The sequence below is a fragment of the Mycobacterium sp. genome (assembly GCF_040398885.1).
Classification (GTDB): domain Bacteria; phylum Actinomycetota; class Actinomycetes; order Mycobacteriales; family Mycobacteriaceae; genus Mycobacterium.
In genome coordinates, this window is the sequence record NZ_JBBATF010000002.1 from 1 (window position 1) to 50,610 (window position 50,610).

The 50,610-nt window shown below is 66.8% G+C and carries 44 protein-coding genes and 1 pseudogene; 16 read left to right on the forward strand and 29 right to left on the reverse strand.

Translation table 11 applies throughout. From position 1 onward, the window contains the following. A pseudogene (locus tag ADBZ5U_RS00300) lies at positions 1-1,411 on the reverse strand (hypothetical protein); the annotation flags it as partial. A gap of 855 nt (positions 1,412-2,266) precedes the next feature. Here ADBZ5U_RS00300 and asnB point away from each other — a divergent pair. Then, complete coding sequence (asnB, locus tag ADBZ5U_RS00305; protein WP_526261163.1) at positions 2,267-4,129, forward strand: asparagine synthase (glutamine-hydrolyzing); 1,863 nt, start codon at positions 2,267-2,269, stop codon at positions 4,127-4,129. Here the strand turns inward: asnB and ADBZ5U_RS00310 are convergent. From ADBZ5U_RS00310 to ADBZ5U_RS00365, 12 genes are all read right to left on the reverse strand, one after another. Continuing rightward, entirely contained in the window at positions 4,101-6,143 is a 2,043-nt protein-coding gene (locus tag ADBZ5U_RS00310; RefSeq protein WP_526261247.1) for a glycosyltransferase family 4 protein, read from the reverse strand. The two genes, asnB and ADBZ5U_RS00310, sit on opposite strands and share 29 nt — an antisense overlap. Positions 6,144-6,166: 23 nt before the next feature. Continuing rightward, a complete protein-coding gene (locus tag ADBZ5U_RS00315; protein WP_526261165.1) occupies positions 6,167-7,336 on the reverse strand; it encodes a glycosyltransferase in 1,170 nt (389 codons plus the stop codon). After that, positions 7,333-8,655, reverse strand: coding sequence for an O-antigen ligase family protein (locus ADBZ5U_RS00320; RefSeq protein WP_526261167.1), 1,323 nt, complete (start codon positions 8,653-8,655; stop codon positions 7,333-7,335). Before ADBZ5U_RS00320 ends, ADBZ5U_RS00315 begins: the two co-directional genes overlap by 4 nt. Further along, positions 8,652-10,073: a hypothetical protein gene (locus ADBZ5U_RS00325; protein WP_526261169.1), complete on the reverse strand. Its 1,422-nt coding sequence runs from the start codon at positions 10,071-10,073 to the stop codon at positions 8,652-8,654. Before ADBZ5U_RS00325 ends, ADBZ5U_RS00320 begins: the two co-directional genes overlap by 4 nt. A gap of 74 nt (positions 10,074-10,147) precedes the next feature. Continuing rightward, positions 10,148-11,143 carry an NAD-dependent epimerase/dehydratase family protein gene (locus ADBZ5U_RS00330; protein ID WP_526261171.1) on the reverse strand — a complete coding sequence of 332 codons (996 nt, stop codon included), beginning with the start codon at positions 11,141-11,143 and terminating at the stop codon, positions 10,148-10,150. Continuing rightward, a complete protein-coding gene (locus ADBZ5U_RS00335; protein ID WP_526261173.1) occupies positions 11,140-12,282 on the reverse strand; it encodes a glycosyltransferase family 4 protein in 1,143 nt (380 codons plus the stop codon). The genes ADBZ5U_RS00330 and ADBZ5U_RS00335 overlap by 4 nt, the downstream gene beginning before the upstream one ends. An 8-nt stretch (positions 12,283-12,290) precedes the next feature. Continuing rightward, the gene (locus ADBZ5U_RS00340) at positions 12,291-13,805 is read right to left on the reverse strand and encodes an oligosaccharide flippase family protein (protein ID WP_526261175.1); all 1,515 of its coding nucleotides are present in this window, start codon (positions 13,803-13,805) and stop codon (positions 12,291-12,293) included. Further along, positions 13,802-14,890, reverse strand: a complete 1,089-nt coding sequence (locus ADBZ5U_RS00345) for a glycosyltransferase family A protein (protein WP_526261249.1) — start codon at positions 14,888-14,890, stop codon at positions 13,802-13,804. The genes ADBZ5U_RS00340 and ADBZ5U_RS00345 overlap by 4 nt, the downstream gene beginning before the upstream one ends. Before the next feature lie 2 nt (positions 14,891-14,892). Beyond that, on the reverse strand, positions 14,893-16,230 hold the full coding sequence (locus tag ADBZ5U_RS00350; protein ID WP_526261177.1) for a nucleotide sugar dehydrogenase: 1,338 nt from the start codon (positions 16,228-16,230) through the stop codon (positions 14,893-14,895). Beyond that, entirely contained in the window at positions 16,223-16,891 is a 669-nt protein-coding gene (locus ADBZ5U_RS00355) for a PIG-L deacetylase family protein (protein ID WP_526261179.1), read from the reverse strand. Before ADBZ5U_RS00355 ends, ADBZ5U_RS00350 begins: the two co-directional genes overlap by 8 nt. Further along, positions 16,888-17,673 (reverse strand): glycosyltransferase family protein, encoded by a 786-nt coding sequence (locus tag ADBZ5U_RS00360; RefSeq protein ID WP_526261181.1) that lies wholly within the window; start codon positions 17,671-17,673, stop codon positions 16,888-16,890. Before ADBZ5U_RS00360 ends, ADBZ5U_RS00355 begins: the two co-directional genes overlap by 4 nt. After that, a complete protein-coding gene (locus tag ADBZ5U_RS00365) occupies positions 17,670-18,770 on the reverse strand; it encodes a methyltransferase domain-containing protein (RefSeq protein ID WP_526261183.1) in 1,101 nt (366 codons plus the stop codon). Before ADBZ5U_RS00365 ends, ADBZ5U_RS00360 begins: the two co-directional genes overlap by 4 nt. Positions 18,771-18,784: 14 nt before the next feature. Between ADBZ5U_RS00365 and ADBZ5U_RS00370 the strand changes: the two genes are divergently transcribed. Beyond that, on the forward strand, positions 18,785-19,363 hold the full coding sequence (locus ADBZ5U_RS00370; RefSeq protein WP_526261185.1) for a dTDP-4-dehydrorhamnose 3,5-epimerase family protein: 579 nt from the start codon (positions 18,785-18,787) through the stop codon (positions 19,361-19,363). Here ADBZ5U_RS00370 and ADBZ5U_RS00375 read toward each other — a convergent pair. The 4 genes from ADBZ5U_RS00375 to ADBZ5U_RS00390 all read right to left on the reverse strand — a co-directional run bounded on the left by ADBZ5U_RS00375 (position 19,323) and on the right by ADBZ5U_RS00390 (position 23,917). After that, complete coding sequence (locus tag ADBZ5U_RS00375; RefSeq protein ID WP_526261187.1) at positions 19,323-20,363, reverse strand: NAD-dependent epimerase/dehydratase family protein; 1,041 nt, start codon at positions 20,361-20,363, stop codon at positions 19,323-19,325. The genes ADBZ5U_RS00370 and ADBZ5U_RS00375 overlap by 41 nt on opposite strands. A gap of 1 nt (position 20,364) precedes the next feature. Then, positions 20,365-21,609: a class I SAM-dependent DNA methyltransferase gene (locus ADBZ5U_RS00380; protein WP_526261189.1), complete on the reverse strand. Its 1,245-nt coding sequence runs from the start codon at positions 21,607-21,609 to the stop codon at positions 20,365-20,367. A 38-nt stretch (positions 21,610-21,647) separates the two neighbouring features. Further along, positions 21,648-23,177 (reverse strand): sugar transferase, encoded by a 1,530-nt coding sequence (locus tag ADBZ5U_RS00385; RefSeq protein ID WP_526261191.1) that lies wholly within the window; start codon positions 23,175-23,177, stop codon positions 21,648-21,650. A gap of 218 nt (positions 23,178-23,395) precedes the next feature. Then, positions 23,396-23,917, reverse strand: a complete 522-nt coding sequence (locus ADBZ5U_RS00390) for a PH domain-containing protein (protein WP_526261193.1) — start codon at positions 23,915-23,917, stop codon at positions 23,396-23,398. Positions 23,918-23,936: 19 nt separating this feature from the next. On the opposite strand from ADBZ5U_RS00390, the gene ADBZ5U_RS00395 reads away from it, so the two are divergent. From ADBZ5U_RS00395 to ADBZ5U_RS00420, 6 genes are all read left to right on the forward strand, one after another. Then, positions 23,937-25,361 carry an aminotransferase class I/II-fold pyridoxal phosphate-dependent enzyme gene (locus tag ADBZ5U_RS00395; RefSeq protein ID WP_526261195.1) on the forward strand — a complete coding sequence of 475 codons (1,425 nt, stop codon included), beginning with the start codon at positions 23,937-23,939 and terminating at the stop codon, positions 25,359-25,361. Between the two features lie 200 nt (positions 25,362-25,561). Continuing rightward, entirely contained in the window at positions 25,562-27,172 is a 1,611-nt protein-coding gene (locus ADBZ5U_RS00400) for an acyl-CoA carboxylase subunit beta (RefSeq protein WP_526261197.1), read from the forward strand. A 126-nt stretch (positions 27,173-27,298) separates the two neighbouring features. After that, positions 27,299-27,574 carry an acyl-CoA carboxylase epsilon subunit gene (locus ADBZ5U_RS00405; protein WP_526261199.1) on the forward strand — a complete coding sequence of 92 codons (276 nt, stop codon included), beginning with the start codon at positions 27,299-27,301 and terminating at the stop codon, positions 27,572-27,574. A 10-nt stretch (positions 27,575-27,584) separates the two neighbouring features. Then, positions 27,585-28,241 (forward strand): Maf family protein, encoded by a 657-nt coding sequence (locus ADBZ5U_RS00410; RefSeq protein ID WP_526261201.1) that lies wholly within the window; start codon positions 27,585-27,587, stop codon positions 28,239-28,241. A 1-nt stretch (position 28,242) separates the two neighbouring features. After that, on the forward strand, positions 28,243-29,151 hold the full coding sequence (locus ADBZ5U_RS00415) for a sulfurtransferase (RefSeq protein WP_526261203.1): 909 nt from the start codon (positions 28,243-28,245) through the stop codon (positions 29,149-29,151). Beyond that, positions 29,148-29,564 (forward strand): SufE family protein, encoded by a 417-nt coding sequence (locus ADBZ5U_RS00420; RefSeq protein ID WP_526261205.1) that lies wholly within the window; start codon positions 29,148-29,150, stop codon positions 29,562-29,564. The genes ADBZ5U_RS00415 and ADBZ5U_RS00420 overlap by 4 nt, the downstream gene beginning before the upstream one ends. On the opposite strand, the gene ADBZ5U_RS00425 is transcribed toward ADBZ5U_RS00420, so the two are convergent. Beyond that, the gene (locus ADBZ5U_RS00425; protein ID WP_526261207.1) at positions 29,539-29,976 is read right to left on the reverse strand and encodes a DUF222 domain-containing protein; all 438 of its coding nucleotides are present in this window, start codon (positions 29,974-29,976) and stop codon (positions 29,539-29,541) included. The two genes, ADBZ5U_RS00420 and ADBZ5U_RS00425, sit on opposite strands and share 26 nt — an antisense overlap. 171 nt (positions 29,977-30,147) lie before the next feature. Here ADBZ5U_RS00425 and ADBZ5U_RS00430 point away from each other — a divergent pair, with 171 nt between their 5' ends. Next, positions 30,148-31,929, forward strand: coding sequence for an acetyl/propionyl/methylcrotonyl-CoA carboxylase subunit alpha (locus ADBZ5U_RS00430; protein WP_526261209.1), 1,782 nt, complete (start codon positions 30,148-30,150; stop codon positions 31,927-31,929). 16 nt (positions 31,930-31,945) lie between these two features. Then, positions 31,946-32,179, forward strand: coding sequence for a hypothetical protein (locus ADBZ5U_RS00435; RefSeq protein WP_526261211.1), 234 nt, complete (start codon positions 31,946-31,948; stop codon positions 32,177-32,179). Here the strand turns inward: ADBZ5U_RS00435 and ADBZ5U_RS00440 are convergent. From ADBZ5U_RS00440 to ADBZ5U_RS00450, 3 genes are all read right to left on the reverse strand, one after another. Further along, a complete protein-coding gene (locus ADBZ5U_RS00440; RefSeq protein WP_526261213.1) occupies positions 32,135-32,929 on the reverse strand; it encodes an RNA polymerase sigma factor SigF in 795 nt (264 codons plus the stop codon). The genes ADBZ5U_RS00435 and ADBZ5U_RS00440 overlap by 45 nt on opposite strands. Beyond that, entirely contained in the window at positions 32,926-33,363 is a 438-nt protein-coding gene (locus tag ADBZ5U_RS00445) for an ATP-binding protein (protein ID WP_526261215.1), read from the reverse strand. The genes ADBZ5U_RS00440 and ADBZ5U_RS00445 overlap by 4 nt, the downstream gene beginning before the upstream one ends. A gap of 203 nt (positions 33,364-33,566) precedes the next feature. Next, positions 33,567-34,805 (reverse strand): glycosyltransferase, encoded by a 1,239-nt coding sequence (locus ADBZ5U_RS00450; protein WP_526261217.1) that lies wholly within the window; start codon positions 34,803-34,805, stop codon positions 33,567-33,569. A 145-nt stretch (positions 34,806-34,950) separates the two neighbouring features. Between ADBZ5U_RS00450 and ADBZ5U_RS00455 the strand changes: the two genes are divergently transcribed. The 4 genes from ADBZ5U_RS00455 to nei2 all read left to right on the forward strand — a co-directional run bounded on the left by ADBZ5U_RS00455 (position 34,951) and on the right by nei2 (position 40,687). Next, positions 34,951-35,160: a hypothetical protein gene (locus ADBZ5U_RS00455; protein WP_526261219.1), complete on the forward strand. Its 210-nt coding sequence runs from the start codon at positions 34,951-34,953 to the stop codon at positions 35,158-35,160. A 39-nt stretch (positions 35,161-35,199) separates the two neighbouring features. Beyond that, positions 35,200-35,364, forward strand: coding sequence for a Rho termination factor N-terminal domain-containing protein (locus tag ADBZ5U_RS00460; protein WP_526261221.1), 165 nt, complete (start codon positions 35,200-35,202; stop codon positions 35,362-35,364). A gap of 81 nt (positions 35,365-35,445) precedes the next feature. Then, positions 35,446-39,927, forward strand: coding sequence for an ATP-dependent helicase (locus ADBZ5U_RS00465; RefSeq protein WP_526261223.1), 4,482 nt, complete (start codon positions 35,446-35,448; stop codon positions 39,925-39,927). A gap of 1 nt (position 39,928) precedes the next feature. Beyond that, positions 39,929-40,687, forward strand: a complete 759-nt coding sequence (gene nei2, locus ADBZ5U_RS00470) for an endonuclease VIII Nei2 (protein ID WP_526261225.1) — start codon at positions 39,929-39,931, stop codon at positions 40,685-40,687. On the opposite strand, the gene ADBZ5U_RS00475 is transcribed toward nei2, so the two are convergent. The 4 genes from ADBZ5U_RS00475 to ADBZ5U_RS00490 are packed head-to-tail and all read right to left on the reverse strand — an operon-like array spanning position 40,656 to position 45,296. Continuing rightward, a complete protein-coding gene (locus ADBZ5U_RS00475) occupies positions 40,656-41,204 on the reverse strand; it encodes a DUF1269 domain-containing protein (RefSeq protein ID WP_526261227.1) in 549 nt (182 codons plus the stop codon). The two genes, nei2 and ADBZ5U_RS00475, sit on opposite strands and share 32 nt — an antisense overlap. Beyond that, positions 41,182-42,084 carry a pseudouridine synthase gene (locus ADBZ5U_RS00480; protein WP_526261229.1) on the reverse strand — a complete coding sequence of 301 codons (903 nt, stop codon included), beginning with the start codon at positions 42,082-42,084 and terminating at the stop codon, positions 41,182-41,184. The genes ADBZ5U_RS00475 and ADBZ5U_RS00480 overlap by 23 nt, the downstream gene beginning before the upstream one ends. A gap of 10 nt (positions 42,085-42,094) precedes the next feature. Continuing rightward, positions 42,095-43,840 (reverse strand): glycerol-3-phosphate dehydrogenase/oxidase, encoded by a 1,746-nt coding sequence (locus tag ADBZ5U_RS00485; protein WP_526261231.1) that lies wholly within the window; start codon positions 43,838-43,840, stop codon positions 42,095-42,097. A gap of 37 nt (positions 43,841-43,877) precedes the next feature. Further along, positions 43,878-45,296, reverse strand: a complete 1,419-nt coding sequence (locus tag ADBZ5U_RS00490) for an NAD(P)H-quinone dehydrogenase (RefSeq protein ID WP_526261233.1) — start codon at positions 45,294-45,296, stop codon at positions 43,878-43,880. Positions 45,297-45,325: 29 nt separating this feature from the next. Here ADBZ5U_RS00490 and ADBZ5U_RS00495 point away from each other — a divergent pair, with 29 nt between their 5' ends. Beyond that, positions 45,326-45,802 carry a gamma-glutamylcyclotransferase family protein gene (locus tag ADBZ5U_RS00495; RefSeq protein ID WP_526261235.1) on the forward strand — a complete coding sequence of 159 codons (477 nt, stop codon included), beginning with the start codon at positions 45,326-45,328 and terminating at the stop codon, positions 45,800-45,802. A 22-nt stretch (positions 45,803-45,824) separates the two neighbouring features. Here the strand turns inward: ADBZ5U_RS00495 and galE are convergent, their stop codons facing one another. Genes galE through upp form a run of 3 tightly spaced genes read right to left on the reverse strand, consistent with a single transcriptional unit; the run spans position 45,825 to position 48,600 of the window. Further along, positions 45,825-46,784: a UDP-glucose 4-epimerase GalE gene (gene galE, locus ADBZ5U_RS00500; RefSeq protein WP_526261237.1), complete on the reverse strand. Its 960-nt coding sequence runs from the start codon at positions 46,782-46,784 to the stop codon at positions 45,825-45,827. Further along, positions 46,781-47,953 carry an amidohydrolase gene (locus tag ADBZ5U_RS00505; RefSeq protein ID WP_526261239.1) on the reverse strand — a complete coding sequence of 391 codons (1,173 nt, stop codon included), beginning with the start codon at positions 47,951-47,953 and terminating at the stop codon, positions 46,781-46,783. The genes galE and ADBZ5U_RS00505 overlap by 4 nt, the downstream gene beginning before the upstream one ends. Before the next feature lie 23 nt (positions 47,954-47,976). After that, entirely contained in the window at positions 47,977-48,600 is a 624-nt protein-coding gene (upp, locus tag ADBZ5U_RS00510) for a uracil phosphoribosyltransferase (protein ID WP_526261241.1), read from the reverse strand. Positions 48,601-48,633: 33 nt separating this feature from the next. On the opposite strand from upp, the gene ADBZ5U_RS00515 reads away from it, so the two are divergent. After that, positions 48,634-49,902 (forward strand): SatS C-terminal domain-containing protein, encoded by a 1,269-nt coding sequence (locus ADBZ5U_RS00515; RefSeq protein WP_526261243.1) that lies wholly within the window; start codon positions 48,634-48,636, stop codon positions 49,900-49,902. A gap of 9 nt (positions 49,903-49,911) precedes the next feature. Here the strand turns inward: ADBZ5U_RS00515 and ADBZ5U_RS00520 are convergent, their stop codons facing one another. After that, positions 49,912-50,457 (reverse strand): hypothetical protein, encoded by a 546-nt coding sequence (locus ADBZ5U_RS00520; protein WP_526261245.1) that lies wholly within the window; start codon positions 50,455-50,457, stop codon positions 49,912-49,914. Positions 50,458-50,610: the final 153 nt, after the last annotated feature.

Here is a 50,610-nt window from a genome sequence, read left to right on the forward strand (position 1 = left end):
TGAGGATCGTCCCGGTCGCCACCGCCCGCGACAACGTCGCACCCGAGGGATTGGAATCAGAGATCGAGACCGACGGTTGGGCGGCGTTGATCACGTTCTGCCACCTGGTGCGGGTGTCGGACCGGTAGGAAACGATGTTGGTCATCTGCAGGTCGCTGACCGCAACATCCTTGAGGGTGTAGTTGTTGAGCCCGAAGAACACCGAGACCACAGTGGAACCGGCCGCTTCTCTGACCGAGAACAAGCCGGGGCCCATCCAGCCGAAGTTGAGCTTGTCGGTGGCGGGGTTGAAAGCCACCGTGTGGGAACCCCAGCCCCAGGTGATGGGCGTCGTCGTGCCCGTCGACGTGGTGGTCGCCGCAGGAAGGGCTAACGCCGGGTGAACCGCAGCAGCCGGAGCGGACGTGGGCCGCACCGCCTCGAGTTCGCGGCGAAGCAACGACAGCGCCGCGGTGACGAACTCGCCTGGTATGCCGGGCACGCCGTTGGTCGCGCCGGAGGAGTCAAAGCCGAGCAGCCTCAGGAATCCGGACATCAGCTGGGACGGCTGGACCGAGACGGCCGCCGCCGGTGGAGCGGCAGTCGCAACCGGCTGGACAGCAGCACTCGGGGCGATCGACGACAGCGCGGCGGGGACTACGGCCGCAGCGCGTGGGGTGGCCGACGGCGCGGCGTCTGCGGGTTGCGCAGGTAGATCAGCGGGTGCCGAGATCTGCGAGCGGTTGAGGGCCGGCGCGTCGGCGGCGGATACGGTGGCACCGGTTCGGTCCGTGACTGGGTCGGCACTCAGCGGAGCATCCGACGCAGGCAACGCCGGTGATCCGGCACGCCTGTCTGCAGCACCGAGGGTCACCTTATTGCGCTTCGAGGGGGTTTCGTCGACAGCCGATGCATCGGCCGGTTCCTCGACGGCGGGCGAGTCCTGGTCGACGACCGTCGATTCAGCCGTGGACGCCGGCGCCGATCGGGGACGCACCGCGCTCACGTCATCGATCGCGCTCACGTCATCGATCCCGCTCACGTCATCGATCGCGCTCACGTCATCGGTGGCCTGCGCATCCGCTGCATCCGACGTCGGCGTCATCGGGTCGCCCGTCGAGGCGTCGGCCGCCGAGTCCACGGCTGTGGATGCCGGCGCCGATCTAGGACGCATCGTTCCCACGTCGTCGGTGGCGCTCACGTCGTCGGTGGCCTGCGCGTCCGCTGCATCCGACTTCCGCGTCGTCGAGGCGTCCGGGCCCGCGGTATCGGCGCAGGCCAAACCGGCGGTACCCATAGCCACTGCAGTCCCGATACCGAGTGCGACAGCGAGGGCCCGCACCCGGCCGACGAAGACCGGCTTGTCGGTGGCCAGCGTTTTAATCGGTTTCGTCTCGGTCAATTTACTGTTATTCGTCGCGGAATTACCCATCAGAATGTCCCTATTTACTCGTTTTTGGCGCATGCCAATTAGAGGCCCCGGGAGGCCCTTTTTGTCTTGCTTAGGTTTGTTCAGAACGGTGAATATGAAGATTTGTCGCGATGTGCGCGTCCATAACAGCGGTAACCCGGCAAGTTGTCAAGCGCTACGACGGATCGAATCTGCAGAGTTCAGAAGCCATCCGCTGAGGTTTCGGCGGCCGACGGCAGCACGAAACTTTGCCCAGATCCCGCACTCTGACACAAGCAGAATTTCGCGGAATAAAACCGCGAACGAGGATGCCGAATCCGCTCTAATGGGTAACCCGGATAAGGTCGGAATCGCCATTCCAAACGATTTCTGATATGCATGCAAGCTGGCGAGGAGTATTATATTTATTCGTCGGATCAACTCGAATAAAAATGCTGCCTTATTGCGCATCTGGAAAATGGTGCCGAAGGTCATCGTCGCTGCCAGTGGCTCGGTGACTGGAACGGCGAGTTAACGGCCGCCGCTCGGATCAGGGGTCCGCCGACTCGCATCGACGTGAATCCTTGGATTCACCGAAGATGCCCCTGGGCCTAGTTCTTTGGGCTACCCCAATTAAATTTAATCACCATCATTTATCCTTTAAGGGGAAAATTACTCCGGCATAACATACAACGACACCGAGACCTCGCGTAAGAAATGTCGCAAGAGCCTTTTCCGGCCGACATCGGCATTCGCCCGCAGGCACTGCAAGGTTCCCTCTCGGTAGTACGGCCGGGTAAGATAGGACCATCCGCTTCTTTTTGCAGTTCGGGGGGAAGTGAAGCCGATGCGCACCACTTAAGTGCGTGCGCGATGCCGATCAGGGGGTAGGGCGGCGTGTGTGGAATAGCAGGAATCCGCAATCTCAACGGCGAACCGGTCGCCCCCGAGCTGTTGCATCGGATGATCGTGGAGCTCGCTCACCGCGGGCCCGACGAAACCGGCATCTGGACCGACGGTGCGGTCGGACTGGCCCACACCAGGCTTTCGATCATCGACGTGGCCGGCTCACGACAACCGATGTCCAGTGCTGACGGCACCCAACACCTGGTCTTCAACGGCGAGATACTCAACTATCGGCAACTGCGCGGGCAGCTGCGCTACCCGTTCCGAACCAACGGCGACACCGAAGTGCTGCTGGCGCTGTATACGGGCCAGGGGCCGTCCGCCGTCACCGCGCTCCGCGGCCAATTCGCTTTCGCCTTGCACGACAGCTCTACAGGTGAGACCCACCTGTTCCGCGACCGTCTCGGCATCCTGCCCCTCTACTACTACGCAGACGACTCGGTGTTCGCCTTCGCCTCCGAACTGAAGGCGCTGCTTCCGGTGATCGGAGCGGTACGGGTCGACGAGGCAAGCCTGCATGACTACCTGGCGCACCGATTCGTGCCCAGCCCGCACACTCTTATCGAGCACGTGCGCAAGGTCCCGCCCGGCAACCACCTGGTGGTAGGAGCCGACGGCACAACGCGAATGTCGGCGTACTGGCAGTTGCCCGCCGATCCTCAGATTCGGAACGTCTCGCCCGATGAAGCGGTCGATCTTGTCGAGTCGGCGCTCACCGCCTCCGTCCGGGAGGCTCTCGTCGCCGACGTGCCCGTCGGAGTCACGCTCTCCGGTGGGGTCGACAGCAGCCTCATCACCGCACTGGCTACGCGGGAAGCCGCGCGTGCAAGCCTCAACACGTTCTCGGCGGCGTTCGGGGATTCCCGCACCGACGAGACGGTTTATGCGCGGCAAGTCGCCGCCCTCTTCGGAACCGTGCACCACGAGGTGGCGATCCGGCCCGACGATTTCCAGCAGATGTGGCCGCTGCTGAGTTGGCATCGCGACGCCCCGCTGTCCGAGCCGTCCGACGTGGCGGTTTACCGGTTGGCCCAGCTCGCCCGACAGCATGTGAAGGTGGCGCTGTCCGGAGAAGGCAGCGACGAGTTGTTCGGCGGGTACCCCAAGTACCGGTTCGCCGACGTCACGCGCTGGGTCACACCGGTGCCGTCACTCCCGCTGAGTTGGCTGGAGCGGCAGCTTCCGGCGGACAAAAACAAGTTGCGGGTCGCCGTCCGGGCACTCTCGGAGAAAAGCTATGCCGAGCGAATGCGCGGATGGTTCGCGCCTTTCACCGAAAGGGAGCGCACCGTATTGCTCTCCCGCCCGGCTGCCCGCAACACGCTCAGCCCGTACCTCGACGGCCGCGGTGACCCTCTCAACCGGATGCTCTACGCCGACCTCCGCGGTTGGCTCGCCGACAATCTACTGGAGCGAAACGATCGGATGTCGATGGCGGCCTCGCTGGAGTTGCGGCCACCCTTCCTGGACCACCGCCTGGTGGAACTGAGTTTCACGCTGCCGAGAAGCGTCAAAGTCCGCAGCGGGACGACGAAGTGGGTTCTCAAAGAGGTTGCACGCCGCCATCTTCCGCTGGAAATCATCGACCGGCCAAAGGTGGGATTCAAAGTGCCGTTGGACGCTTGGTTCCGCGAAGGCCTCCGCGACATGGCTTTCGACCTTCTCACCGGGCCGTCGTCGTTCGTGGGAACGAATTTCAATCGACCTGCGGTTCGGAAACTCCTCGACGCGCACAACTCCGGTCAACGCGATGAGCAGCAACGCATCTGGACGCTACTGTCCCTGGAGGTTTGGCACCGGGAACTGATGCGGCGGTGCTCGGTACCTACAGCGGCCGCAGACCCGCTTCACTGAACGACTGTGAGAAGCCGTCGTGGAAAACGGTTCCCGGCGCGCCTATCGCCGGGTCGCGGTAGTAACCCTGTTTGAAATAGACGCCGCCACCACCCGGCATCAGAGTGCGCACCATGCAGCGTGTCTGCCCTGCGCACGGCGCTGCGGTGAAGGTCTGGGGTGCACCGTTGAGCCACAGTTCGATGTAGCCGATGCTGTCGCTAGCCGACCACTTGATATGAAGCTTGAGGTCATTCCACACGTCACGAGCCAAGGGCACACCCCAGGGGGTGAAGGTTGGACCCGGGTTGCCCGGTGAGTTCCAGGTCGATAAATACAAGCTTAAGCGGCCCGGATCAGCCGCCCGCGAGACGAACTGCACCGGAGGGGAACCGTCACTCTCGGCGTGCCACTGAGAGAACACGCTCCAGCCTGCGTTCGTCGGGAAGTCCCCGCCGAACCGCGTGCTCCACTGGTACCACAGATCGTCGCCCTCGTTCGCGGCGGTTGCTCCCTCACCGCTCACTTCCGCGCGGTCGCCACAGCACAATCCGGCCGGTTGGTCACCCTGACGCAGTTGAAACCGCGCAGCGAACCGGCCCTGGCGCACGACACTGGATTGCACCTGCATGCCGGGGGCGGCGGTGCGGAACTCACTGCATGCGACGCTGCCCACGACGGCGTTCTGACAGATCGCCCATTGATCGAAATTCCCTGTCTCGAAATCACCGACAAATCCATTGATGGTGGCCGGAGCGGGTCCACCACCGGCCATCGCGAAGTAGCAGACCAACAACAGTGCGGCAATGCCGCGCAGCAGTCTTGTCCGGGTCTTGATCCCACGCGAAGGCCGGGGGTCCTTGGCCGTCTGGCCGTCGATCAGCCGCTTATAGAAATCAACGAGATTGCGGCGAGAGACATCCCAGGACAGTTCCTCCTCGACTCGCCGTTTCCCGAATTCGCCCATTCGCCTGCGGCGCTCGGGATCGTCGAGCAGCGTGTCGATCGCGCGGGCGAAAGCGGCTTCGTCGTTGGCGGGAACGTAGAGGGCCGCCTCGCCAGCGGACACCCGTGCTTCCTGAAGATCGAATGAAACGATCGGTCGGCCCATTGTCATGTACTCGATCACCTTGTTCATGGTGGATACGTCGTTGAGCGGATTGAGCGGGTCCGGTGACAGGCATACGTCAGCCGTCGAGAGGCATCGCTGGACGAGTTCGTCGGGGACGCGGCCGGTGAACTCCGCGACGTCGGCGAGACCCAGTTCCGTGCTCAACTTCACCATTTCGCCGAAGACATCGCCAGAGCCCATGAATATGCAGTGGAAGTCCGTGCGGCCGATGTCGTAGCGCAACACCCGCAGTGCGCGCAGGGCGTAGTCCACTCCGTCCTGGGGGCCCATCACACCGAGATAGGCGAGTAAATAGAGCTTTTTGCGGCGAAGTGTCTCGTCAGGTGGGCGCGGCGCGAAGCGACTCGACTCAGGCGCGCTGCGGACGACGACGACCTTGTCCGGGTCCATCTTGCCGCGTTCGATTGCCACCCGCCGATAGCTGTCATTGGTGGATATGACCGCGTCCGCTGCGGCGAAGGTGAGTCGCTCGAGAACCCGGGTTATCCGGTAAAGACCCCGGCCGCGGCCCGGGAACCGGGAGAGGAACAGCTCAGGGACCAGATCGTGGTGGTCGAACACGAAACGGGTTCCACCGAGACGAAGCACCATCGCGATGAGGAAGAAAAGGTCCGGTGGATTACAAGCGTGCACGAAGTCGATTGGGCGCTCAAGCCGAACCTTCCATGCCAATCGCAATGTGCGCCACATCGCCGTCGCGTACTCGCGCAGGTAGCCGAGCGGCCCGCCGGTGGCCGCCCGCAAGGGGTAGCGCAGGATCCTGACACCGGCGATCACCGCCTCCCGCTCGGTGTCGTACTCGGTTCCTGCCGGACAGATCACGGTGACGTCCATTCCGGCGTCAACCAGCGCGCGGCTCTCCTGCCAGACCCGCCGGTCGAAAGGCACTGACAGGTTCTCCACCAACACCAGAATGTGCGGGACCCTCATCGCAACGACTCCATTCTTTCGTCGGCCGATGGCACGCTTGCTCCGACGGACCTCACCGTGTCCGCAATTGCCTGCTCCGCACGGCGGACACTCTCGGCAAGGTCGAACTCCGCTTCCACCCTGGTCCGGCCCGCGCTTCCCATGCGCTGCGCAAGGGCCGGGTCGGACAAGATCTTCAGCACGCTGTCCGCCAATGCTCTGGAATCGCCCCTAGGGACGAGAAATCCGTTGATCCCATCGACGACCATCTCCGGTATCCCGCCGACATCGGTGCACACCACCGGTCGTCCGGTCGCCATCGCCTCAAGAACCGAGATCGGAAAGCATTCCGTTCGGGAGCTCAGCACGAAAAGATCCATCGCGCGTAGAAGGTGCGCGACATCCTGACGGGCGCCGGCGAACACCACGTTGGAGTCGATCTCAAGCAGGCGACATTTCGCCTCAAGCCGGGAGCGAAGGGGTCCGTCCCCGACGACGAGGATTCTGGTGTTCGGTCGAACGTCGATCACAAGGCGGGCCGCTCGCAGGAACGTGTCGTGATCTTTCTCCGGACGCAGAGCCGAAACGGTACCCACCACCTGATCCGTCGCTGAAATACCGAATTCGGCCCGGTAATCGGGGTCGCTGACAACGGTGAACTCTGCGGGGTCCACCCCGTTGTGGATTATCCGTATCTTCGCCCATGGGTAGTGGAGTCTCTCGACGAGAGCGCGCCGCTGCGCGATGGCAACACCGAAATAGCTTGTCGTCCAACGGTCCAGAATGCGATCAACAACTTCTCGCAGACGACCACGGGGCTCGACATCCCCCATGTTGTGAGCCCACAGGATCGTGGCGGGAACACCAGCGATGCGGGCCGCCAGTCGCCCCAGCGCTTCGGCGCTGTAACCCCGGACCACCACCACATCGCTGTGCTGGAGGCGCATTTCACCGACCAGTGCGCGCAGTGTCTGCACTGCATCCCGCTTGCTGAAATGCAACGCCCTGGAGGGTATTCCGGCCGTCACCAACTCCTCGAAGAAGGCGCCCTCCTCGCCGATGCAGACAACCGAGGCGGCGAACCTGTCCCGGTCCATCCGTGTCAGCAAAGTCACCAAGTGCCGCTCCGCACCACCGATATCAAGGTCGGGCACGACGAACAGTATTCGAATCGGTTGGTGGCTCACGGAATCGCTCTTTCCCTCGGAAGTGTGCTATCGGGGCAGCGTTGCTGATGACGCGTCCAGTGATCCGTCCAGCCGACGGCCATGCCGAAAAGCAGGAATACCGCGGCCAGCGGAAAATCGAAGAATCGCAGGTCCACTGTCAAGGCACTACAGAGCAGGATCGCCATCGCCATGATCGCGATGACAGCGAGGGACTTGCCGTAGACGTCGTGAGACGGCAACAGGCGGTAGCCCCTCCAAAGCCGCCGGGTGATCAGAACAAGAAGCGCCAGCCACAGCGTCAGACCTACGACACCGAGTTCAGCCAGGATGCCCAGTTCGTTCTGATGCGAGACGATTCCGTAACCACGCTCCCAGGGGACGTCAAGCGCCCACTGTTTGTGGTGGTAGGTGTTCACCGCACTGAACCGGGCCAGGCCCCAGCCGGCAATCGGTTTCTCCCCGGCAGCCCACAGGGCCGTTTGCATCGCATTGAGCCGGTCATCGACCTCCTGCACTGAAGCCACGCCCCCCGACGAACGGTCTGAACTGGTGAATTGCGACCAGTTCAGCGCCACCACCGCCACCACGACGGCCAGTGCGGCCGTGAACGCCCGACGGGATCGAGTCGCCAGCGTTGCGCCGATGATCAGAACCGCCAAGCCACCGAGCCATGCGGCCCGGGTATGGGTGAGAAAAAGGCCGTAACCGCATCCGACGGCGACCAGGTAGGCAAGCGCGCGTCGCCACCGGGGAGTACCGAGCCAGCCAGCCAGAACGGTCGCGATCCCGAAGCCGAGGGCCAGCACCATGCCGTTGGCGACGGGTTGGTTGAAGATGCCGACCGCCCGGCCCGGCCAGTTCGGTGCCGCGGCGATGTATCGCGGCCATACCAACTGCGCCGGGCCGGTGAACTGAAGAATGCTCACCGCTGCCGAGTACGCCGCAAATCCTGTGAGTGCCGACAGCACCGCCCTCACGGCCCGCTCGGAATCCGTCGTGAAACGACCGAAAACATAGAGCACAAAGGGAATTACCGTCGGCATGAGGATATACCGGTCGAGCGAAACGTAAGGGGGATAACGATGCGGCGCCAATGCTGAGAAGACGTTCCAGACGACGTAGGCGATCATCGACCATTCGATCAGGCCGAGACCCCGCAATCGCCCGGGGTTGGCATCTCGCCAAAGCGTCCCGGCAGCAAGCAGAATCACGAAGACCAGATAGACCAGAGCCGTCTTGGCCATCGGTGAGCGCAGAAACAAGGCGATGAGTAGCGCAATGACGATCCACACCGGGTTCAAAGCGCTGCGCCTCGCCGGTGTACCGACGGCTGTCATGCCTGGACTGCCTCAGCAACCCACGATCGATGGCGAGCCGCCGAACCGGTGCGAGTCGGAATCGGTCGCGCCCCCGACGACTTGCCATCGAGCAGAACCGCGCCGGCGACGGTTGCGCCGACCGCAGCAAGCGTCTTGTCTGCCGCTAGAACGTCGTCGACACGTGAGACGGCTTTTGATATGACCAATATCGTCACATCGGCTGCAGCACAGATAATTTCGGCTTGAGCTGTGTCGGCGATCGCCGGTGCCGAAAATATGACGATGTCAACCCCCGCGCGCATTTGTTCCAGAACTGCGTCGAGCCGCGCCCGAGTCAATGGCGTATGGCCATCGCCGTCGGGTGAACCGGCAGTCAGGATGGTCAGTGTTTCCAAAGCGCAATGTTGCAGCACTGCACCCACCACCCGGCTGTCCCACAGCACATCCTGGAAACCTGGCCAGCCCGACTGCTCGGTCTCTACATCGCTGTCGGTGAGCACTAAAATGGTGCGAAGACCCTGCTGCGCGGAAAGGTCCGCCAACGCCTCCGCGACCTGCTGCGCGCCGCCGACTCCGGGGGTGTCGGTCACTGCCAATACCAGTGGACCGGCCGCGCTTCTGGCGTAGATCGTCTTGAACAGCGCCCGCAACCGCTCCTCACGCAATCCGCTCCGCCGGGAGGTCCTGGCGGGCAGTTCGACAAGCGGCTCGATGCCCGTCTTCTCACGCACGTCACCAGCGTTAGTCAAACGGTTTGACAAGGCACCCAAGGCGAAGGCGGCGAAGATGCCGGCCATCAGGCCGCCGGCCAGGGCCAACAGCGACTTCATCACGGTATGCCGCGAGTTCTTCACCACCCCGACCCTCATCTGGAGTTCCCGAAGCTGATCGGTGGTGGAGTAGAACTGGACGTTGTCGATACTCTCCTGAAGCGCGCCGACCGCCGGATCGACCACACCACCGGGTTGCGGTCGGGCGCGGATCTCATCGATTTGGCGCTGCAGGTCGGCGACAGTCGCGTCGGCATCCTGCTGACGTTCTGCATTGATATCGTCACGGAATGTTTCAGCCATCAACTCAGCGGTGTCTTGTGCGGACTGCGGACTGTGTGTCGTGGCCTCGACGGTGACTATCGGACTTGCTGCAGCGGTCCTGGCCTCCAGTCCGACATCCTCCGGAATCGCCCTGGCGGCACGCAGCCGGGCAATCGTCACCGGATCGTTGAACAACATGGCATACCCCACGGCCAGAACGGCGTCCTGTTCCGGAGTGCGTCCCGGCGAGGACACCACGAGGGCTGACTTCCCGGTATAGGTGGGACCGGTCGACAGCGACAGGAAAGCCGTCGCAGCCACTGCCAGCAGCGTCACCAGCCCGACAAGCCAACGGTAGCGACGGACTTTCTCCAGCCGGCGCCTCAGCACCGTCCTGAGCACCGCCGACTCCCCAGCGGGGCGACTACCCATGGTCAAAACACCGTGATCCATTGCGATTCCCCTCGTGCTTGTGTTCAGGTGGCCAACGTTGCGCGTCGCCGATCCGGCGTCTCTTCGATCACCTCGGAGAACCAGCTCGCAACAGCGGCGAGGCCCTCCTCCAAAGCGACCTGCGGCCGGTATCCCAGCGCTCGGAGCCTGGTGATGTCGACGACGAGCTTCTCCGGATCGCCGGGGCGGTTAACGCCGGTGTACCGGAGTTCGGGCGTTACGCCGGCCTGCGCACACAGCGTCTTCGCCAGAGTGTCGATCGTGCATTCGCGTCCACCACCGACGTTGTAGGCCTCCCCGTTGAGTGCGCCCGACTCCGCAACTGCCATCGCGGCCCTCGCGGCATCTTCGACGTAGAGGAAGTCGCGGACCTGCGTTCCGTCGCCGTGGATGGGCAACTGACTGCTGTCCCCATGCAGCTTGGCGAGCAGGTCGAAGACCACTTGTTTGCGCTGCCTGGGCCCGTAGGCGGAAAAGAAGCGGACTGAGGCCAGGTTGAGACCATAGAGTTGCGCGAAGACGGCGACGTACCTTTCGGCAGCGAGCTTTCCGGCGCCATACGGGGATATCGGGACCGTGGGGTCCTCCTCGCGAATGGGGACACGAAAGGCATTGCCGTACACAGCGGCTGACGAGGCGAACACCATCCTGCCGGGCCAACGTTGGAGCCGAAGCGATTCCAGAAGACGAAAGGTCGCCCACAGGTTGATGTCATAGTCCATGGCTGGGGATTCAACCGAGGGTGGCACATAGGCGTTAGCCGCCAGGTGGAAGATGACGTCGACGCCGCTGTGCACAACGCTGTCCCAGTCCAGATCCCGTATGTCACATTCGAGCAGCACGATTCGGTCAGCCACGGCGACCAGATTTCCGGGTGTGCCTGACCGAAAGTTGTCGATGACCGTCACGTCGGCGTGCTCTCCGACGAGCTGCTCGACCAGATAGGAGCCGATGAAACCGGCGCCTCCGGTCACGACGACCGACTTGCCCTTCCACTCCCACGGTTCGCTGTGGCTCATGTCTGGTTCCCCTCCATTTTTCGATATGCCGCGACGGTTTTCGCCGCGACCGCGTCTGGTGCGTATCGGTCGACTGCCAACTCGTGGGCATATCGCCCCAACCGCAGGCAGAGCTCCTGATCGTCCAGAAGCGTGTGAATACGCCCAGCCATGGCGGTTTCGTCCGCTGAGTCGACGACGAATCCGGTTTCGCCGTCGATCACCATCTCGGCCACCCCGCCCACCCTGCTGGCGACAACCGGCTTCCCGGCGGCCATCGCCTGGGCGATGATCGTCGGGGCGGTCTCCTCTCGGGAGAACAGGGCCACCGCACGCGCAGCTGAGATCTCGCTGCGCAGAAGGTCGTCGTCGACCAGTCCCAGGATGTCGACCGCGTCCTCGAGGCCGAGCTCGGTTATGGCACGCCTCACAGCAAGCGCATAGGCCTTATCCGGCTGCGGTCCCACGATCACCAGCCGGGCGCCATCAATGCCGATACGCGCACTGGCGAACGCTCGCAGCAGCCCCAGAACGTTCTTTCGTTCGTTCATCACGCCGGCGAACAACAGCCGTGGTGGAGTAGGCGACGACGGGGCCAGGGAAAAGAATTCGGAACGAATGGGATTGGCGATGGCCACCCGGCTTCCCTTTACGAATTGGCTCAATTCACGGCTGTCGTAATCAGAGATGGAGATCACGACCTTCGCGCGGCGCAGCACCCGCCGCACGAGGCCCTCCGTGATCCTGACCCGCAGTGTGTCCGTAATTGCCCGCCGTGCAGCCATCTTCATTTCGACATGCGCCAGGCCGTGCACCGTCACGACGCTGTTCGGACCGCACTTGGTGGCGACGTCGCCGTACAGACCGATCTCTTGGCCGTGGACGACATCCGGGCGAATCCGCGCCGCGAGCTTGCGTGCCTTGCGCACATCGAGAAAAGATCCGGTCAGCCGGCGCAACCGAGCCTGCCCGCGCAGGTAATACACGTCGACTTTGGGACCCGCACGGTGATGGCGGGTTGGCACCTCGCCGTTATGGAAGCGCAGCACCGTGACGCTGTCGATCTCGTCCCGGGCTGCCAGTGCGGGCACCAAAGCGCTCGTGACCGCTTCGATACCGCCATGCACCACTCCGGAATGGAGCGGGTAGTCCCCGATCATCAGTACCTTCATCGCGAGGTCACCAACCTCCGGGCTCGGCCGGAGACATGCGACGCTCCCGCTGAGACAGCTGCTCTGACGGCGTTGGACCAACTCGGCGAAATGACCCGCAGAGCAGCGATGTAGACGACAAGGAAGAGCAGACATATCGCCGCGACCCAGAGCAGCCCTGGGATGAAGTGGTGTTGTCCGGGTTTGATGAGGAGTCGGTCAACAGGCATCATCACGGCCGTGGCGATGAGGGCCGAAAGCGCCGGCGGGATGAGGCACCAGGCAACCTCACGCCATGACACATCCACCACGTTGCGAGCCAGGACGACACTCAGCAGTCCGACGAAAAGGCTAGTCACAGAAAGGGCGAAGCCGACACCGCTGAGCCCGGCCGGCAAGAGCAGCAGCACCAGAGGCAGACCCAAACCGATACTCGCCGCCGTCATCCAGGTGAGTCGAGAAGATCGCCCAGCGCCCTTCATCGCCTCCGCAGCCACCGACAAAAGCGCCGTGCCCAGGCCGATGCCCGCCATCATCGCCGCCGCCGAACCGGCAGCATGCCACCGGTCGCCGAGCAGGATGACCACGACCGTGCGGCCCTCGATGGCCAGTAGCGCCGCTATGGGCAGCGCCGCAAGCCATATCCACCCGAGGGCCCGCAGGAACGCAGCCCGAAAGCGGTCGCGATCGTTCGATATCCGGGAAAAAGCCGGGAACAGCACATGGGAGCAGACCGCGATCAACATGACTGACGGGAGGGATGCGAGCCGGTAGGCGTAGCGGTACTGGCCGAGCGCCGCCGTGCCCAGCGCACGACCCACGATCATCTGCTCGGCCACCTCCCGCGACTGGTGGGCGACGTTGTCGAGGAACAGGGGCAGCGAATACTTCGCCATTTCGCGCCACAACGTGGCCGAGAACCGGCCGCGGAACGGACGCCATCGCGCCATCGACCAGCTCAACACCACCGCCGTGATCGAGGACGCGTACCAGCCGATGACCATCGACCACGCACCGAATCCCCTATGGGCGAATGCGATTGAAACGCTCGCAAAGACGATCGAGACCGCCGGCCCGATGACCATCTGCCGCCTGAAGCGAAAGGCGCGCTGCATCAGGGCATCCGGCACACTGGCCCAGGTATGCAACACCATCAATCCTGATGTGGCCGCGGCGATGAGGCCAACGCGCGAATCGTCGAACACGGCTCCCACCAGCGGGGATGCGGCAAGCAACAGCAAACCCAACAGCAGGCCCGTACCGAAGTTGACGATCAGCGCGGTATTCGCCGCGTCCTCGATATCGCTTTCCCGGTGGATCAGAGCCTGGGACAGCGCCCCCTCGGCGAACACCGCCATGAACCCAACGAGCACCGAACCGGCAGTGAACACGCCGATTTCGTGCGGGCCGAGGATACGACCGAGCGCGATCGTCTGCACCACCGAGACAACCTGGGCGATAACCACACCGACGGCGCTCATCGCCGCCCCCCGCTTCAGCACCCCGGACAGACCACCGCTGACCGCCGTCATACGCGGCCCTCTGAGATCGCACGATGCCGGTTGATGGCGTCGGCGTAGACCAATCGCCGGGCACGGTTCTCCAGACGGTTTTTCGCGGGGTGTATCGCCCGCAGCGCGCCGGGAACGGTGTATAGCAACACCAGCACTGCCGCGGTCCGCGGTGTGCGCCAATGACGGCAGGCCTCATAGGCTGCCGACCGGGCGGTGTCATAGTCACCGTCGAGCAGTGCCGACCGCGCCGAGCACAGGGCGTTGTGCCGGCGGTGGAGCCGAACCATTCGCGACCTGGACAGCTCGGACTCGTCCATCCCATACTCGCGTCCGACCAGCAGGTAGGCGTCCAAGAGCCGATGCTCGAAGTGGACCAGCGTAGACACGTCGTGAGACAGCGACGACTCCCGCATTCGGTGCCTGACGAGCTTGTCCGGCAGGATTCGGATGTCGTAGCCGGCGGCTGCAAGTCGCAGCCAAAGGGCCACATCCGCTTCCACGTCTGCGCCCGGCTCGAAGCCCCCGTAGGCGTACCAGAGTTCCCGCCGGAAGGCGCCCGCGTAATGCGGCACGCCCAGGTCCATCATCTCGGCAAACGAGACCGGATGACGTGGATCGGGGGTGCCCGTGCGGCCCATCGAATGGAAGTACTCCCCCCGGTCGATGACGCCACGACCAATCAACTCGAAGTAACCGGCGGTGGGTGCGACGTCCCAGAACAGCGTCGCGTCTGCACCCACCGCGTCGATCGTGGGATCCGATTCAAGGAGTTCACCGATCCGTTCGAGGTAGTAGCGCTCGAGGACGTCATCGCTGTTGAACGGGCAGATGTAGCGGCCGGTCGCCGCGGCGGCGGCGGCGGCGACGCCCCCGCCCATCCCGGCGTTCTCCTGCCTGATCAACGAAATGCGTGGATCGGAGAGGTATTCACCGGCGATCGCGGCGATCTCGTCGGAAAGGCCGTTGTCGACCACGACAAGTTGCCAATCCGAACGCGTCTGCGCCAGAACGGATTCAATGGCTTGCCGAATGTAGTCTTCGGTTTGGTAGGCACTCATCAGAAAGCTGAACATCGGCCCTCCGAATGCGTTCTCGGTCGACATTCTCACCACCCCATTCCTCGATAACTGCTCTGGCCACGCAATTGATCGGAGTTCGGCAACCGCACGAGGTCGATGACCGACTTACCGGCGTCCACCGCCTTGAGCGCCTCCACCACCTCCTCGGACCGTGACCCCACAATGAGCACATCACCGTGCTCGAGCACCTCGTGCACATCGGCGGTCAGAATGTCCCCGATATGCGGCAAATGCTGGCTGATGACGTTCCGATTCGAGCCGATCAGTCGGGAGAGCGCCACGATCGGGTCGTGAATCTTGACGTCGAAGCCCTTTCCGATCAGCCGTTCGGCCAGTTCCACCAAGGGGCTTTCCCGGAGATCGTCGGTTCCGGGTTTGAACGAGAGCCCGAAGATTCCGATTTTGCGACGCCCATCGCCGATGACCAGGTCGACTGCCCGCCGCAAATGGGTTTCGTTGGAGCTCAGGACGTTCGACAGCAACGGGACGTCCACGTCGTTCAGCCGTGCGGTATGTATGAGGGCACGGACATCCTTCGGCAGGCACGAACCGCCGAAGGCGAACCCGGGCCGTAGGTACGCCGCACTGATGTTCAGTTTCGTATCGGCGAGAAAGACATCCATCAGCTTGTGCGAATCGATGCCGAGCACAGCGCAGATGGCGCCGATCTCATTGGCGAAGCCGACCTTGAGGGCATGGAAACTGTTGTCTACGTACTTGATCATCTCCGCGATACCGAGCGGAACGTGGAAACGCGGTCCTGGCAGCCCCGCATACAGCCGCATGACCATCTCGCCGGATCGCGAGTCAGTTTGGCCGACAACCGTCTTCGGTGGCGCATTGAAGTCGCGGATGCTGGTTCCCTCCCGCAGGAACTCTGGATTGACGCAGACGCCGAAATCCACGCCGGCCCGCTTCCCCGAAGCATCGCAAAGCCTGGGGATAAGCAGACTCTCGCACGTTCCCGGGAGCATGGTGCTGCGGTATGCCACCAAGTGCCAGCCCGCCTTCTCGCCAAGTGCGGCGGCGATCTGGTCGGTGACACTCTCAAGAAAGGCGGTCGACAGGCTGCCGCCGTGTCCTGACGGCGTGCCGACGCAGATCAACGAGATGTCGGTGTCCAGCACAGCCGACCGCGCATCGGATGTGACGGTCAAATCACCGGCCGCGACAACTTCGGCGGTGAGCTCGGCGATACCCTCCTCGACGATCGGCGATTCACCACGGCTGAGTGCGTCCAGCTTCTCCGTGTTGACGTCGACTCCGATGACTCGGTGGCCCCTCGCGGCCAGACATACGGCTGACACGCAGCCGACATATCCGAGGCCGAAGACACTGACGGCCGGCAAGGTGGGATCACTCATGAGATCCTCCTTCGGGCCGCGCGAACGCTATCGACGCCTTCTCAACGACAAAGGCCTCGGCATGCGGGCTGTGGCACTGCACTCCCCGTAGGCGCGACAAACCCAGGAAGGCTTCGTCGTCGAACCAATCACGTGCTGTCTGGGAGGGATATTGCTTTTGCAGGAGGGTGGCCTTCACCACCGCCAGTTCGCTGGTCATCGGGTGATACAGCGTCGGCTTGGGAGTGTCGTTCTCCCACTTGAGGATTTCGTACCCCAGGATCAGGTGGTCCCGGAAGACGGTCGGCAGCAGTTCGGCGAGCAGCCGATGGTCTTGGTGGGCATCGTGCCGGTGCGGCCCAAAAACAATAGTGGGAGAGTTGGTCTGACGGAATTCGGTCACTATGTCCTTGATCCGATCCCAGTGCGCGGGGCCCCGGCCATCCGGAACATCGTGAATCTCGACGCGGACATCGGATCCGGGACAGAAAGCGGCGAGGGCCGCGATCTCCTCGGCCTCGCGGTCAGTGCCGCGGCCCGAGAGCACGAGCGCGCGAACCCGCAGCCCTGCCTGGGCACGCGCCAATGCCAGCAGCGTACCGCCCATCCCGATCGCGATATCGTCGCAATGCGCCCCCAGCACGGCAATCTCGCCGAGCGGTCCGGTGAACACTGGAATCATCCCTTCACCCCCGTGCACCACGGCATCCAAGGCCGATCCCCTTGGTGATAGGCGGCCTCCAGCTCGGCGCGCTCCTTCAGCGTGTCGGCGGGTTTCCAGAAACCCTCGTACTTGTATCCGAAAAGCTGACCCTCGCCGGCCAGGGCCGCCAAGGCGTCGCCCAACAAATCGCCACCCGGCGGGATGAGGTCGAAAACGTCCTGCGAAAGGACGAAATAGCCGCCATTGATCCAGATCGACAGATCCGCCACTGGGAGAATGTCTTTGACCTCGCCGGACTCACTGCTGTCGATGCAGTGAAACGACTGCGGCGGTCTCACCAGCATCATGGATGCGCGCGCACCGCTGGCCAAGACAGTGTCGACCATGTCAATGAGAGGCGCGTCGGTAAGACCGTCGGCGTAATTAGCCAGAAAGTACTCGTCGGTTCCGACGTGTTGACGAACACGCCGCAGTCGCTCCCCGATAGCGGACTCCAAGCCCGTATCGACAAAGGTGATCGACCAATCACTGATGTCGGACTGCAGAAGTTCGACATCGCCGCCGCGCATCACGAAGTCGTTGGAGGCGGCTTCGTGATAGTTCAGGAAATAGTTCTTGATGTGCCAGGCGCCGTGGCCGAGGCACAGGATGAACTCTTTATGTCCGTAGTGCGCGTAGTAGCGCATCACGTGCCAGATCAACGGACGCGGACCCACCATTTGCATGGGCTTCGGCACGTCGTCGTTGGCGCTGTTACGCATCCGCATTCCGTATCCGCCGCAGAAGAGAACGACTTTCATTTCAGACCTCTCAGACTTTCGAGTAATTCCGGAACCATGGTCAGCCGACCTTCTAGTTGCGGGTATCGCCGGCGCACCTCGTCATAGAGATCCGGCAACAAGAGCAGGACGCTGTCCGGATCGGCGTCGATGAGGTCCTGCGGCGAGATGATCGGGATATCCGTGCCCGGCATCCGACACCCCTGCTTCGTCGGCGAGGCGTCCGCGACTGCAGCGAGCAGCGGGCGATCGATGCCGGCGTAGCAGAGCAAGGGCACTGCCTTGGAGGCCGCACCGTAGCCGTACACCCGCAGCCCCGCGCGGGCCGCACTCTCCAACCACGCCCGCAGCCGCTCGGCCTGATCATCGGCCGACCGCTGGAGTGCACCGACCACCTCCGGTCTGGTGAGGCCCATCTCGGCTTCCCGCCGGAGCAACTGCGCGGTCGACTCGTCCGGGGGTATGTCGCCATGCACGGCGGCGGCGAGAACGGTTCCGCCGTAGAGATCGAACTCCCAGGTACTGGCCACGCTCATGCCGGCCCGGGCCAATAGCCGGGACAACGCCGTCAAAGAGTGGTAGACGAAATGCCCGTGCCGCAACGCATTCCACTGATGCTGGCGCACCATCTCAGCCAGCGAGGGGAACTGCACCAGCAGCACCCCGCCTGGCGCGGTCTTGGCCGCACGAAGCGCGATGGCGGCCTTCTGGTCGGGCTCATGCATGAGCCCGAACGAGTCCAGAACCACGTCGGCCACGTCGGCCTCGACGAGACCGTGCGCACGGACGAGAGGTAGCCAGGAACCGCCGTGCGGACTGCTGAACTCACGCACCGTCGCACCAGCCAGCCAGCCGGCTTCGGCCACGACACTGATCGCCTGCGCGGCCTGATCGAGTACGGCCTGCGGTTCGAGTCCTCCCTGTTCCTCGGCGGCGGTATCGTCACCGGCCAGTTGCGCCAGCCCGCAGGAGACGCAGAGATCCATTGCCAGCGGCTGCGGGGATTCCTCGGCGCTCACCGACTCCGTCACCGCGGGGAAGTACTTCTGCGCAGGTACACGCCCAAGGTCGAGAACCCGGCTCAGATACGGGCATCCACACCCTCGACACCCGTTCATGACAGCATGAATCCATGCACATTGAACCGTCCGAACTCGCAGGAGTCGCGGTGTTCGTACCGGAGCCGATTCATGACGCCCGCGGTCTGTTCACCCGAACTTTCGACGCAGCACTGTTCGACGAATTCATCGGCACGGCGGGCGCTTCCGCCGAATTCGTGCAGGACTCGCAATCCAGGTCGACTCAGGGGGTGGTTCGTGGAATGCACGGCCGTTCCGGGCCCGGCGAGGCCAAATTGGTCAGGTGCGCCAACGGCGCCATTCACGACGTGGTCGTCGATGTCCGCAGCGATTCGCCGACGTTCGGGAAGCACCGGGCATTCCTTCTCGATGACCAAGACTTCCGCCATCTCTACATTCCGCCCGGATTTCTCCATGGATTCCAGGCACTGACTCCCACGGCCGACGTCTGTTACCGCATCAACCGTCCGCACGTTCCCGGCGAAGACATCGCCGTGGCCTACAACGACGCGGATCTGGGGATCGTATGGCCCCTGCCGGTGACCCTGGTGTCTGCTCGCGACGCGGGCGCGGGAAGCTGGGCTGAATTCCTCAAGCATGCGACATCACCCGCCGCAGGGAATCGTCGATGATGTTGTCTTCGCGCAGCTGCCTAAGCCGCGCCAGCCTGGTGAAGCGGGTGCTGAACGCGTCCTCGGTCAATCCGTATGCGATGTAACGCTGGTACAAGTCAGCTACACCGACTGGAACCGACAGCACAGCTTCGAATCCGAGTTTCTGATTCAGCCGGGAGAAGTCGACGCGGTAAGACCTGGGGTCAGCACCGGTCTCACCGGTGATGTTCAACCGGGCTCCCGGCACCGCATCGACGACTGTTCGGGCGATATCGGCAACTGTCAGATTGTTCGAGTGTGTGCCGACGTTGTAGGCCTCGCAGTAGATCGACGGAAGCGGAGCGGTGAGGCATGTCGCGAATGCGGCGGCGATGTCGCGGACATGTACCAGTGGCCGCCAGGGGGTCCCGTCCGACATCACCCGTACGTCACCGGTGAGCACGGCGTGTCCGACAAGGTTGTTAACCACGATGTCCGCACGAAGCCGGGGCGAGAATCCAAAGGCTGTCGCGTTACGTAGAAACACCGGCGCGAAACCGGAATCCGCCATCGCTGCGACATCGTCCTCCACGCGGACTTTGCTCTCGGCGTAGGGAGTGAGCGGCCGAAGCGGTGCGTCCTCGTTGACCAACTCATTGCCGGCCGAGCCGTAGACCGAGCACGTCGATGCATAGAGGAACCGCGACACACCGGCTTCCTTGGCGAGACGCGCCAAGCGCACCGAAGCCTTGTGGTTGATCTCATAGGTAACTTCCGGAGCCAGCGCGCCGAGTGGGTCATTGGACAGCGCGGCCAGGTGCACCACGGCGTCGAACCCCAACAGGTGCTCTATGGTGACCTCGCGCAGATCGACGGGGGCGGCGCCGGCTGTCCCCGGGGGGTCGTTCGGCGACGGGCCGAGCACGCAGTCCGCGAAGTACCCGGTATCCAGACCGATCACCTCGTGGCCGGTCGCGCACAGAAGCGGAACCAGGACGGTCCCGATATATCCCTGATGTCCGGTGACCAGTACTCGCATCTCAGGCCTCCCGCGCCGCGGAGGTCGCCACGGTGTGCAGCGTCGGCAGTGGCACAACGATTTGGCCGCCCCATTCGGCGATATAGCCCAATTGCCCCGTAAGTTCGTCTTCAAGATTCCAGGGCAACAACACAACGAAATCCGGGCGGTCCTTGGCGATCATCGCCGGGTCGTAAACGGGGATACGCGTCCCAGGCGTGAACATGCCCTGCTTGTAGGGATTCTTGTCCACCGTGTACTCCAGAAGATCACTGCGGATTCCGCAATAGTTGAGCAGTGTGTTGCCCTTGCCCGGCGCGCCGTAGCCCACCACCCGTTGCCCCCTTTTCTTGCAGTCCAACAGGAACCGCAGAAGTTCCTCGCGGATGGCTTCGGTTCGTGGACCCAGCCCGAGATATCCGTCCACGTGGTGAAGGCCCGCCGCCTCCTCCTCGCGGAGCACCTCACGCAGCCGACGGCTCGGTCTTCCGGCAACTGCATCGGGGCGAGCCCAGAGTCGGATCGACCCGCCGTGGGTCGGCAGGAGTTCCACGTCGACAACGGTCAGCCCACCACTCGCCAGCGCTCGAATCGCGGACAGCACGGTGTAGTACTGGAAGTGCTCGTGGTAGACGGTGTCGAATTGACCCAAGGTAACGAGATTGAGCGCGTGATGGACCTCGACGCTCAGCCATCCATCGTCGGCCAGCAACCGCCGCAGGGACGCGGTGAACCCGCGCAGATCGGGGATGTGTGCGTACACGTTGTTCGCCACAACCAGGTCGGCCGGACGGTGGTCCCTGCGGACACTGTCCGCGGTGTCCTGATCGAGGAATGCGGTCATTGTCGGCACACCGCGCGCACGCGCCGCCTCTCCGACATTGACTGACGGCTCGATGCCCAGACAGGGAACGCCGGCCGCCAGGATGTGCTGCAGCAGATAGCCGTCGTTACTGGCCACTTCGATGACGAAGGAGTCTTCGTTCAAACCGAGTGTGGGCAGAGTCTCGTTGACGAACACTTCCGCGTGATTTACCCAGCTGTCGGAATACGAGGAGAAATATGCGTATTCGGTGAAATTGTCCTCCGGCGTGATCAGGGCTGGGATCTGCAACAAGAGGCAGTCTTCGCACAACCGCAGGTGTAGCGGGTACGTCATCTCCGGCAGATCGAGTTCGTCTGAACTCAGGAATTTCTGGCACGGCGGAGTCGCACCGAGGTCTACAACGCTGGTCAATCGCGACGACTCGCACAGCCGACAATTCATCTATTGCTCCATTCCTAGTTCCGACCCGGTGGCTCGGCTCAGTACGCACCCGACCCGCGACACACGACGCCCAAGGTCTTGGCGGCTATGACGAGATCGCTCACCATGGACCAGTTCTCTACATAGGACAGATCCAGTCGAATGGAGTCCTCCCAGGAGAGATCCGACCGACCGCTGATCTGCCACAGGCCGGTGATGCCGGGCGGTACGAGCAGCCTGCGACGCATCTCATCGTCATAGGTCGACACCTCGCTACGCAGCGGTGGACGCGGTCCAACGACACTCATTTCGCGGCGAAGGACGTTGAGAAACTGTGGTAACTCATCAATGCTGTAGCGGCGCAGGAACTTCCCGACTCTAGTTACCCGGGGATCCGACCGAATCTTGAATAGGACCCCATTTCCTTCGTCCAGGTGTGTCATCCCAGCACGCATTTGGTCAGCCCCCACAGCCATCGTCCGGAACTTGATCATTTGGAACGGTTTGCCGTCCAAACCAATTCGCTCAGCGGAGTAGAAAACGGGACCCCGATCGTCCAATTTGATCGCCAGAGCGACCAGTACCAATAGCGGTGCCGAGAGCAGCACCGCTGCCGCGGAGAAACACACGTCAAACAGCCGCTTCCTGAAGTGTTTCGCTCCGTCGTACTGTGGCTTGCCTATATGAATGAGGGGCAGGCTCCCAACCGGTCGGATCATCAGACGGGGGCCCGCTATGTCAATGATTCCCGGTGCGATCACCAGATCGGTATCGAGCTTCTCCAGTTGCCATGAGAGAGAACGGATTTGGCTGGAAGAGAGATAGCCGGAGGTGACAGCCACCATATCGGCACCCGACGCCACCACGGAACTCATTAAGTCTTCGCCGCACTCGTACGCCGGCACATCACCGGTGCCGTCGACAAGCGCATCGTCACCCTGAGTAGCACCGGGTACGGCGACCCCGACCACTGTGTACCCCTGCTCGGAATTCCGCCTCAACTCTTTGATGAGCGCCCGGGCCGAGTCGGAGCTACCGACCGCCAGAACGGCCCTCCTGAATCCCTCTTTACGGCGGCGCCTATTCATCACACGTCGGCCGAACCAGCGACCAACCGTGAGACCGGCAACTCCCAACGGCAGCGCCAGGAGCAGGTAGCCCCGGGCTATTTCGAGTTTGAAGGCAGCTGATAGGACCGCGACGCTTCCGAACAGCACCAGAGTCGCAGCACACACTCGTTGGTACTCCTCGATGCCATGGCCAAGAATTCGGGGCTCGTGACTGCGGTACATGGCCAGGGCGCCCATCCACAGCAGCCCGATTACGGCTGAGACGATCAAGTAGTCGACCGGTTGTCCGGCCAGAGTGGCGCCGGCGACCTGCCCGAAGCGCAGTGCCTGAGCTGTCGTCAGCGACCCCGCGATCACGACAGCGTCGCTCCACCGCAGCAGACGGCGATAATCACGCTGCCAGGCTCGAAAGCCTCCGCGCGCACATGTCTCCGATTCCGAGCCGCTCTTCGCGCACAACGGTTGGGGTTCCTGACGAAAGCCGATGGCCTCCCTCGAAACAAACTCCGCCGTGTTCACAAGCCCGCCCCGAATCCGACCGCCGGGAGACGGTCACTAAATTCAGCCTCTAACGCTGAGCAAGTCGAGGTAAATGGGCCGTCAGGACAGTTTCGCTTCTGAATCCCGGTCTAGTTCGGGAGGCCATTGCGCAGCTTGAAACGGGGAGGTATCTTCGGCCCCCCCAGCGGCGTCAACGATGCTCAGCGGGATGGTGATTGCGGCACGTACGGGCCGATCTAACGATAAGGATTTTCTTCGTGTTCCCCGCCATCAAAAACCTCGTGGTAGAGCAACGAGTGCACCTGCTCGACCTGCGGAATGTCGTTGAACTCCAATGGGTCCTGCGATGCGGACTCGATCACGAGAGTGCCGCTTCGCACCATCCGGTCGACGATGCCGTGGCGGAATTCCACGCTGTTGATCCGCGCCAGCGGGATGTCGATACCGGCCCGGGTGAGCACACCGTGCCGGTACATCACCCGACGGTCGGTGATCACGAAATGCGTTGTCTTCCAGACCAGGAAGGGCCGCAGCGTCAGCCAGAAGGCCAACAGCAGCCAGAGCGCGCCGATCACGACGGCGATCACCTGCCGGGTCCGCGGATCCCAATCGGTGCGACTGACCACCGCGGCGGCGAACGACGCGGCCGCCGTGCACACCAGCAACGCCAACACCGGCCCGATCAGCCGCTTCCAATGCGGGTGCCGATGCAACACCACCTGCTCGTCGGCGGCCAATGAACCCTCGGGATAGCCCATGGTGTGGTGTCATACCACAATGGGCGACAGACCTTTGTACGACGCCTACCAGCGTTTCCTGGCAAATCCCGGTACGCCGTTCTGCACCCCCGGCCATAAATACAACCCGGAGTTGATCGACGAGTTCCTCGCACTCGACGTCCCGCACTATCTCGGCGTGGAGAACCGACGGGTGTCGACCCGTCGGCTCGCGACGGCCGAACGACTGGCCGGACAGTTGTGGGGCGCGGACTGGTGCGGCTTCTCGGTGCAAGGTTCTACGCACGGCAACGAGTCGATCTGCCTGTCGCTGGGTAAGCCCGGCGACAAGGTCATCGTTGCCCGCACGATTCACAAGTCGGTGTTCTTCGGCCTCGTGCTGGCCGGCCTGATCCCGGTCTGGGTCCGTCCCGACATCGACGAGCAGACCGGGCTGACCGCGGGCATGCCGGTCGACCGGGTCCGCGATGCCCTGCGGGTCCACCCCGACGCGAAGGCCGTCATGCTGGTCGAACCCAGCTATGTCGGCGGCGTCTCGGATGTGGCCGCCCATGCCGAACTTGCCCACTCCCACGGGATTCCGCTCGCGGTCGACGCCGCCTGGGGCGCCCATCTGGGTTTCCACCCCGACCTGCCGCCGCACGCCATCGGAGCGGGCGCGGACATCATGGTGACCAGCATCCACAAACAGGTCACCGGATTCACCCAGTCGTCCATGGTGCTGGCCCAGGGCGAGCGGATCGACCTGGAACGACTCGAGGCGGCCTTCGAGGGCCTGCACACCACCAGCCCCTCGGGGGCGATCTTCGCCAGCATCGACCTGACCCGCGAACTGCTCGCCGACCGCGGCGAGGAACTGCTCGGCCAGGCCATCCGGCTGTCCCACCAGGCCCGGGATCGGTTCCGCCAGGTGCCCGGCCTGGGAGTCGTCGGCCTGGAGATCGCCGAGCGGTCACCGGCGCTGCTGATGCACGATCCCACCAAGATCGTGCTGTCGCTGGCCGGGACGGGGGCCGACGGGCAGGTCGTGGCCGACGCCCTCGAGCAGCGCGGGCTGCAGTTGGAGTTCGCCGACCGCGACACGTTCTGTCCGGTCATCACGATGGCCGACACCGAAGAGACGGTGGACTTCCTGGTCACCGAAATCATCAGCGCCATCGAGGAGCACCGCGGCGAACCGCGTGCCTTGATCCCGATCACCGCATGGACCCTGCAACCGGACACCGCGATGAGCCCCCGCGACGCGTTCTTCGCCGACCATGAGCGGGTTCCGGCCAAAACAGCGGTCGGCCGGATCGCCGCCGAAACCGCCGCGCCGTACCCGCCGGGCGTTCCCGCGTTGGCGCCCGGAGAGCGGATCCGCGCGACAACGTTGGCGGCGCTGCAGGCCGAAGCCAAAAGCGGCACCCGGATCGCCTATTGCGGGGACCCGATGCTGGAAACGGTGCTCGTCGTCCGCGAGTGATCCAGCGTCCCCGCGTTCAGACAGTTCAGCAGGACCCGCCCGTCTGATCCGGGTGACCCCGGCCGCCTCTGCCAATCAGGAAAATTTGACGGCGAAGTAACACGCAGTGGTGCGAAATGTCCGGCCTATCGGGCACCGAGTATCTGTCGCTTCCACGTCGTGTCACTCCGTTCCGTGGCCGGCGGCTACCATCGTCACCCATGGCGAGCGTTACCGAACCGGACATCCACACGACAGCCGGCAAGCTGGCCGATCTGCGTAAGCGGGCCGAGGAGACGCTGCATCCGGCCGGGGAGGCGGCCGTCGAGAGAACTCACGCCAAGGGCAAGCTCACCGCCCGCGAGCGGATCCTGGCCCTGCTCGACGAGGACTCCTTCGTCGAACTCGACGCACTGGCCCGCCACCGCGCGACCACCTTCAACCTTCAGGAGAACCGGCCGGTCGGCGACGGCGTGGTCACCGGCTACGGCACCATCGACGGCCGCGAAGTCTGCGTCTTCAGCCAGGACGCCATGGTGTTCGGCGGCAGCCTCGGCGAGGTGTACGGCGAGAAGATCGTCAAGGTCCAGGAACTGGCCATCAAGACCGGCCGGCCGCTGATCGGCATCAATGACGGCGCCGGCGCCCGCATTCAGGAGGGCGTGGTCTCCCTCGGCCTCTACAGCCGGATCTTCCACAACAACATCAAGGCATCCGGGGTGATCCCGCAGATCTCGCTGATCATGGGTGCGGCCGCCGGCGGGCACGTCTACTCCCCCGCGCTGACCGACTTCATCATCATGGTCGACCAGACCAGCCAGATGTTCATCACCGGACCCGACGTCATCAAGACCGTCACCGGCGAGGACGTCACCATGGAGGAACTCGGCGGGGCGCACACCCACATGGGCAAGTCCGGCACCGCGCACTACGTCGCCTCCGGGGAGCAGGACGCCTTCGACTACGTCCGCGACCTGCTGAGCTTCCTGCCGCCGAACAACTACGCCGAGCCACCGCGTTTCCCGGCCCCGCCGCACCCCGGCGCCATCGAGGACAACCTCACCGAGGAGGACCTCGAACTCGACACCCTCATCCCGGATTCGCCGAACCAGCCCTACGACATGCACGAGGTGATCACCCGGATCCTCGACGACGACGAGTTCCTGGAGATCCAGGCCGGCTACGCGGGCAACATCCTGGTCGGCTTCGGCCGGGTCGACGGCCGGCCGGTGGGAATCGTCGCCAACCAGCCCACCCAGTTCGCCGGTTGCCTGGACATCAACGCCTCGGAGAAGGCGGCGCGGTTCATCCGGACCTGCGACTGCTTCAACATCCCGATCATCATGCTGGTGGACGTCCCGGGCTTCCTGCCCGGCACCGAGCAGGAGTTCAACGGCATCATCCGCCGCGGCGCCAAACTGCTCTACGCCTACGGCGAGGCGACCGTCGCCAAGATCACCGTCATCACCCGCAAGGCCTACGGCGGCGCCTACTGCGTGATGGGCTCCAAGGACATGGGCTGCGACGTCAACCTCGCCTGGCCCACCGCGCAGATCGCGGTGATGGGCGCCTCCGGCGCGGTCGGGTTCGTCTACCGCAAGCAACTGACCGAAGCCGCCAGGAACGGGGAGGACATCGAGGCGCTGCGCCTGGAGTTGCAGCGGGACTACGAGGACACCCTGGTCAACCCCTACGTCGCCGCCGAGCGCGGGTTCGTCGACGCGGTGATCCCGCCGTCGCACACCCGCGGCCACATCGCCGCCGCGTTGCGGCTGCTGGAACGCAAGATCGTCCAGACCCCGCCGAAGAAGCACGGGAACATTCCGCTGTGAGCACGCGAACGATGCGACCCCAGTGAGCCCGCGAACGATGCGACCCCAGTGAGCCCGCGAACGATGCGACCCCAGTGAGCCCGCGAACGATGCGACCCCAGTGAGCACGCGAACGATCGGACCCCAGTGAGACACGAGGACATCACCGAAGTCAGCGACCCCCATCAGCTGACCATCGACGAACCCGGGCACGGCATCCCCGAGATCCGGGTCGTCAAGGGCCGCCCCACCGACGAGGAACTGGCCGCGCTCGTCACCGTGTTGGCCGCGGCCTCCGGCGGCGCCCGCGCGCCCGGGGCGCAGGAGCTGAATCTGTGGGGCCACCCGGTCGACAAACTGCGTTACCCGGTCACCAGTTGGCAGCGGGTCACCCTGCTGGAGCGGACCCACGTCCGTAGATGATCGGCAGCCGGTGACCCGGGTCGTGCTGGGTTCGGCCTCAACCGGCCGGTTGCGGGTACTGCGCAGCGCCGGGATCGACCCACTCGTCGCGGTGTCCGGTGTCGACGAGGACGCCGTCATCGAGCGTCTCGGCGGTCACGCCGACCCGGCGACAGTGGTCAACGCACTGGCCGAGGCCAAAGCCGACGCCGTTCAACGCGGATTGGACGGCCCGGCCGCCGCGGACTGCGTGGTGATCGGATGCGACTCGATGCTCTACGTCGACGGCCGGTTGTGCGGCAAGCCCGGCACCCCGGCGGAAGCCCGCCGGCGATGGCAGGCGATGGCCGGCCGGGAAGGCCGGCTGTTCACCGGGCACTGCGTGCTGCGGGTGCGGGACGGCCGGGTGGCCGCCCGCGCGACGGCCGCCGAGGTCACCACGGTCCGATTCGGCGTCCCCACCGCCACCGAACTGGACGCCTACATCGCCTCCGGCGAGCCCCTCGGCGTGGCAGGGGCGTTCACCCTCGACGGGCTGGGCGGCTGGTTCATCGACGGCGTCGACGGCGACCCGTCCAACGTCGTCGGCCTGGGCCTGGCCGTCACCCGCCGGCTTCTCGAGACGGTCGGGCTGGCAATCGGCGAGCTTTGGCAGACGAACAGGCCCGGTTCGCCGGTAGTCTTTTGACGTGGCGTTGCCCCCCGACCCCAGCCCCGTCCTGCAGGAGTACGCGCACCCCGAGCGCCTGGTCACCGGAGACTGGCTCTCCGAACACCTCGGCGCCCCCGGACTGGCGGTGGTCGAGTCCGACGAGGACGTACTTCTCTACGACGTCGGGCACATCCCCGGCGCGGTCAAGGTCGACTGGCACACCGACCTCAACGACCCGCATGTGCGCGACTACATCGACGGTGAGCAGTTCGCCGAACTGATGAACCGCAAGGGCATCTCGCGGGATGACACCGTGGTGATCTACGGCGACAAGAGCAACTGGTGGGCGGCCTACGCGCTGTGGGTGTTCACCCTGTTCGGCCATCCGGACGTCCGGTTGCTCAACGGCGGGCGCGACCTGTGGCTCGCGGAGGGCCGCGACACCGTGCTGAAGGTGCCGGAGCGGACCGGGACCGGTTATCCGGTCGTCGAGCGCGACGACGCCCCCATTCGCGCCTACCGCGAGGATGTGCTCGGCGCGCTGAGAACTCCCCCGGGCACGGCCACGCTGATCGACGTGCGTTCCCCGCAGGAGTACACCGGCGAGCGCACCCACATGCCGGACTACCCGGAGGAGGGCGCGCTGCGCGGCGGGCACATCCCGACGGCGGTGTCGGTGCCGTGGGCCAGGGCCGCCGACGAGTCCGGCCGGTTCCGCAGGCGAGCAGAGCTCGAAGAGGTCTACTCCTTCGTCAAGCCCGGGGCGAACACCATCGCCTACTGCCGGATCGGCGAACGGTCCAGCCACACCTGGTTCGTGCTCACCCATCTGCTCGGCATAGACGGAGTGCGCAACTACGACGGGTCATGGACGGAGTGGGGCAACACCGTTCGCGTGCCGGTGGCGGTCGGGGAAGAACCCGGGTCGGCACCCGGGTCGGAATGAGCATGCCGGCCCCGCTGGCCGAGGTTGTGTCGGACTTCGGCGAGGTCAGCGGCCAGGACAAGCTGGCGCTGCTGTTGGAGTTCGCCAACGAGTTACCACCACTGCCGGCCGACCTCGAGGAGGCGGCGATGGAGCCGGTGCCGGAGTGCCAGTCCCCGTTGTTCCTTCACGTCGACGCCGGCGACCGCGGCCAGGTGCGGCTGTACTTCAGCGCGCCGGCCGAGGCACCGACCACCCGCGGGTTCGCCTCGATCCTTGCCGCCGGCCTGGACGGCCAGTCCGCCGACGCAATCCTCGCGGTGCCCGACGACTTCTATACCGAACTGGGCCTGGCCAAGCTGATCAGCCCGCTGCGGCTGCGGGGCATGTCGGCGATGCTCGCCCGGATCAAGCGCCGACTGCGAGCGGAGTAACCGACGCGGCCGCGGTGATGATCCGGTCGACGGCCGACACCACCTCCTCGCGAGACAACTCGTTCCAATCCGGTGCGCGCCGGGCCAACTTCCGGTCGACGCGCGCGAGCACACCGGCGTCGGCGATCGCCTGGGTGCGGAACACCGCCGCGGCGACGACTCGCAACTCCACCTCGCCGGCGGCGAACACCGCGGCCAGCTCGGGCAGCCGGTCGAGCAACTGCAGCCCGCAGCGCATCTGGGCGGACGCCCGCCCGCGACTGATGCCGAGTTCAGCACCGATCCGGGCGGCCGCGGCGTCACGCCGGGCGGGGCCCATCAGCCGGTAGAGCCTGCCGGCGGCCAGTACCCGCCGGGCCGCGGCGACCCGTTCGGTGCGTTGCGCTTCGGCCATGACTGCCCTCAATTCCAACCCATTCAATGTATCGAACATGCGTGCGAGTATAGAACAGGGGTGCGACAAAAGACCCCCACTTCTTCCCTCCCCGTGTCGCCCGCATCGCGAGGGCTCTAGACTGCGTGCGAACCGTATTTCTAAAGCCGGTTCTTAAAGTCGACAGCGGAGTCCGAGCAGGAGGCACGCGTGCCCAGTCAGACCATTTCCAAGGTCCTCGTCGCCAATCGCGGTGAGATCGCGGTCCGGGTGATCCGCGCGGCCAAGGACGCCGGTCTGGCCAGCGTCGCGGTGTACGCCGAACCGGATGCCGACGCCCCGCACGTCGGCCTGGCCGACGAGGCCTTCGCCCTGGGCGGGCAGACCTCGGCTGAGTCCTACCTCGACTTCGGCAAGATCCTCGACGCCGCCGCGAAGTCCGGCGCCGACGCGATCCACCCCGGATACGGATTCCTCTCCGAGAACGCCGATTTCGCCCAGGCGGTCATCGACGCCGGGCTGATCTGGATCGGCCCCAGCCCGCAGGCCATCCGTGACCTGGGCGACAAGGTCACCGCCCGCCACATCGCCGCACGCGCCAACGCGCCACTCGTTCCGGGCACCCCCGATCCGGTGAAGAACGCCGACGAGGTGGTGGCCTTCGCCCGTGAATACGGCGTGCCGATCGCCATCAAGGCCGCCTTCGGCGGCGGCGGCCGCGGGATGAAGGTGGCCCGCAGCATCGAGGAGATCCCCGAACTGTTCGAGTCGGCGACCCGCGAGGCGGTCGCCGCGTTCGGCCGCGGCGAGTGCTTCGTGGAGCGCTACCTGGACAAGCCGCGCCACGTCGAGGCCCAGGTGATCGCCGATCAGCACGGCAACGTCATCGTGGCCGGCACCCGGGACTGCTCACTCCAGCGCCGTTTCCAGAAACTGGTGGAAGAAGCGCCGGCCCCTTTCCTCACCGATGCGCAGCGCAAGGAGATCCACGAGTCGGCCAAGCGGATCTGCAAGGAGGCCGGCTACTACGGCGCCGGGACCGTGGAGTACCTGGTCGGCCAGGACGGCCTCATCTCCTTCCTGGAGGTCAACACCCGCCTGCAGGTGGAGCATCCGGTCACCGAGGAGACCTCCGGCATCGATCTGGTGCTCGAGCAGTTCCGCATCGCCAACGGCGAGAAGCTCGATCTCACCGAAGACCCTGCGCCACGCGGACATTCGATCGAGTTCCGGATCAACGGCGAGGACGCCGGCCGCGGGTTCCTGCCCGCGCCCGGCCCGGTCAACCGCTACGACACCCCCAGCGGCCCGGGCGTGCGACTGGACTCCGGCGTGGAGGCCGGCTCGGTGATCGGCGGGCAGTTCGACTCGATGCTGGCCAAGCTCATCGTCACCGGCGCCAGCCGGCGGCAGGCCATCGAGCGCGCCCGCCGCGCCCTCGACGAGTTCCACGTCGAAGGTCTGGCGACCGTGATCCCGTTCCACCGCGCGGTGCTGCGCGACCCCGCCTTCGTCGGCGATGACACCGGCTTCACCGTGCACACCCGCTGGATCGAGACCGAGTGGGACAACACCGTGGAGCCGTTCACCGGCGGCGGCGCGGTCGACGCGGAGGAGGCCCAGCCCCGCCAGACCGTCGTCATCGAGGTGGGCGGACGCCGCCTCGAGGTGTCGCTGCCCGGCGACCTCGCACTCGGCAACGGCGGCGGGGAGCCAGGCGTCGTCCGCAAGAAGCCCAAGCCGCGCAAGCGAGGCGCCCAGGCCGGCGCCGCCGCGTCCGGTGACGCGGTCACCGCGCCCATGCAGGGTACCGTCGTGAAGGTCGCGGTCGAGGAGGGCCAGACGGTCACCGTCGGGGAACTGGTGGTGGTGCTGGAGGCCATGAAGATGGAGAACCCGGTGAACGCCCACAAGGACGGTGTGATCACCGGCCTGGCGGTAGTGGCCGGGGCCGCCATCACCCAGGGCACCGTTCTGGCGGAGATCAAGTAGCGCTCCGCGGAACCAAGTGACCCCACCCGACATCAACGCCGGCGTCTGGTATCTGCGCGGGCGCCCGGACGGGGGGTGGGATGTCTGCGAGCCGACGACGGGCGAGGTTGTGGCGGAGGTGGTCGCCGATCCAGACACCCGGCAGGTGTCGGCGCGCGGCGAAGTCGGTGCGGCGGCCGCCGGCGCCGAAGCGGTCGGAAGGTTTCTACTGCAACTGGTCGCGGAGTCGGGCCAGCGACCTGGCCAGTAGCCGGGAGACGTGCATCTGGGAGATCCCCACCCGCTCGGCGATCTGGGTCTGGGTCAGTGACTCGAAGAAGCGCAGCAGCAGCACCGTGCGCTCGCGCTCCGGCAGGGCGGTCAGCAGCGGACGCAGGGCCTCCCGGTTCTCGATCCGGTCGAGACTGAGGTCGGGGTCGCCGAGGGTGTCCACGATGGCCGGCACGTCCTCCCCGCTGCCGCCGCTGTCGATCGACAGGGTGTTGTACGAGCTGCCCGCGACCAGGCCCTCGACCACCTCCTCGCGGTCCATGCCGAGTTCTGCGGCCAGTTCGGAGGCGGTCGGCGCCCGGCCCAGCTTCTGGGACAGCTCCGAGGTGGCCGCACCCAGCCGCAGGTGAAGTTCCTTGAGCCGGCGCGGCACTTTGACCGACCAACTGTTGTCCCGGAAGTGGCGCCGGACCTCGCCCATGATGGTCGGGACCGCGAAGGAGACGAAGTCCGAGCCGGTGTCGACGTCGTATCGGATCACCGCGTTCACCAGCCCGACCCGGGCCACCTGGACCAGGTCGTCCCGCGCCTCGCCGCGGCCGTCGAACCGTCGGGCGATGTGGTCGGCCAGCGGCAGGCAACGTTCGACGATGCGGTTCCGGTGCCGACGGAACTCCGGGGAGTCCGGCTGGAGTTTCGCAAGCTGCCGGAACAAGTCGGGAACGTCGGCGTACTCGGTGTTCGATCGCGACGGTTGACCGTCGGGGTCGCGCGCCGCCCGGAAGGTCACTGCGAAAAGCCCGCGCGCCTCATGGTCAGGGTTATCCCGAATACGCCGCCGTCGGGGCCGCTCCCGTGACCGTTGTAGAACGTCCGCATCTCGTCGGTCAGCGAGCTGAGCACATGCCAACTGAAGCTGCCCTCCGTCACGACGTCGCCGGTGCCGCAAGTGGTCGACGCCTCCACCACCACCACGTCCTCGTACGGGTCGACGATCACCACCAGCGTGGCGCCCGGGGTGGCGGAGCGGATCAGCCTGGTGCAGGCCTCGTCGACCGCCAGTCGCAGGTCTGCCACCGCGTCGAAGTCCAGATCGGCGAATGTTCCGACGGCACCGACCGCCGTGCGCAACACCGCGAGATTCTCGAGCATCGCCGCGACCCTCAGTTCAACGGCGGAGGAACTCCTACGCTCCCCGCCGCGACGGCGTCCGCCGTACGTCATCCGACCTCCCGCCGTTTCCCCCGACCATGGTCCCAAGCCGAGGATGTCATCCATGGTGTCGCAACGCCGCGCAGGTTCGCGTACGAACCGACGGTTGGGTGGCCAGGCACGGGTAGTCACGATGATGGCTAGTACCCGGAGTCGGACCTTCCTTAAACATCCGCGCGGTAATTTTCTTCGCGACAGCCGAAACCGGTTGCCGTTCAGCCTGATTTGAGGGCGGTGCCGGACTTGGCCGCCGGCGCCGCCAACGAGGCCGGGCTGCTGACCAGCCGTTCGTAGATACGCAGGGTGTCCGCGGCGACCCGGTCCCAGGAGTAGCGGGCACAGGCCCGGTCCCGGCCGGCCAGTCCGAGGCTGCGCCGAAGGAACGAGTCCCGAAGGATCGTGGTCACCGCCTCGGCGCATTCCCGGGGCCGCTGTGGTGTGACCAGGCGGCCGGTCACATCGTGCACCACGGTGTCGAGCATGCCGCCCACGGCGGAGGCGACGACGGGCACACCGCAGCCCATCGCCTCCAGAGGCACGATGCCGAACGGTTCGTACCACGGTGTGCAGGCCACCACGTCGGCCGAGCGAAGCAGGGCGGGCATGTCCCGGCGGGCCACCGAACCGGTGAACGTCACCCGATCCGCCACGCCCAGTATGGCTGCCAGGGACCGCAGCCGCCGCACCTCCGGATCGTCGTCAAGGCGTCCGTCGGCGGGCCCGCCGACGATGACCAACTCCGCGTCCGCTATCAGGGGCATCGCCTCGATCATGGTGTCGAATCCCTTGCGCGGCACCATTCTCCCGACCGAGACGATCCGATGGGGCGCACCCCGTTCGGCGACCGGGCCCTCGGGGGTGAAGCTGTCCAGATCAACTCCGCACGGCACCAACGAGATCCGGGTCCGCGAACGGCCCATCCGGGTCAGCTCGAAGACCTCGGCGGTGCAGGTGGCCGCCACCCAGGACGCGTTGCGGGCGACGAGCCGTTCGAGTTTCGGCCGGGCGCTCGGACTGGTGTCCCGCTCACCCTGGTGCCGCTTCTTGACCACGCCGAGGGCGTGGAAGGTCTGCACCGTCGGCACCCCGCAGGTCCGGGCGGCCAGGTGAGTGGCGATACCGGACATCCAGAAGTGGGCATGGGCGACGTCGGGACGGCGGGTTCGCCACTTCTCCGCAAGGTAACTGGCGAACTCCCCCATGTGCTCGAGCAGTTCGTCCTTGGGCAGCGGCTCGGGCGGACCGGCGGGAACGTGAACCACCATGCAGCCCTCCGATGTTCGGACTCGTTCCGGTGTCTTCGGGTCGTCGCGTCTGGTGTAGACCGTCACCTCGTGGCCCCGGCGGGCCAGGGCCGCCGAGAGTTCGGCGACGTGGACGTTCTGGCCGCCGGCATCCACCCCGCCGACCGAGGCCAGCGGGCTCGCGTGCTCGGACACCATCGCGATCTTCATTTCCTCCCCCTCCACCGATTCCCCGGCACTGAGCGACGGCAGCGGCCGCCGGATATTGACATGGGCGTTGACTTACCCGGCGGCCGCCGGACTAAACACTTCGCCGGCCGTCCCCGCGGCAACGTGCGCGGGTATGTTGGCGGTGATGACCAGTTTCGACTCCGGCCCCGATCGGGTTCCGGGATTTCCCGACGAAGTGCCGGTGGCCGACGCCGTCGAACGGAGCCTCCCGGTCGAGGGGGCCGACGAGGAGGAGGCCACCGGCCCCGACGAGCCGCCGTTGGAGACCAACGAATCCGACTGGCAGGAGCAGCGCGTGATCGTCGAAGACTTCGACGAGGACGAATTCCGTTAGAGGTTTAGCTCCATCGCCCGCCCGGGTACACCACGGTGCATGCGGGCCCGCTACGACGACGCGCGATCCTTCCGGCCGAGCCGGTCGTGCGCGTATGAGGGCTGGACCGTCGCGGAATTGAAGAAGCGGGCACGGCAGCTTGGCATTTCGGGTTACTCCGGCCTGAACAAGGAGGAGTTGATCGCCCTCATCCGCAGCTACTGAGCAGCTACCGGGGCAGCTACCGGGGCAGCTACTGAACGGCCGCCGGCGAGGGTTTGCCCACCGGCCTGGCAGGCTGGGGGGGTGAGCTCACTGGACCGGTTCTCGCCGCTGACCCGGCGGTGGTTCCGCGGCACCTTTGCCGCGCCCACCCCGGCCCAGGACTCGGCGTGGGAATCAATCGCCGACGGTGACCACACCCTGGTGGTCGCGCCGACCGGATCGGGCAAGACGCTGGCCGCGTTCCTGTGGGCCATCGACCGCCTCGTGCAGGAGGCCGGATCCGGCGAGCCGGGCACCCGGGTGCTCTACATCTCCCCGCTCAAGGCGCTGGCCATCGACGTCGAACGAAACCTGCGCACCCCGCTGGCCGGGATCTCCCGCATCGCCGAGCAGTCCGGCCGGCCGGCCCCGCGGATCGGCGTCGGTGTGCGCTCCGGCGACACCACGCCCGCGGCCCGCCGGCAACTGCTCACCAGCCCGCCCGACATCCTCATCACCACGCCGGAGTCGCTGTTCCTGATGCTCACCTCGGCCGCGCGGGACACCCTGTCCGGTGTGCGGACGGTGATCGTCGACGAGGTGCACGCGGTGGCGGGCACCAAACGCGGTGCGCACCTGGCACTTTCACTGGAGCGCCTGGATGACCTGCTGCCCCGGCCCGCCCAGCGGATCGGCCTGTCGGCCACCGTGCGGCCGCCCGAGGAGGTGGCCCGGTTCCTGACCGGCGGCCGGCCCGCGAAGGTGGTCGACCCGCCGGCGGCCAAGACCTTCGACCTGGCGGTGCAGGTGCCGGTGCCCGATATGGCCAACCTGGAGAACAACACCATCTGGCCGGATGTCGAGGCCCGCATCGTCGACCTGATCGAGGCCCACAACTCCACCATCGTGTTCGCCAACTCGCGCCGGCTGGCCGAGCGGATCACCGCCCGGATCAACGAGATTCACGCGCAGCGGTCCGGGATCGAACTGCCCACCCCGCCGGCCCAGATCATGGCCGGCAACCAGATCCAGGGGGCCGAACCGCTGCTGGCGAGGGCCCACCACGGGTCGGTGTCCAAGGAGGCGCGGGCCGCGGTCGAGGACGATCTGAAATCCGGGCGGCTGCGCGCCGTCGTCGCGACCTCCAGCCTGGAACTGGGCATCGACATGGGTTCGGTGGACCTGGTGATCCAGGTGGCGGCCCCGCCCTCGGTGGCCAGCGGCCTACAGCGGGTCGGCCGGGCCGGTCACCAGGTCGGCGAGATCTCCCGCGGGGTGCTGCTGCCAAAGCATCGCACCGAGCTGATCGGCTGCGCGGTGAGTGTGCAGCGGATGCTCACCGGCGCCATCGAGACGCTGCGGGTCCCGGCCAACCCGCTGGACGTGCTGGCCCAGCACACGGTGGCCGCCTGCGCTCTGGAACCGATCAACGCCGACGTCTGGTTCGACACCGTGCGCCGCAGCGCCCCGTTCGCCACGCTGCCGCGCAGCGCCTTCGAGGCCACCCTGGACCTGCTCAGCGGCAAGTACCCGTCCACCGAGTTCGCCGAACTGCGGCCCAGGCTGGTCTACGATCGGGACAGCGGCACCCTGACCGGGCGACCGGGCGCACAGCGGCTGGCGGTGACCTCCGGCGGGGCCATCCCCGACCGCGGCCTGTTCACCGTGTTCCTGGCCAGTGAGAGCGAAAAACCCTCCCGGGTGGGCGAACTCGACGAGGAGATGGTCTACGAGTCCCGGCCGGGCGATGTCATCTCCCTGGGCGCGACCAGTTGGCGGATCACCGAGATCACCCACGACCGGGTGCTGGTCATCCCCGCGCCGGGCCAGCCCGCCCGGCTGCCGTTCTGGCGTGGCGACGACGCCGGGCGGCCCGCCGAACTCGGTGCGGCGATCGGCCGGGTCACCGGCGAACTGGCCGGCTCGACCCGCGCGGAGTTCGACGAACGCTGCACGGACTACGGTTTGGACGCTTTCGCCGCCGACAATCTGTGGCGGCTGCTCGACGATCAGCGCACCGCCACCAACGCGGTGCCCAGCGACACCACCTTGCTGGTCGAGCGGTTCCGCGACGAACTGGGCGACTGGCGGGTGATCCTGCACTCCCCCTACGGTCTGAGAGTGCACGGCCCGCTGGCCCTCGCGGTGAGCCGGCGACTGCTGGAGCGTTACGGTATCGACGAGAAACCCACCGCCGGCGACGACGGCATCGTGGTGCGGCTGCCCGACACCGACGAATCACCCCCCGGCGCCGAACTTTTCGTCTTCGAGCCCGATGAGATCGAGCCACTGGTCACCTCGGAGGTGGGCGGTTCGGCGCTGTTCGCCGCCCGGTTCCGGGAGTGCGCCGCGCGGGCGCTGCTGCTGCCCCGGCGCCATCCGGGGAAGCGTTCCCCGCTGTGGCACCAACGCCGGCGCGCCGCCCAGTTACTCGACGTGGCAAGGAAATACCCGGACTTCCCCGTCGTGCTGGAGACCGTGCGGGAGTGCCTGCAGGACGTCTACGACGTGCCCGCACTCACGGGCCTGATGGCGCGGATCGCCCAACGCCGGGTCCGGGTGCTCGAGGTCGAGACCCCCACCCCTTCGCCGTTCGCCGCCTCGCTGCTGTTCGGCTACGTCGGGGCGTTCATGTACGAGGGCGACAGCCCGTTGGCCGAACGGCGGGCCGCGGCCCTGTCGCTGGACACCGCGCTGTTGGCCGAACTGCTGGGCCGGGTGGAACTGCGCGAACTGCTCGACCCCGAGGTGATGGCGGCCACCGAGCGCCAGCTGCAGCATCTGGCAGAGGACCGCCGCGCCCGCGACGCCGAGAGGGTGGCGGACCTGCTGCGCCTGCTGGGCCCGCTCACCGAGGAGGAGATCGCCTCGCGCGCAACGGCTTCCGACATCCGGCCCTGGCTGGACGGACTGCAGGCCGCCAGACGGGCGTTGCGGGTGTCCTACGCCGAGCGCTCCTGGTGGGTGGCCGTCGAGGACATCGGGCGGTTGCGTGACGCCGTCGGGGTCGCGGTCCCGGTCGGCGTGCCGGCGGATTTCACCGAGGTGACGACCGACCCGCTGGGCGAACTTCTCGGCCGCTACGCCCGCACCCGCGGCCCGTTCAGCACCGCCGACGCCGCCGCCCGGTTCGGCCTGGGGCTCCGGGTGGCCGGCGACGCCCTGGGCCGAATGGCGTTGGACGGCAGGGTGGTCCGCGGTGACTTCAGCGCCGTTCCCGATGACACGAGTGGCCAGTGGTGCGATGCGGAGGTGCTGCGCATCCTGCGACGGCGGTCACTGGCCGCTCTGCGCGCCCAGGTCGAACCGGTCAGCACGCAGGCCTACGCCCGCTTCCTGCCCGCCTGGCAGCAGATCGGCGCCGCCTCCGGTGTGGACGGGCTGGCCTCGGTGATCGAACAACTCGCCGGTGCGCCGGTCCCGGCGTCGGCGGTCGAACCGCTGATCTTCGCGCCGCGGGTGCGCGACTACCAACCCGCCATGCTCGACGAACTGCTGGCCTCCGGGGAGGTGGTCTGGTCCGGTGCCGGCGCCATCTCCGGCAGCGACGGCTGGGTGGCGTTCCACACCGCCGACACCGCGCCCCTGACGCTTGCCGAACCTGCCGCCGTGGAACTCGGCGACGCCCACCGCGCCGTCCTCGAAGTCCTCGGCGAGCCCGGCGACTCCCGGGGGGCGTTCTTCTTCCGGCAGTTCGCGGGCCCCGAAGGACGCGAGGACGCCGTCAAAGCCGCTCTGTGGGAACTGATCTGGGCGGGCTGGGTCAGCGGGGACACCTTCGCCCCGGTGCGCGCCCTGCTCACCGGCGGGCGCCGGCCCGGCACCCGTCGTCCCTCCGCCGCCGCGCACCGGCACCGGCGCGCACCCCGGCTGAGCCGCTACTCGGTGGCGCACGCCCAGGCCCGGCCGTCGGATCCGACGGTGGCCGGCCGCTGGTCTGCGCTGCCGGCCCGGGAGCCCGACTCCACGCTGCGGGCGCACTTCACCGCGGAGTTGCTGATGAACCGCTACGGGGTGCTGACCCGGCGCGGTGCGCCCGATGGCCTGCCGGGCGGCTTCGCGTCGCTCTACAAGGTGCTCACCACGCTGGAGGAGGCCGGCAGGTGTCAGCGCGGCTATTTCGTCGAGTCCCTCGGCGGCGCGCAGTTCGCGCTGGCCTCGACGGTGGACCGGTTGCGCGGCTACGCCGACACCGTCGACCGGGACCTGCCGGAGTATCGGGCGGTGGTCCTGGCCGCCGCCGACCCGGCCAATCCCTACGGCGCCGCGCTGCCCTGGCCGGCCCTGGACGGCGGGCACCGTCCCGGCCGCAAAGCCGGCGCGTTGGTCATCCTGGTCGACGGCGCGCTGGTCTGGTACCTGGAGCGCGGCGGGCGCTCGCTGCTGAACTTCGCCCTCGACGCCGGGGCCCAGCGGACGGCGGCGGCGGCCCTGGCCGACATGGTGGGCGGCGGACGCATCGGGGGCATCGTGGTGGAGAGGATCGACGGCGCGCCGGTCCTGGAAGCCGGGCAGACCGACACCGCCGCGGCCCTGCTGGCCGCGGGCTTCGCGCGGACGCCGCGCGGGATGCGGATGCGCTGAGGTGCCCGAGGGGGACACCGTCTTCCGGACCGCCGCGAAGCTGCGGGAGGCTCTGGTCGCCAAGACGCTGACCGGATGCGATATCCGGGTTCCCCGCTACGCGGAAGTCGATCTGACCGGACAGCCGGTCGACGAGGTGCTCTCCCGCGGCAAGCACCTGTTCATCCGGGTCGGCCCGGCCAGCATCCATTCGCATCTGAAGATGGACGGCAGTTGGCGGATCGCCCCGAAGAGGGTGCCGGCCCACAAGATCCGGATCCTGTTGCGGGCGGGCGACACCACCGCCGCCGGGATCGACCTGGGTGTGCTGGAAGTCCTGGACCGGCAACACGACATGGACAGCGTCGCCCACCTCGGCCCGGATCTACTGGGACCGGACTGGGATGCCGGCCGCGCCGCGGCCAACCTCGTCGCCGACCCCGACCGGCCCATCGCCGCCGCACTGCTCGACCAGCGGGTCATGGCGGGGGTCGGCAATGTCTACTGCAACGAGCTGTGTTTCCTGTTCGGCCGGCTTCCGACCAGTCCGGCCGGCACCTTGACCGACCCGCACCGCGTCGCGGTTCGCGCCCGGGAAATGTTGTGGGCCAACAGATTACGGTGGTCGCGCACCACCACTGGGAACACCCGGCCGGGGCATCAGCTGTGGGTGTACGGACGCGGCGGGCAGCCGTGCCGCCGATGCGGAACCGCGATCGACCGGGCTGGTCAGCGGGATGCCGAGCGGGTCAGCTACTGGTGTCCGTCGTGCCAGACCTGATCGTGGCCATCAACTCGGCGACGGTCCCCTCGATCTCGTTGACCGTGCTCCTGTCGAGCCGCAACTCGCGGAACCCGCCGGCGTTACCCAGCGTCAACTCCATGGGCTCGCGTCCGTGCGGGTAGACCACCGAGAGGACCACGGCGGTGCCGGTTTCCAGCGCCTCGCCGACCTCGTGCTGGAGGTGGGTGCGCAACTCGTGTTCGCCGAAGGCGGCCAGCAGGCCGCCGGCGGCCGCGCCGACGAGCAGCGACAGGCCCAGAGGCGGGGCGAACAGCCCGAAGATCGCCCCGAGGCCGGCGCCGACCCCGACCGCGGTCCGTCCGTGCCGGTTGGCCGCCTCGACGACCTCGGGGAGGCCCTCGGCGTTCTTCTTCACCAGGGCGGTGGCCCGCATCTCCAGTCCGTGTTTGAGCCTGCGCTCGACCTCGTTGAAGTCCGTCTCGGCGGCCTCCAGGTCGCGGTATCCCGCGATGAGAACCAGTTCGTGGTCGTCATCCCCGTTTGTGCCCGGCATGTCTCAACCCTAGCGCCGGTTGGCGCACGGGCAGCGGGCCCAGGGTGCGGATGCCGGTGAATTCCAACGACTCACCGGTGATGGGATCGGCGAATCCCAGGCGGTGCGCCACCAGTTGCAGCGGACGGGAGAAGTCGCGCGGGTCGACGTCGACGACATCCGGATAGAGCGGGTCGTTGTCGATCGGCAGGCCGAGGCCGGCCATGTGCACCCGCAACTGATGGGTCCGCCCGGTGCGCGGCGTCAACCGGTAGAGCCGGTCACCGAGGGGCTCGACCAGGGTCTCGGCGTTCGGCTCCCCGGGCTCGACGGCGGCCTGCAGCACACCGCGACGCTTGACGATCCGGTTCGAGATCACCTGGGGCGCAGCCAGACCCGGCTGTGAAGACGACCGCGCCAGATACGTCTTGGACACCTCCCCGCGGGCGAACAACGTCTGATACGCGCCCCGGACCTCCCGGCGGGTGGTGAACAGCAGCACCCCGGCGGTGAGCCGGTCCAGCCGATGCGCCGGACTCAGTTCGGGCAGGTCCAACTCGCGGCGCAGGCGCACCAGTGCGGTCTGGGCGACGTGACTCCCGCGCGGCGTGGTGGCCAGGAAGTGCGGCTTGTCCACCACCACGATGTTCTCCCCGCGGTGCAGAATCGGGATGCCGAAGGGCACCTCGACCTCGTCGGGAAGATCGCGGTACAGGTACACCACCGCTCCAGCCGGCAGAACGGTCGAGGCGTCGGTGGCGTTGCCGCGGGCGTCCACCACCTCACCGGCGAGCACCTTGGCCCGCGCGTCGGGACCGAACCGCCGGCCGAACTCGTCGGCCACATTCCCGCCCTGCAAGCGCAACCGGGCCGGCCCCAGCCCGTCGCGCACCGGAAGCATCAGGGGGCCGTCAGGTCAGCGGAACCGGTTCGAGGATCTCCGCCCGCGCCTCGGGCGCCGTCGCCCGCAGCGCGTCGGCGGCGGCGTCGTCGGGCTGGGTCTGTGATCGGACCTCGGCCTCCACCCGGGCGACGTAGGTGTCCACCTCCCGGTCGATGTCGTCCTGGGTCCAGCCCAGCACGGGAGCGACGATCTCGGCGACCTCGTAGGCGCAGTCCACACCCCGGTGCGGGTACTCGATGGAGATCCGCATCCGGCGGGTGAGGATGTCCTCCAGGTGCAGCGCGCCCTCGGCGGCCGCGCCGTAGAGCGCCTCCAGCCGGAGGTAGTTCGGCGCGGCCCTGATGGGCTCCAGCAGGTCCGGGCGACCCTCGGCCATGCCGAGCACCTCCCCGATCAGGGAGCCGTAGCGGTCCAGCAGGTGACGGACCCGGTAGGGGTGCAGACCGTACTGCGCGCCCACGCTGTCGGTCTGGTTGATCAGCGCGAAATAGCCGTCCGCGCCGAGCAGTGGCACCTTCTCGGTGACCGACGGGGCCACCCGGCAGGGAACGAATCCCGCCGCGGCGTCGACGGCGTCGGCGCCCATCACCCGGTAGGTGGTGTACTTGCCGCCCGCGATCGCGACCAGACCCGGGGTCGGCGAGGCCACCGCATGCTCCCGGGAGAGTTTGGAGGTCTCCTCGCTCTCCCCCGCCAGCAGTGGCCGCAACCCGGCGTAGACACCGTCGATGTCGTTGTGGGTCAACGGGGTCACCAGCACCTTGTTGACGTGGTCGAGGATGTAGTCGATGTCGACCTTGGTGGCCGCCGGGTGGGCCAGATCCAGGTTCCAGTCGGTGTCGGTGGTGCCGATGATCCAGTGCGTGCCCCACGGGATGACGAACAGCACCGACTTCTCGGTGCGCAGGATGATCGCCACCTCGCTGACGATCCGGTCCCGCGGGACGACGATGTGCACGCCCTTGGACGCCCGCACCCGGAACCGGCCGCGCTGGCGGGACAGTGCCTGGATCTCGTCGGTCCACACCCCGGTGGCGTTGATGACGACATGCCCACGCACATCGGCGAGTCGGCCGTTCTCCGAGTCGCGGACCGTGACCCCGGTCACCCGGTCGCCCTCGGTGAGCAACGCCACCACCTGGGTCGAGTTGCGCACGACCGCTCCGTAGTGCGCGGCCGTGCGGGCCACCGTCATGGTGTGCCGGGCGTCGTCGACGACGGTGTCGTAGTAGCGGATCCCGCCGATGAGCGAGTTGCGCTTGAGACCCGGCGCCAGGCGCAGCGCCATGGATTTGGTCAGATGCTGTTGGGCCGGAACGGATTTGGAGCCGCCGAGCTGATCGTAGAGGAAGATCCCGGCTGCGACGTAGGGCCGCTCCCACACCCGGCGGGTCAACGGGAACAGGAAGGGCAGCGGCTTGACCAGGTGCGGCGCCAGATTGGTCAGCGACAACTCCCGCTCGTGCAGCGCCTCCCGGACCAGTCCGAACTCCAACTGCTCCAGGTAGCGCAGACCCCCGTGGAACATCTTGGAGCTGCGGCTCGAGGTTCCCGAGGCGAAGTCGCGGGCCTCGACGAGCGCGACGCTCAGGCCGCGGGTGGCGGCGTCGAGCGCCGCGCCGGCCCCGACCACCCCGCCGCCGATCACCACCACGTCGAACTGCTCGCTGCCCAGCCGTTGCCAGGCTTCGGCGCGCTGCTCGGGTCCGAGAAACGACTGACCGCTGCCCGGTCGGAGGATCGGGTCGTTCAATGCCCCTCCTGGGGGTTGCTGACGGGTACCGGACAGGCTAGTCGAGATCGTCGTGGGCCATCAGCCTTCGCGCCGCCTCCACCACCGAACCGGACAGCGACGGGTAGACCGACAGGGTCTGAGCCAGATCGGTGACCGAGATGCGGTTCTGCACGGCCAGGGCGATCGGGAGGATCAGCTCCGAGGCGATCGGGGCCACCACGACGCCCCCGATCACCACGCCGGTGGCGGGCCGGCAGAAGATCTTGACGAATCCCCGGCGCAGCAGCGACATCTTGGCCCTGGCGTTGCCGGTCAGCGGGTGCATCAGGGTGCGGGCCGGGACCGCGCCGCTGTCGATGGCGGTCTGCGGCACCCCGACGGCGGCGATCTCGGGCCGGGTGAAAGTGGCCGAGGCGACGGTGCGCAACCGGATCGGCGCCACACCCTCGCCCAGCGCGTGGTACATCGCGATCCGGCCCTGCATGGCCGCCACCGAGGCCAGCGGCATCAGGCCGGTGCAGTCGCCGGCGGCGTAGATGCCGGCGGCCGTCGTCCGCGACACCCGGTCCACCTGGATGTAACCGCCGGGAACGAGCTCGATGCCGACCCGGTCCAGACCCAGATCGGAGGTGTTGGGAACCGAGCCCACGGTCATCAGCGCGTGGCTGCCCTCCACGATGCGGCCGTCGGCCATGGTGACCCGCACCCCCGGACCCGCCCCGGGGGCGGTGCACACCACCGACTCCGCACGGGCGTTCTTCACCAGCGTCACACCGCGTTCGGCGAACACCTCCTCGAGCACCGCCGCCGCGTCGCTGTCCTCGTGCGGCAGGATCTGGTCGCGGCTCGCCACCACGGTGACTGCGACGCCGAGTTCGGTGTAGGCGTTGCAGAACTCCGCTCCCGTCACGCCGGAGCCGACGATCACCAGATGCTCGGGCAGTTCGGTGAGGTCGTACAGCTGCCGCCAGTCCAGGATCCGCTCGCCGTCGGGCACCGCGCCGGGCAGCACCCGGGGGGTGGCGCCGGTGGCGATGAGCACCACGTCGGCGTCCAAGACCTGTTGCCGCCCGTCGGGGCAGCTGACCTGGACCCGGTGGCGGGCCATGCCGGGCAGGTCGTCGGTCAGTCTCGCGCGGCCGACGACCACGGCGACGTTCTGGTCGAGCAACTGGGCGCCGATGTCGGCGGACTGGGAGCGGGCCAGGGTCTTGACCCGGTTGTTGATCTGCGGCAGCGAGATCTTGGCGTCGTCGATGCCGATGTCGAAGCCCAGTCCGGAGGCTCGCCGCAGTTCGGTGCGCACGCCGCTGGAGGCGATCAGGGTCTTGGACGGCACACAGTCGTAGAGCACGCATGCCCCGCCGATCCCGTCGGAGTCCACCACGGTGACCTCGCTGCCGCGGGCTGAGGCCACCAGGGCGGCCTCGTATCCGGCCGGGCCCCCGCCGATGATGACGATCCGCGTGGTCACCAGGCAAAGGTAGCTTCTAAGCTTCAATCGTGCCGATCTACGCCGCCTACGGGTCCAACATGGATCCCGAGCAGATGCTGCAGCGGGCGCCGCACTCCCCGATGGCGGGAACCGGGTGGCTGCACGGCTGGCGGCTGACCTTCGCCGGGGAGGACATCGGCTGGGAGGGGGCGCTGGCCACCCTGGTCGAGGACGTCGCCTCCAGCGTCTTCGTCGTCCTCTACGACGTCACCCCCGCCGACGAGGCGATCATGGACCGGTGGGAGGGCTCTGAACTGGGCCTGCACAAGAAGATCCGATGCCGGATAGCACGCGAATCCTCCGACACCACAACCGATCCGGTGCTGGCATGGCTCTACGTGGTGGACGCCTGGGAGGGCGGGCTGCCGTCGGCACGCTACCTCGGGGTGATGGCCGACGCCGCGGAGGTCGCCGGCGCGCCGCCGGAATATGTGCAGCACATACGCACCCGTCCGGCCCGCAACATCGGTCCCGGCCCCGGCTAGCGGGTCTGACTCGTTGCGGCAGCTAGCGAACGCTGCGGGCGAAATCCCAAGCGTCTGAGACGATCTGGTCGATCCCGGCGTACCGCGGACGCCAGTCCAGCTCCCTCATCGCCTTCTCGCTGGAGGCGATCAGCACGGCCGGATCCCCGGCCCGCCGTTCGGCATCCCGGGAGCGGATGTCCCGTCCGGTCACCCGCCGGCAGCTGTCGATCACCTCGCGCACGCTGAATCCGGTCCCGTTGCCCAGGTTGTAGATCCGGTGCTCGGCGGGCTGAGCCTGCCGCAGGGCCAGGAGGTGGGCGTCGGCGAGGTCCCGGATGTGGATGTAATCGCGGATCGCGGTGCCGTCCGGGGTCGGCCAGTCGGTCCCGAACACCAGGATCTCCTCGCGCCGGCCCGCCGCCACCTGCAACACCAGCGGGATCAGGTGCGTCTCGACGGCATGCCGCTCGCCCAGTCCCCCGTAGGCGCCGGCCACGTTGAAGTAACGCAGGCTGGTCGCGGCAAGCCCGTGCGCGCTCGCGTAGGAGGTGATGGCATGGTCGATGGCCAGTTTGGTGGCGCCGTAGGTGTTGGTCGGGCGGGTGGGCGCCTCCTCGGTGATGGGCACCGACTCCGGCTCGCCGTAGGTGGCCGCGGTGGAGGAGAACACCAGTCGCGGCGTGCCGGCGTCGCGCATCGCCTCGAGCAGGTCCAGGGTCGCCACCACGTTGCCGTACCAGTACTTCTCCGGGACCTCCACCGACTCCCCGACCAGCGACTTGGCCGCGAAGTGCAGCACGCCGTCGAAGGATCCGCCGGGCAGCACGCAACGGGCGACGGCGACCATGTCGCCGTCGAGGAACTCCGCCCCCGCCGGCACCGCGTCGGCGTTGCCGGTCGACAGGTCGTCCACGACGACCACCTGATGGCCCTGCTCCACGAGCACCTTCGCGCATACGCTGCCGACGTAACCGGCCCCGCCGGTCAGCAGCAGCTTCACTCGAAGTCCGCTGACTGCTCGACGATGTTGACCAGCACCCGGACCCCGACGGCCAGGGCACGCTCATCGAGGTCGAAGTTGGGCTGGTGCAGATCCAGTTCCGGCCCCGCACCGCTCCAGACGCCGAGACGCGCCATCGCGCCCGGAACGTCCTCGAGGTACCAGGAGAAGTCCTCGCCGCCGCCGGACTGCCGGGTGTCGGCGAGCGCCTCCGGACCCAACGCCTCGATCGCGTGGGTCATGATCTGGGTGCTCCGCTCCTCGTTGACCACCGGCGGGACACCTCGGCGGTATTGCAGCGAGTGCTCGATGCCCAGCGGGGCGAGCAGGCCCGAAACCGTCTCGTGGACAAGTGCTTCCATGTCGAGCCAGGTCTCGCGGCTGGCGGTGCGCACGGTGCCGGCCAGGGTGCCGATCTGCGGGATCGCGTTGGCCGCCACCCCGGCGTTGGCCGCACCCCACACCATCACGGTGCCGTGCCGGGGGTCGATCCGCCGGGACAGCACTCCGGGCAGCCCGGTGATCAGGGTTCCCATGCCGTACACCAGGTCGGAGGTCAGGTGCGGCCGGGAGGTGTGCCCGCCCGGAGAGTGCAGGGTGATCTCGATGGAGTCGGCGGCAGAGGTGATGGGTCCGGCGGTGATGGCCACCCGGCCGACCGCCAGCCGGGGGTCGCAGTGCAGCGCGAAGATCCGCGACACCCCGGACAGGGCGCCGGCGGCGATGGCGTCGAGTGCGCCGCCGGGCATCAATTCCTCAGCGGGCTGGAAGATCAGCCGGACGCCCAGCGGCAATTCCGCAGCCCCGGCCAGGGCGGTGGCCGCGCCCAGCAGCATCGCGGTGTGCGCGTCGTGCCCGCAGGAGTGGGCCACCCCGGACACCGTCGACGCGTAGGGCGCCCCGGTGCGCTCCGCCATGGGCAGCGCGTCCATGTCGGCGCGCAGGGCGATCCGGGGCGCATGCTCGGGCCCGAAGTCACAGGTCAGACCCGTCCCCCCGGGCAGGGTCTTCGGATTCAGGCCGGCTTCGACGAGTCGGTCGGCGACGAACTGCGTGGTGGCGAACTCCTGGCGACCCAACTCGGGGTGGCGATGGATATGGCGGCGCCAGGAGACCAGATCGTCGTAGTGGGCGGCGAGCCACGACTCAGCGGTGTCGGCCAGTGGCATCCTGGCAGTATCGCACCCCTGGTCTAGCGCGGCCCGAACTGCCGGTCCCCCGCGTCACCCAGACCAGGCACGATGTACGCGTCCTCGTTGAGGCCGTCGTCGATCGCGGCGGTGAAGAGCCGGATCCGCGGTGCCGCCTTCTCCAGTGCCGCGATGCCTTCGGGGGCGCACACCACGCAGATCACGGTGATGTCCACCGCACCGCGGTTCTGCAGCAGTTCGAGGGTGTGGACCATCGACCCGCCGGTGGCCAGCATCGGATCGAGCACGATGACGGGTTGGGTTCGCAGATCGGCGGGCAGCGACTCCAGATACGGCACCGGATGGTGACTGGACTCGTTTCGGGCCATCCCGACGAAGCCCACCCTGGCCTCCGGGATCAGGGCGTGGGCCTGGTCCACCATGCCCAACCCGGCTCGCAGCACCGGCACCAGCAGCGGCGGATCGGCCAGCCGGGTCCCGACGGTGTCTGACAGCGGGGTGCGCACGCTGACGGCCTCGCGCGGTGCGTCGCGGGTGGCCTCGTAGACCAGCATGTGGGTCAGGTCGCGCAGGGCCGTGCGGAAACCCGCGTTGCCGGTGCGTTCGTCACGCATCGTGGTCAGACGGGCGGCGGCCAGTGGGTGGTCGACGACACGCACATCCATGGGGACAAACTGTAGGTCGTTAGGCTGTCCGGCATGGCGGCAGAGCTAGTACCGATCCGACTCGGCGTCACCGCGGGTGACCTCTACACCTTGTGGGCACCTCGCTGGCGCGACTCCGGCGACGAGTGGGAGGGCTTCCTGGGCAAGGACGAGGACATCTACGCCTTCGAGTCGGTCGCCGACCTGGCAGCCTTCGTCCGGACCAACCCCGACAACGATCTGGCCGACCATCCGGCCTGGGAGCGGCTGACCAAGGCCAACGCCCACAAGCTGCAGCCGGCCGAGGATCGCCACATCGACCTCATCGGCGCCCAGGAACTGCTCGCCGGGAAGCCGACCGAGGACTCGGTCGGCTCGCTGGCCGGCACGCTGGCCGTGGTGTCCTCCATCGGCTCGGTGTGCGAGCTGCCGAAGGTGTCGCGGTTCTTCAACGGCAACCCGAACCTGGGCTGGGTGGCCGGCGGCGTCGAGCAGTTCGCCGGCCGGGCCGGGCGCAAACGCTGGAGCGCCGTCGGCGAGATCTTCGCCCGCAGCTGGGACGACGTGGTCGGGGCGGTCGACGACATCCTCCGGACCCCCGAGGTCGACCAGCGGGCCGCCGCCGAGGCGGCCGCCGAACTGGAGGCGCCGTACGAGGACCTCGACGACGACCTCGGCGGTGACGCCGCTGCTCTCGGCGAGTTCGACGAAGCCGACGACGCCGACGGCGAGGCGTTCGTTGAGCGCGCCGCCCGGCCGCTGGTGCTGGGCGGGGACGCCAGGTTCTGGGAGCAGGTGGGCATCGACCCGGTGCGGGTGATGACCAGCGCCGGCACGCTTTACACGTTGCGCTGCTACTTCGACGACAGGCCGATCTTCCTGGGGCGCAACGGCCGCATCAGCGTGTTCGGATCCGAGCGGGCCCTGGCCCGCTACCTCGCCGACGAGCACGACCACGACCTGTCGGACCTGAGCACCTACGACGACATCCGCACCGCGGCGACCGACGGCTCGCTGCACGTGGATGTCACCGACGAGAACGTTTACGTGCTCAATGGCCTGGTCGACGACATCGCCGACGGGCCCGATGCCCTCGACCGGGATCAGCTGGCGTTGGCCGTGGAGTTCGTCCGCGACGTCGGCGACTACTCCGAGGACGAGACCGTGGACCGCCTGCTGGCCGAGGACACCGCGCTGGGCCGCCTGGTCGACTATGCGCTCCATCCCGAGACCGCCCCCCGGCCGGCCGGGTCCTCCGCCGAGGCCGTCACCGAGTGGGAGGAACTCGAGGCGTTCGTGGAGTCGCGTCTGCGGCGCGAATGACGCTGCGGCTCAGAATTTTTCGATGATGTCGGCGAAAGCCGCGTCCGCACCGACGAACTCCGGCAACCCCCCCTTGCCGACGATTGCACCGACTTCGGGAGAGCCGTCGGCATCGCTGCTGTGCCGGTATCCGAAGTTGTACTTGTCGACGACCGCCCCCAGGAAGCTGAACCGGTCATCGCCCAGCGGGATGGGGCCGTGCATCGACCGGGTGTGGTCCACCCGGGCGTCGTAGTAGATGCCTTCCGGGCTTCGCCGGGTGTGGTAGGTCCAAAGCCGGCCGTCCGGCAGCAACAGTTGAGGTGCGGTCGGATTGAGCACGAAGCCCTTCGGCGACCGGCGCTTGACCGGCCCCATCCGACCGTAGGGCACCCGCTGTGGCCACAGGCCCGTGGCCGCGAGCCTGTCGGCAGCACCCTTGAAAAGCTCGGCGAGTTGGTCGGCAGCAGCTTGGCGCGTCAGCGCCCGAGCGTCGTCCTGCAGGGCGTAATCAGCCACAACCATCCCTTGGTATATCTGAGAAATCACTAGGAACTTAGGCACAACAGTCGACATCTGGCAAATTTCCGTCGGAGATGTCGGTGCTTCGTGACACTGTCGAACACATGTTCGATAGTGTCGATGATTCGCTGCTGCTGGGTGCGATGGCGGCCGCTCAGCGTGATGAGCGGGTGGCCTGCGCGCGGCGGCTGCTGCTGGCCGGGCGGC

Bases quoted from the DNA above. Each gene is read 5' to 3' on its own strand.
- ADBZ5U_RS00505 (WP_526261239.1), bottom strand. From the start codon at position 47,953: ATGCCACTGGCCGACACCGCTGAGTCGTGGCTCGCCGCCCACTACGAC.
- ADBZ5U_RS00400 (WP_526261197.1), top strand. From the start codon at position 25,562: ATGGCGAGCGTTACCGAACCGGACATCCACACGACAGCCGGCAAGCTG.
- ADBZ5U_RS00335 (WP_526261173.1), bottom strand. From the start codon at position 12,282: ATGATCGGGGACTACCCGCTCCATTCCGGAGTGGTGCATGGCGGTATC.
- ADBZ5U_RS00450 (WP_526261217.1), bottom strand. From the start codon at position 34,805: ATGAAGATCGCGATGGTGTCCGAGCACGCGAGCCCGCTGGCCTCGGTC.
- ADBZ5U_RS00390 (WP_526261193.1), bottom strand. From the start codon at position 23,917: ATGGGCTATCCCGAGGGTTCATTGGCCGCCGACGAGCAGGTGGTGTTG.
- ADBZ5U_RS00420 (WP_526261205.1), top strand. From the start codon at position 29,148: ATGAGCATGCCGGCCCCGCTGGCCGAGGTTGTGTCGGACTTCGGCGAG.
- ADBZ5U_RS00345 (WP_526261249.1), bottom strand. From the start codon at position 14,890: ATGTCGACCGAGAACGCATTCGGAGGGCCGATGTTCAGCTTTCTGATG.
- ADBZ5U_RS00360 (WP_526261181.1), bottom strand. From the start codon at position 17,673: ATGAAAGTCGTTCTCTTCTGCGGCGGATACGGAATGCGGATGCGTAAC.
- upp (WP_526261241.1), bottom strand. From the start codon at position 48,600: ATGGATGTGCGTGTCGTCGACCACCCACTGGCCGCCGCCCGTCTGACC.
- ADBZ5U_RS00520 (WP_526261245.1), bottom strand. From the start codon at position 50,457: ATGTCGACTGTTGTGCCTAAGTTCCTAGTGATTTCTCAGATATACCAA.
- ADBZ5U_RS00515 (WP_526261243.1), top strand. From the start codon at position 48,634: ATGGCGGCAGAGCTAGTACCGATCCGACTCGGCGTCACCGCGGGTGAC.
- ADBZ5U_RS00370 (WP_526261185.1), top strand. From the start codon at position 18,785: ATGCACATTGAACCGTCCGAACTCGCAGGAGTCGCGGTGTTCGTACCG.
- ADBZ5U_RS00445 (WP_526261215.1), bottom strand. From the start codon at position 33,363: ATGACGTACGGCGGACGCCGTCGCGGCGGGGAGCGTAGGAGTTCCTCC.
- ADBZ5U_RS00455 (WP_526261219.1), top strand. From the start codon at position 34,951: ATGACCAGTTTCGACTCCGGCCCCGATCGGGTTCCGGGATTTCCCGAC.
- ADBZ5U_RS00480 (WP_526261229.1), bottom strand. From the start codon at position 42,084: ATGCTTCCGGTGCGCGACGGGCTGGGGCCGGCCCGGTTGCGCTTGCAG.
- ADBZ5U_RS00395 (WP_526261195.1), top strand. From the start codon at position 23,937: ATGGGCGACAGACCTTTGTACGACGCCTACCAGCGTTTCCTGGCAAAT.
- ADBZ5U_RS00475 (WP_526261227.1), bottom strand. From the start codon at position 41,204: ATGCCGGGCACAAACGGGGATGACGACCACGAACTGGTTCTCATCGCG.
- ADBZ5U_RS00340 (WP_526261175.1), bottom strand. From the start codon at position 13,805: ATGACGGCGGTCAGCGGTGGTCTGTCCGGGGTGCTGAAGCGGGGGGCG.
- ADBZ5U_RS00380 (WP_526261189.1), bottom strand. From the start codon at position 21,609: ATGAATTGTCGGCTGTGCGAGTCGTCGCGATTGACCAGCGTTGTAGAC.
- ADBZ5U_RS00460 (WP_526261221.1), top strand. From the start codon at position 35,200: ATGCGGGCCCGCTACGACGACGCGCGATCCTTCCGGCCGAGCCGGTCG.
- ADBZ5U_RS00350 (WP_526261177.1), bottom strand. From the start codon at position 16,230: ATGAGTGATCCCACCTTGCCGGCCGTCAGTGTCTTCGGCCTCGGATAT.
- ADBZ5U_RS00365 (WP_526261183.1), bottom strand. From the start codon at position 18,770: ATGAACGGGTGTCGAGGGTGTGGATGCCCGTATCTGAGCCGGGTTCTC.
- ADBZ5U_RS00355 (WP_526261179.1), bottom strand. From the start codon at position 16,891: ATGATTCCAGTGTTCACCGGACCGCTCGGCGAGATTGCCGTGCTGGGG.
- ADBZ5U_RS00330 (WP_526261171.1), bottom strand. From the start codon at position 11,143: ATGAGCCACAGCGAACCGTGGGAGTGGAAGGGCAAGTCGGTCGTCGTG.
- ADBZ5U_RS00375 (WP_526261187.1), bottom strand. From the start codon at position 20,363: ATGCGAGTACTGGTCACCGGACATCAGGGATATATCGGGACCGTCCTG.
- ADBZ5U_RS00320 (WP_526261167.1), bottom strand. From the start codon at position 8,655: ATGACAGCCGTCGGTACACCGGCGAGGCGCAGCGCTTTGAACCCGGTG.